The sequence below is a fragment of the Pseudomonas sp. WS 5412 genome, from assembly GCF_012985615.1.
Classification (GTDB): domain Bacteria; phylum Pseudomonadota; class Gammaproteobacteria; order Pseudomonadales; family Pseudomonadaceae; genus Aquipseudomonas; species Aquipseudomonas shahriarae.
Map to the genome: position 1 here is coordinate 169,306 of NZ_JAARMB010000007.1, position 55,486 is coordinate 224,791.

General features: G+C 60.0%; 61 protein-coding genes, 2 tRNA genes and 1 pseudogene (2 of these 64 running past the window's edge). 40 read left to right on the forward strand and 24 right to left on the reverse strand.

Annotated features, from left to right (window positions below; translation table 11 throughout):
- Positions 1-862, reverse strand: the 5' portion of a protein-coding gene (locus tag HBR94_RS12125) for a TIGR01777 family oxidoreductase (protein ID WP_057437775.1). The gene continues 38 nt to the left of window position 1, outside the view; only the first 862 of its 900 coding nucleotides appear in the window; the start codon lies at positions 860-862; its stop codon lies beyond the left edge, outside the window.
- Between the two features lie 197 nt (positions 863-1,059).
- On the opposite strand from HBR94_RS12125, the gene HBR94_RS12130 reads away from it, so the two are divergent.
- The 12 genes from HBR94_RS12130 (at position 1,060) to HBR94_RS12185 (ending at position 11,052) form a co-directional block, all read left to right on the forward strand.
- A complete protein-coding gene (locus HBR94_RS12130; RefSeq protein WP_057437773.1) occupies positions 1,060-2,046 on the forward strand; it encodes an NAD(P)/FAD-dependent oxidoreductase in 987 nt (328 codons plus the stop codon).
- Entirely contained in the window at positions 2,043-2,258 is a 216-nt protein-coding gene (locus tag HBR94_RS12135; RefSeq protein ID WP_057437771.1) for a TIGR02450 family Trp-rich protein, read from the forward strand. Before HBR94_RS12130 ends, HBR94_RS12135 begins: the two co-directional genes overlap by 4 nt.
- 122 nt (positions 2,259-2,380) lie before the next feature.
- Positions 2,381-3,340, forward strand: a complete 960-nt coding sequence (locus HBR94_RS12140) for a DUF523 and DUF1722 domain-containing protein (protein WP_170044892.1) — start codon at positions 2,381-2,383, stop codon at positions 3,338-3,340.
- Between the two features lie 3 nt (positions 3,341-3,343).
- Positions 3,344-4,279, forward strand: coding sequence for a MerR family transcriptional regulator (locus tag HBR94_RS12145; protein ID WP_170044856.1), 936 nt, complete (start codon positions 3,344-3,346; stop codon positions 4,277-4,279).
- Positions 4,279-5,724: a deoxyribodipyrimidine photo-lyase gene (gene phrB, locus HBR94_RS12150; protein WP_170044857.1), complete on the forward strand. Its 1,446-nt coding sequence runs from the start codon at positions 4,279-4,281 to the stop codon at positions 5,722-5,724. Before HBR94_RS12145 ends, phrB begins: the two co-directional genes overlap by 1 nt.
- Entirely contained in the window at positions 5,717-6,139 is a 423-nt protein-coding gene (locus HBR94_RS12155; protein ID WP_057437765.1) for a nuclear transport factor 2 family protein, read from the forward strand. Before phrB ends, HBR94_RS12155 begins: the two co-directional genes overlap by 8 nt.
- Positions 6,136-6,918 carry an SDR family NAD(P)-dependent oxidoreductase gene (locus HBR94_RS12160; protein WP_170044858.1) on the forward strand — a complete coding sequence of 261 codons (783 nt, stop codon included), beginning with the start codon at positions 6,136-6,138 and terminating at the stop codon, positions 6,916-6,918. The genes HBR94_RS12155 and HBR94_RS12160 overlap by 4 nt, the downstream gene beginning before the upstream one ends.
- The gene (locus tag HBR94_RS12165) at positions 6,915-8,162 is read left to right on the forward strand and encodes an FAD-dependent oxidoreductase (protein ID WP_057444542.1); all 1,248 of its coding nucleotides are present in this window, start codon (positions 6,915-6,917) and stop codon (positions 8,160-8,162) included. The genes HBR94_RS12160 and HBR94_RS12165 overlap by 4 nt, the downstream gene beginning before the upstream one ends.
- Positions 8,159-8,962, forward strand: coding sequence for a DUF1365 domain-containing protein (locus tag HBR94_RS12170; RefSeq protein WP_057958306.1), 804 nt, complete (start codon positions 8,159-8,161; stop codon positions 8,960-8,962). The genes HBR94_RS12165 and HBR94_RS12170 overlap by 4 nt, the downstream gene beginning before the upstream one ends.
- Positions 8,949-10,220, forward strand: coding sequence for a cyclopropane-fatty-acyl-phospholipid synthase family protein (locus HBR94_RS12175; RefSeq protein ID WP_170044859.1), 1,272 nt, complete (start codon positions 8,949-8,951; stop codon positions 10,218-10,220). Before HBR94_RS12170 ends, HBR94_RS12175 begins: the two co-directional genes overlap by 14 nt.
- Positions 10,213-10,692: a DUF2878 domain-containing protein gene (locus HBR94_RS12180; protein WP_057444544.1), complete on the forward strand. Its 480-nt coding sequence runs from the start codon at positions 10,213-10,215 to the stop codon at positions 10,690-10,692. The genes HBR94_RS12175 and HBR94_RS12180 overlap by 8 nt, the downstream gene beginning before the upstream one ends.
- A 54-nt stretch (positions 10,693-10,746) precedes the next feature.
- Entirely contained in the window at positions 10,747-11,052 is a 306-nt protein-coding gene (locus HBR94_RS12185; RefSeq protein ID WP_057437756.1) for a YkgJ family cysteine cluster protein, read from the forward strand.
- A 168-nt stretch (positions 11,053-11,220) separates the two neighbouring features.
- Here the strand turns inward: HBR94_RS12185 and HBR94_RS12190 are convergent, their stop codons facing one another.
- The 6 genes from HBR94_RS12190 to hemA form a co-directional block, all read right to left on the reverse strand.
- Positions 11,221-11,739, reverse strand: a complete 519-nt coding sequence (locus tag HBR94_RS12190) for an acyloxyacyl hydrolase (RefSeq protein ID WP_057437754.1) — start codon at positions 11,737-11,739, stop codon at positions 11,221-11,223.
- A 113-nt stretch (positions 11,740-11,852) separates the two neighbouring features.
- A complete protein-coding gene (gene murI / locus HBR94_RS12195) occupies positions 11,853-12,647 on the reverse strand; it encodes a glutamate racemase (RefSeq protein ID WP_057437752.1) in 795 nt (264 codons plus the stop codon).
- Positions 12,640-13,395: a molybdopterin-synthase adenylyltransferase MoeB gene (locus HBR94_RS12200; protein WP_120731660.1), complete on the reverse strand. Its 756-nt coding sequence runs from the start codon at positions 13,393-13,395 to the stop codon at positions 12,640-12,642. Before HBR94_RS12200 ends, murI begins: the two co-directional genes overlap by 8 nt.
- Positions 13,389-14,219, reverse strand: a complete 831-nt coding sequence (gene prmC, locus HBR94_RS12205) for a peptide chain release factor N(5)-glutamine methyltransferase (protein ID WP_170044860.1) — start codon at positions 14,217-14,219, stop codon at positions 13,389-13,391. The genes HBR94_RS12200 and prmC overlap by 7 nt, the downstream gene beginning before the upstream one ends.
- The gene (prfA, locus tag HBR94_RS12210) at positions 14,220-15,302 is read right to left on the reverse strand and encodes a peptide chain release factor 1 (protein ID WP_057437746.1); all 1,083 of its coding nucleotides are present in this window, start codon (positions 15,300-15,302) and stop codon (positions 14,220-14,222) included.
- Positions 15,299-16,588 carry a glutamyl-tRNA reductase gene (hemA, locus tag HBR94_RS12215; protein ID WP_170044861.1) on the reverse strand — a complete coding sequence of 430 codons (1,290 nt, stop codon included), beginning with the start codon at positions 16,586-16,588 and terminating at the stop codon, positions 15,299-15,301. Before hemA ends, prfA begins: the two co-directional genes overlap by 4 nt.
- 182 nt (positions 16,589-16,770) lie before the next feature.
- Here hemA and HBR94_RS12220 point away from each other — a divergent pair, with 182 nt between their 5' ends.
- The 19 genes from HBR94_RS12220 to HBR94_RS12310 all read left to right on the forward strand — a co-directional run bounded on the left by HBR94_RS12220 (position 16,771) and on the right by HBR94_RS12310 (position 31,180).
- Entirely contained in the window at positions 16,771-18,495 is a 1,725-nt protein-coding gene (locus HBR94_RS12220; RefSeq protein ID WP_115127433.1) for a tetratricopeptide repeat protein, read from the forward strand.
- Between the two features lie 4 nt (positions 18,496-18,499).
- Complete coding sequence (gene lolB / locus HBR94_RS12225) at positions 18,500-19,117, forward strand: lipoprotein insertase outer membrane protein LolB (protein ID WP_057437742.1); 618 nt, start codon at positions 18,500-18,502, stop codon at positions 19,115-19,117.
- Between the two features lies 1 nt (position 19,118).
- The gene (gene ispE / locus HBR94_RS12230) at positions 19,119-19,967 is read left to right on the forward strand and encodes a 4-(cytidine 5'-diphospho)-2-C-methyl-D-erythritol kinase (protein WP_115127432.1); all 849 of its coding nucleotides are present in this window, start codon (positions 19,119-19,121) and stop codon (positions 19,965-19,967) included.
- Between the two features lie 36 nt (positions 19,968-20,003).
- Positions 20,004-20,078 (forward strand) — tRNA-Gln (locus HBR94_RS12235).
- Between the two features lie 45 nt (positions 20,079-20,123).
- Positions 20,124-21,065 (forward strand): ribose-phosphate pyrophosphokinase, encoded by a 942-nt coding sequence (locus tag HBR94_RS12240; RefSeq protein ID WP_003171603.1) that lies wholly within the window; start codon positions 20,124-20,126, stop codon positions 21,063-21,065.
- 138 nt (positions 21,066-21,203) lie between these two features.
- Positions 21,204-21,803, forward strand: a complete 600-nt coding sequence (locus HBR94_RS12245) for a 50S ribosomal protein L25/general stress protein Ctc (RefSeq protein ID WP_115127431.1) — start codon at positions 21,204-21,206, stop codon at positions 21,801-21,803.
- Positions 21,804-21,971: 168 nt separating this feature from the next.
- Complete coding sequence (gene pth, locus HBR94_RS12250; protein ID WP_032857782.1) at positions 21,972-22,556, forward strand: aminoacyl-tRNA hydrolase; 585 nt, start codon at positions 21,972-21,974, stop codon at positions 22,554-22,556.
- A gap of 22 nt (positions 22,557-22,578) precedes the next feature.
- A complete protein-coding gene (gene ychF, locus HBR94_RS12255) occupies positions 22,579-23,679 on the forward strand; it encodes a redox-regulated ATPase YchF (RefSeq protein WP_170044862.1) in 1,101 nt (366 codons plus the stop codon).
- A gap of 396 nt (positions 23,680-24,075) precedes the next feature.
- Positions 24,076-24,999, forward strand: a complete 924-nt coding sequence (locus HBR94_RS12260) for a sigma 54-interacting transcriptional regulator (protein WP_170044863.1) — start codon at positions 24,076-24,078, stop codon at positions 24,997-24,999.
- A gap of 177 nt (positions 25,000-25,176) precedes the next feature.
- Entirely contained in the window at positions 25,177-25,356 is a 180-nt protein-coding gene (locus HBR94_RS12265; protein WP_057437734.1) for a hypothetical protein, read from the forward strand.
- Between the two features lie 63 nt (positions 25,357-25,419).
- Entirely contained in the window at positions 25,420-25,794 is a 375-nt protein-coding gene (locus tag HBR94_RS12270; protein WP_057958294.1) for a hypothetical protein, read from the forward strand.
- A gap of 6 nt (positions 25,795-25,800) precedes the next feature.
- Entirely contained in the window at positions 25,801-26,589 is a 789-nt protein-coding gene (gene sctJ / locus HBR94_RS12275) for a type III secretion inner membrane ring lipoprotein SctJ (RefSeq protein WP_057958293.1), read from the forward strand.
- Positions 26,582-27,163, forward strand: a complete 582-nt coding sequence (locus HBR94_RS12280) for a type III secretion protein (protein ID WP_170044864.1) — start codon at positions 26,582-26,584, stop codon at positions 27,161-27,163. Before sctJ ends, HBR94_RS12280 begins: the two co-directional genes overlap by 8 nt.
- Positions 27,164-27,170: 7 nt before the next feature.
- Positions 27,171-27,737 (forward strand): type III secretion system stator protein SctL, encoded by a 567-nt coding sequence (gene sctL, locus HBR94_RS12285; RefSeq protein ID WP_346342839.1) that lies wholly within the window; start codon positions 27,171-27,173, stop codon positions 27,735-27,737.
- 105 nt (positions 27,738-27,842) lie between these two features.
- Positions 27,843-28,061, forward strand: a complete 219-nt coding sequence (locus tag HBR94_RS12290) for a hypothetical protein (protein WP_057958291.1) — start codon at positions 27,843-27,845, stop codon at positions 28,059-28,061.
- 1 nt (position 28,062) lies between these two features.
- A complete protein-coding gene (locus HBR94_RS12295) occupies positions 28,063-28,455 on the forward strand; it encodes a CesT family type III secretion system chaperone (RefSeq protein ID WP_057437726.1) in 393 nt (130 codons plus the stop codon).
- A 15-nt stretch (positions 28,456-28,470) separates the two neighbouring features.
- Positions 28,471-30,612 carry a type III secretion system outer membrane ring subunit SctC gene (gene sctC, locus HBR94_RS12300; protein WP_169960587.1) on the forward strand — a complete coding sequence of 714 codons (2,142 nt, stop codon included), beginning with the start codon at positions 28,471-28,473 and terminating at the stop codon, positions 30,610-30,612.
- Entirely contained in the window at positions 30,609-30,812 is a 204-nt protein-coding gene (gene hrpT, locus HBR94_RS12305; protein WP_120731648.1) for an HrpT family type III secretion system protein, read from the forward strand. The genes sctC and hrpT overlap by 4 nt, the downstream gene beginning before the upstream one ends.
- Positions 30,809-31,180 carry a transcriptional regulator gene (locus HBR94_RS12310; protein WP_115127424.1) on the forward strand — a complete coding sequence of 124 codons (372 nt, stop codon included), beginning with the start codon at positions 30,809-30,811 and terminating at the stop codon, positions 31,178-31,180. Before hrpT ends, HBR94_RS12310 begins: the two co-directional genes overlap by 4 nt.
- On the opposite strand, the gene sctU is transcribed toward HBR94_RS12310, so the two are convergent.
- From sctU to sctW, 11 genes are read right to left on the reverse strand one after another with little or no spacing between them, the layout of a single operon-like run.
- Positions 31,177-32,274: a type III secretion system export apparatus subunit SctU gene (sctU, locus tag HBR94_RS12315; RefSeq protein WP_170044866.1), complete on the reverse strand. Its 1,098-nt coding sequence runs from the start codon at positions 32,272-32,274 to the stop codon at positions 31,177-31,179. The two genes, HBR94_RS12310 and sctU, sit on opposite strands and share 4 nt — an antisense overlap.
- Positions 32,271-33,059 (reverse strand): type III secretion system export apparatus subunit SctT, encoded by a 789-nt coding sequence (gene sctT, locus HBR94_RS12320; protein ID WP_170044867.1) that lies wholly within the window; start codon positions 33,057-33,059, stop codon positions 32,271-32,273. Before sctT ends, sctU begins: the two co-directional genes overlap by 4 nt.
- A gap of 10 nt (positions 33,060-33,069) precedes the next feature.
- The gene (gene sctS / locus HBR94_RS12325; protein WP_057958285.1) at positions 33,070-33,333 is read right to left on the reverse strand and encodes a type III secretion system export apparatus subunit SctS; all 264 of its coding nucleotides are present in this window, start codon (positions 33,331-33,333) and stop codon (positions 33,070-33,072) included.
- 7 nt (positions 33,334-33,340) lie between these two features.
- Positions 33,341-33,994, reverse strand: a complete 654-nt coding sequence (gene sctR, locus HBR94_RS12330; protein WP_057958284.1) for a type III secretion system export apparatus subunit SctR — start codon at positions 33,992-33,994, stop codon at positions 33,341-33,343.
- A complete protein-coding gene (locus HBR94_RS12335) occupies positions 33,991-35,013 on the reverse strand; it encodes a FliM/FliN family flagellar motor switch protein (RefSeq protein ID WP_170044868.1) in 1,023 nt (340 codons plus the stop codon). Before HBR94_RS12335 ends, sctR begins: the two co-directional genes overlap by 4 nt.
- Positions 35,010-35,468: a type III secretion system HrpP C-terminal domain-containing protein gene (locus tag HBR94_RS12340; RefSeq protein WP_170044869.1), complete on the reverse strand. Its 459-nt coding sequence runs from the start codon at positions 35,466-35,468 to the stop codon at positions 35,010-35,012. The genes HBR94_RS12335 and HBR94_RS12340 overlap by 4 nt, the downstream gene beginning before the upstream one ends.
- Complete coding sequence (locus HBR94_RS12345) at positions 35,465-35,908, reverse strand: type III secretion protein (RefSeq protein ID WP_170044870.1); 444 nt, start codon at positions 35,906-35,908, stop codon at positions 35,465-35,467. The genes HBR94_RS12340 and HBR94_RS12345 overlap by 4 nt, the downstream gene beginning before the upstream one ends.
- Positions 35,895-37,253, reverse strand: coding sequence for a FliI/YscN family ATPase (locus HBR94_RS12350; protein ID WP_170044871.1), 1,359 nt, complete (start codon positions 37,251-37,253; stop codon positions 35,895-35,897). Before HBR94_RS12350 ends, HBR94_RS12345 begins: the two co-directional genes overlap by 14 nt.
- The gene (locus tag HBR94_RS12355) at positions 37,250-38,155 is read right to left on the reverse strand and encodes an FHA domain-containing protein (RefSeq protein ID WP_170044872.1); all 906 of its coding nucleotides are present in this window, start codon (positions 38,153-38,155) and stop codon (positions 37,250-37,252) included. Before HBR94_RS12355 ends, HBR94_RS12350 begins: the two co-directional genes overlap by 4 nt.
- A 57-nt stretch (positions 38,156-38,212) precedes the next feature.
- Entirely contained in the window at positions 38,213-40,309 is a 2,097-nt protein-coding gene (gene sctV, locus HBR94_RS12360) for a type III secretion system export apparatus subunit SctV (RefSeq protein WP_170044873.1), read from the reverse strand.
- Complete coding sequence (gene sctW, locus HBR94_RS12365; RefSeq protein WP_170044874.1) at positions 40,306-41,397, reverse strand: type III secretion system gatekeeper subunit SctW; 1,092 nt, start codon at positions 41,395-41,397, stop codon at positions 40,306-40,308. Before sctW ends, sctV begins: the two co-directional genes overlap by 4 nt.
- Positions 41,398-41,659: 262 nt before the next feature.
- On the opposite strand from sctW, the gene HBR94_RS12370 reads away from it, so the two are divergent.
- Entirely contained in the window at positions 41,660-42,211 is a 552-nt protein-coding gene (locus HBR94_RS12370) for an RNA polymerase sigma factor (RefSeq protein ID WP_057437724.1), read from the forward strand.
- A 38-nt stretch (positions 42,212-42,249) separates the two neighbouring features.
- Here the strand turns inward: HBR94_RS12370 and HBR94_RS12375 are convergent, their stop codons facing one another.
- Positions 42,250-43,467, reverse strand: a complete 1,218-nt coding sequence (locus HBR94_RS12375) for an MFS transporter (protein ID WP_057958276.1) — start codon at positions 43,465-43,467, stop codon at positions 42,250-42,252.
- 387 nt (positions 43,468-43,854) lie between these two features.
- Between HBR94_RS12375 and HBR94_RS12380 the strand changes: the two genes are divergently transcribed.
- Positions 43,855-43,931 (forward strand) — tRNA-Met (locus HBR94_RS12380).
- Between the two features lie 140 nt (positions 43,932-44,071).
- Positions 44,072-44,512, forward strand: a complete 441-nt coding sequence (locus tag HBR94_RS12385; protein ID WP_170044875.1) for a hypothetical protein — start codon at positions 44,072-44,074, stop codon at positions 44,510-44,512.
- 164 nt (positions 44,513-44,676) lie between these two features.
- Here HBR94_RS12385 and HBR94_RS12390 read toward each other — a convergent pair whose 3' ends face one another.
- Both HBR94_RS12390 and HBR94_RS12395 read right to left on the reverse strand, forming a co-directional pair.
- Positions 44,677-45,282: an amino acid transporter gene (locus tag HBR94_RS12390; protein ID WP_170044876.1), complete on the reverse strand. Its 606-nt coding sequence runs from the start codon at positions 45,280-45,282 to the stop codon at positions 44,677-44,679.
- 61 nt (positions 45,283-45,343) lie between these two features.
- A complete protein-coding gene (locus tag HBR94_RS12395) occupies positions 45,344-46,300 on the reverse strand; it encodes a DJ-1/PfpI family protein (RefSeq protein ID WP_057442025.1) in 957 nt (318 codons plus the stop codon).
- Positions 46,301-46,415: 115 nt separating this feature from the next.
- Here HBR94_RS12395 and HBR94_RS12400 point away from each other — a divergent pair, with 115 nt between their 5' ends.
- The 3 genes and pseudogenes from HBR94_RS12400 to HBR94_RS28665 all read left to right on the forward strand — a co-directional run.
- Positions 46,416-47,417: an SLAC1 anion channel family protein gene (locus tag HBR94_RS12400; protein WP_170044877.1), complete on the forward strand. Its 1,002-nt coding sequence runs from the start codon at positions 46,416-46,418 to the stop codon at positions 47,415-47,417.
- 283 nt (positions 47,418-47,700) lie between these two features.
- Positions 47,701-47,967, forward strand: coding sequence for a hypothetical protein (locus tag HBR94_RS28660; RefSeq protein WP_252117623.1), 267 nt, complete (start codon positions 47,701-47,703; stop codon positions 47,965-47,967).
- Positions 47,968-47,971: 4 nt separating this feature from the next.
- Positions 47,972-48,091: pseudogene (locus tag HBR94_RS28665) on the forward strand (30S ribosomal protein S5 alanine N-acetyltransferase); the annotation flags it as partial.
- Positions 48,092-48,161: 70 nt separating this feature from the next.
- Here the strand turns inward: HBR94_RS28665 and HBR94_RS12410 are convergent.
- Positions 48,162-50,216: a TonB-dependent receptor gene (locus HBR94_RS12410; RefSeq protein ID WP_057442027.1), complete on the reverse strand. Its 2,055-nt coding sequence runs from the start codon at positions 50,214-50,216 to the stop codon at positions 48,162-48,164.
- Between the two features lie 309 nt (positions 50,217-50,525).
- On the opposite strand from HBR94_RS12410, the gene ggt reads away from it, so the two are divergent.
- Complete coding sequence (gene ggt / locus HBR94_RS12415) at positions 50,526-52,370, forward strand: gamma-glutamyltransferase (RefSeq protein ID WP_170044878.1); 1,845 nt, start codon at positions 50,526-50,528, stop codon at positions 52,368-52,370.
- Positions 52,371-52,486: 116 nt separating this feature from the next.
- Here ggt and ddlA read toward each other — a convergent pair whose 3' ends face one another.
- Positions 52,487-53,581 carry a D-alanine--D-alanine ligase gene (gene ddlA, locus HBR94_RS12420; protein WP_057442032.1) on the reverse strand — a complete coding sequence of 365 codons (1,095 nt, stop codon included), beginning with the start codon at positions 53,579-53,581 and terminating at the stop codon, positions 52,487-52,489.
- A gap of 153 nt (positions 53,582-53,734) precedes the next feature.
- Between ddlA and HBR94_RS12425 the strand changes: the two genes are divergently transcribed.
- Both HBR94_RS12425 and HBR94_RS12430 read left to right on the forward strand, forming a co-directional pair.
- Positions 53,735-54,544: an AraC family transcriptional regulator gene (locus HBR94_RS12425; protein WP_057442033.1), complete on the forward strand. Its 810-nt coding sequence runs from the start codon at positions 53,735-53,737 to the stop codon at positions 54,542-54,544.
- Positions 54,545-54,698: 154 nt separating this feature from the next.
- Positions 54,699-55,214, forward strand: a complete 516-nt coding sequence (locus HBR94_RS12430) for a GNAT family N-acetyltransferase (RefSeq protein ID WP_057442037.1) — start codon at positions 54,699-54,701, stop codon at positions 55,212-55,214.
- A gap of 35 nt (positions 55,215-55,249) precedes the next feature.
- Here HBR94_RS12430 and HBR94_RS12435 read toward each other — a convergent pair whose 3' ends face one another.
- Positions 55,250-55,486 carry the final stretch of a PAS domain-containing methyl-accepting chemotaxis protein gene (locus tag HBR94_RS12435; RefSeq protein WP_120731600.1) on the reverse strand. It continues 1,080 nt past the right edge of the window, so 237 of the gene's 1,317 nt are visible here — the last part of the coding sequence; its start codon lies beyond the right edge, outside the window; it ends in the stop codon at positions 55,250-55,252.

A 55,486-nucleotide genomic window follows, 5' to 3' on the forward strand; every position in this document is an offset into this window, starting at 1 on the left:
ACTCAGTGAACTGAAAAGTGAAACCGGCGGCCAACAACCGCTCGGGTAGCGCCTTCTGCCCGCCCAGCAACAGGCCGGACAACTCGCCCAAACCCACCCGCAAGGCAAACGCCGGCATCGGCATAAACGCCGGGCGGTGCAGCACCTGGCCCAGGGTCTTGGCAAACTCGCGGTTACGCACCGGCTGGGGCGCGCAGGCATTATAAGGACCGCTGGCGTCAGGTTTGTGTAGAAGAAAATCAATCAGGGCGATTTGATCCTTGATATGCACCCACGGCATCCACTGCCGACCGTTACCGATAGGCCCGCCCAGCGCCAGTTTAAAGGGCAGTAACAACCGCGACAAAAAGCCGCCCTCGGCCGCTAGCACCAGGCCAGTACGCACCAGCACCACCCGCAGGCCGAAGGCCTCGGCGCGCTGGGCGGTTTCTTCCCAGGCAATGCACAACTGGCTGGGAAAATCGTCCAGCACCGGGCCGCTGGCTTCGGTCAGCTCGCGCTCACCGCCATCGCCATACCAGCCCACCGCCGACCCGGAAATCAACACCGCAGGTTTTACCGCCAGGCCTTCAAGCCAGGCCAGCAAGGTTTCCGTCAGGCTGATCCGACTGCTCCACAGCAATGCCTTGCGTTTATGGGTCCAGAGCCGGTCGGCGATCGGCGCGCCGGCCAGGTTGATAACAGCATCCACCGGCTGCGTTACATCCTGCAAACGGGCAACGCCCTTCACCTGCGCACCGCACAGGGTGGCGACCTGCGCGGGATTGCGGCTCCATACCGTCAACTGATGCCCCTGGGCGCTCCAGTACTGGCAAAGCTGGCGGCCGATCAGACCGGTACCGCCGGTCAGCAAAATATGCATGAGATCTTCCTCCTGTAACGTTGGCCGAGCATCGCTGGTCTATTTTATAAGCAGGGATCTTTTTAATCGGGCGCGACCTACGTTTAACCATAGGCCACGCCACACGTTAAGGCATGCCGAAACTTATACCAAAAAACAATATTGTACAGCTATTGGTGTCGGCGTAGTCTGTACCCAAAGGTAAAACGAGGCCTCCCATGACTGTTCCCATCGCGATCATCGGTACCGGCATCGCCGGACTTTCGGCCGCCCGAGCGTTAAAAGATGCCGGGCACGCTGTACAACTCTTCGATAAAAGCCGCGGCAGTGGCGGGCGCATGTCCAGCAAGCGCAGCGAGGCCGGCACACTGGACCTTGGCGCGCAGTACTTCACCGCCCGCGACCGACGCTTCGTCGATGAAGTACAACGCTGGCAAGCCAATGGCTGGGTTGCCGAGTGGGAACCGCAACTCTACAACTGCCAATCCGGCCAACTGAGCCCTTCTCCCGATGAGCAGACCCGCTGGGTCGGCACCCCGCGCATGAGCGCCATCACCCGCGCACTGCTGGACGACCTGCCGGTGGAGTTCGGCTGCCGTATCACCGAAGTGTTCCAGGGCCAGCAACACTGGAACCTGCTGGACGCCGACGGTGGCAACCATGGCCCCTTCAGCCACGTAATCATTGCCACCCCGGCGCACCAGGCCACGGCCCTGCTGGCCGCGGCGCCGAAACTGGCGAGCACGGCAGCCGGGGTGAAAATGGACCCGACCTGGGCCATTGCCCTGGCCTTCGACACGCCGCTGGATACGCCGATGGAAGGCTGCTTTGTACAAGACAGCCCCCTCGACTGGCTGGCCCGCAACCGCAGCAAACCAGGGCGTGACGCCACGCCAGATACCTGGATCCTGCACGCCACCAGTGCCTGGAGCAAACAGCACCTGGACCTGCCCAAGGAAGCCATCATCGAATTGCTGCACGGCGCCTTTGCCGAATTGCTGCATTGCAGCATGCCGGCGCCCTCCTTCAGCCTCGCCCACCGCTGGCTGTACGCCCGCCCGGCGGGCAGCCATGAATGGGGAGTACTGGCGGATGCCGACCTGGGCCTGTACGTGTGTGGCGACTGGTGCCTGTCAGGCAGGGTCGAAGGCGCGTGGCTAAGCGGCCAGGAAGCCGCGCGGCGCTTGCTCGGACACCTGCAATGAACCGCATCAATCCAACAAAACTGTTGCTCTCCAAATGGACAGCAACCCACCCGCGAAACAAGGAAAAACATTTCCTGGTCACCGAGTTGTTTCGCGATGAAGAAGACAACGTACTGGAGATTGAACTGCAAGCCGTCTTGACCCGGCGCGGAGAACGCCTGACCTGGCAAAGCCTGCAAGATGCCGAGCGCTGGAAAATGGGCTGGCAATAACCTCATCAAAAAACTTGTACAAACTATTTGACTTGTACAGCGCAAAACCTATGATGAGATTAGTTGTACAGAAAACATAAACTGTACAGGAATCTTGTCGAGGCTTTGCCATGTCCTGCAACGTGTCCGTCACCGGCAAACCAAAAATCGCCATCAGCGCCTGCCTGCTCGGCGAAAACGTGCGCTTCAACGGCGGGCACAAACAATCCCCCCTGTGCAGCCAGACACTCAGTGACTATTTCGACTTCGTGCCACTGTGCCCCGAAGTCGCTATTGGCCTGGGCATCCCCCGTGAGCCGATTCGCCTGGTGGGCGACCCACTCCAGCCGCAAGCCGTGGGCACGGTCCACCGCGAACTGAATGTGACCGGCGCACTGGATGAGTACGGCCAGCGCATGGCCGCCGAACATACGGACCTGTGCGGCTATATCTTCATGCAGAAATCACCGTCCTGCGGCCTGGAACGGGTCAAGGTCTACCGCGACAACGGCACCCCGGCCGAGGGCGGTGGGCGCGGCATCTATGCCCAGGCATTCTGCGCACGCCATCCCAACCTGCCGGTGGAGGAAGATGGCCGCCTGCACGACCCGGTGCTGCGGGAAAATTTCCTGACCCGGGTCTTTGTCTATGCCACATGGCAACAATTGCTGGCGCAGGGTCTGACCCGTCACCAGCTGCTGGCCTTCCACTCGCGCTATAAATACCTGCTGATGGCCCATAGTCCGGCCCACTACAAAAGCCTGGGCAACCTGCTGGGCAGCATGAGCAAGGACTGTGACCTGCCAGTGCTGGCCGCCGAGTATTTCAGCGAGCTGATGACGGCCCTGAAAAAGTGCGCCACCCGTGGCACCCATTCCAATGTGTTGCAGCACATCAGCGGTTACCTCAAGCAGGCCCTGAGCGCCGCAGACAAACAGGAAATACAGGCACTGATCAGCCAATACCGGCAAGGCATCGTGCCGCTGGTCGTGCCGCTGACCTTGCTCAAGCATCACTTTCGCCAACACCCGGACCGCTACATCGCGCAGCAGGCCTACCTGCAACCGCATCCGGAAAATCTCAGCCTGCGTAATGCGATCTAACCCATGAATGTTTCCCCGCAACCCCCTGCCCAACCCGTCGAAGATGTGGCCCTGGCCCTGGAACAAGGCTGGCTGCCGATTCGCGAAGTGGCCCGCCAGACCGGGGTCAACGCGGTGACCCTGCGCGCCTGGGAACGGCGTTACGGCCTGATCGTGCCGCAGCGTACGCCCAAGGGCCATCGGCTGTTCAACGCCGACCATGTGCAGCGTATCCAGACTATCCTGACGTGGCTCAACCGAGGCGTACCGGTAAGCCAGGTCAAGCAGTTGATCGACAACGCCCAGCCGGTGGACGACTGCGTCGAAAACGAATGGCAGAACCTGCGCCAGACCTTGATCCAGGCCATCGGTCAACTGGCCGAGCGCCGGGTCGACGACGTGTTCAACCAGGCCATGGCCCTTTACCCACCGCGTACCCTGTGCGAGCAACTGCTGTTGCCACTGCTCAAGGAGCTGGAGCAGCGCTGGCAAGGCCAGTTCGGCGCGCAGATGGAGCGGGTGTTTTTCCATTCCTGGCTGCGCAGCAAGTTCGGCGCACGGATGTATCACAACAACCGCCAGCTCAACGGCCCGCCATTGTTGCTGATCAACCATTCCGACCTGCCGCTCGAACCGCACCTGTGGCTGAGCGCCTGGCTGGCCAGCAGCGCCGATTGCCCGGTGGAAGTTTTCGACTGGCCGTTACCTACCGGCGAACTGGCCCTGGCCGTCGAGCACCTGCAACCGCGCGCCGTGCTGCTGTACTCGAGCAAGGCCCTCCATTTAGCGACCTTGCCGAAACTGCTGAGCGGCACCCACTGCCCGATCCTGATTGCCGGACCAACGGTGTGCATCCATCAAGCCGAGTTATCCGTATTAACTCAGGACACCCCTCAATTGGTGCTGGCCGAAGACCCCTTGTCGGCCCATCAGCTCCTGATCCAGCGTGGGCTTCTCTAATGCATCTGATCTGGCTGCGCAGCGACCTGCGCCTGCATGACAACACCGCCCTCGCTGCCGCCTGCCAGCGCGGCCCGACAGCGGCGGTGTACCTGATTACCGCCGATCAGTGGCTGGCCCATGACGATGCGCCGTGCAAGGTGGACTTCTGGCTGCGCAACCTCAAGGCCCTGAGCCTGGCCCTGGGAGAGCTGAATATTCCCCTGCTGATCCGCCATGCCGACACTTGGGACCAGGTGCCACAGGTACTGGTGCGGGTGTGCCAGGCCCTGTCAGTCGAGAGCGTGCACACCAACGAAGAATACGGGATCCACGAAAGCCGGCGCGATGCCGCCGTGGCCCAGGCTCTGGAAGCACACGGGGTGGGGTTTCACAGCTATCTGGACCAATTGCTGTTCCAGCCTGGCAGCGTATTGACCAAGACCGGCACTTACTTCCAGGTGTTCAGCCAGTTTCGCAAGGTCTGTTACAACCGCCTGCACAGTGCCCTGCCGCGCCGGGTGGCGACGCCCAAGGCGCAGGCCGCGCTGCCGTTCGCCAGTGATGCAGTTCCCGAGCAGGTCAAGGGATTTGCCCCGCCCAGCGACACCCTGCGCGCCCTTTGGCCGGCCGGTGAAGACGAGGCGCAGCGACGCCTTGCCCAGTTTGCCGACGCACAAATCAGCTATTACAAGGATGAACGCGACTTCCCGGCCAAGCCCGGCACCAGCCAACTGTCTGCGTACCTCGCCGCCGGCGTGATTTCGCCACGCCAGTGCCTGCATGCGGCGCTGCAAAGTAACCAGGGTGAATTCGAAAGCGGCGACATCGGCGCAATCACCTGGATCAACGAGTTGCTGTGGCGCGAGTTCTACAAACATATCCTGGTGGGTTACCCACAGGTGTCGCGCCATCGTGCCTTTCGCCCGGAAACCGAAGCTGTGGCCTGGCGCCACGCTCCCGCTGATCTGGCCGCCTGGCAAGAGGCACGCACCGGCCTGCCGATCATTGATGCCGCGATGCGCCAGCTCTTGGAAACCGGCTGGATGCATAACCGCCTGCGCATGGTGGTGGCGATGTTTCTGACCAAGAACCTGCTGATCGACTGGCGCGAAGGCGAGCGCTTTTTTATGCGCCACTTGATCGACGGCGATCTGGCGGCCAATAACGGCGGCTGGCAATGGAGTTCGTCCACCGGCACCGACTCGGCACCGTACTTCCGCATTTTCAGCCCGTTGAGCCAGTCCGAGAAATTCGATGGCGAAGGGCGTTTTATCAAGCAGTGGCTGCCACAACTGGCGGGATTGAACAAAAAGGAAGTGCACAACCCCGACGCTGTCGGCGGGCTGTTTGGCGTGGCCGACTACCCACGGCCCATCGTCGATCTGAAGTCTTCCCGCGAGCGGGCGCTGGCGGCCTTTCGTGCCCTGCCCTCACGCCAGGCGGCAGGGGGTGTGTATGAGTGATTTCCTGCGCCAGTTCGCCGAGTCCTTCGCCACCCTGGACAAACACAACCTGCACCGGCTCGACAGCCTGTACAGCCAGGACATAGCGTTTACCGATCCACTGCACCAGGTCCACGGCATCAGCGCGCTGAAGGCGTACTTTGCCGAGCTTTACAGCAACGTCGACCCATTGCATTTTGACTTCCACGGTTTCGACCACGTGGCCGAAGGCGAAGGTTACCTGCGCTGGACCATGAGCTTTTGCCACCCGCGGTTGGCGGGCGGCCAACAGATTCAGGTGCAAGGCTGCTCTCACCTGTTATGGCACGACAAGGTTTACCGGCACCGCGATTACTTTGATGCCGGAGCGCTGCTTTACGAACACCTGCCGGTACTCGGCCGGTTGATCCGTTGGTTGAAAGGGAGAATGGCATGAGCCTGACATCGCCACGCCGCTATTGGCTGACCGGGGCAAGCAGCGGTATCGGTGCGGCCCTGGCCGAAGAGTTGCTCGGCAGTGGGGCGCAGGTCGCGCTGAGTGCGCGCACCGAAGCACCGCTGGAGCAACTTGCGCAACGTTACCCCGGGCAAGTGCTGGTGGTCCCCGGCGACTTGACCAACAGCCAGGTGGTACGGGAAATCGGCGAGCACATCATGCAAACCTGGGGCGCCCTGGACACCGTGATCCTGAATGCCGGCACCTGCGAATATGTGGATGCCAAGCAGTTCGATGCGTCGATTATCGAACACGTGGTGCGCACCAACCTGCTGGCTAGCAGTTATTGCATCGAAGCCGCATTGCCGCTGCTGCGCGCCGGGTCAACCCCGCACCTGGTGGGCGTCGCCAGTGCCGTCACCTACCTGCCGATGCCCCGCGCAGAAGCCTACGGCGCGTCCAAGGCAGGCCTGCGCTATTTGTTCGAATCGCTGCGCATCGACCTGTCTCCCGAAGGCATTGATGTCACGGTGGTCAGCCCCGGCTTCGTCGATACGCCGTTGACCGAACGCAATGATTTCCCGATGCCCTTGAGCTGGCCGGCCGACAAGGCAGCGCGGCATATTTTCGGCAAACTGGAAAAACGCCCACTAGAGATCGCCTTCCCGGCACTGTTTATTGCCACCCTCTGGCCTTTGTCGAAACTGCCGAACCGCGCGCAACTGATCATCGGCAAGCGCATGCTGCGCAGCCCACCGCCACAAAAGGACGACCTGTGAAGATCGCCATTATCGGCAGTGGGATTTCCGGGCTGACCAGTGCCTACCTGCTCAGTCGCCGCCACGACATCACCCTGTTCGAAGCCGCCGACCGGATTGGTGGCCATACCCATACGGTAGACGTGACCGTCGATGGCAGACATTACGCGGTGGACACCGGCTTTATCGTGTTCAACGACTGGACCTACCCCAACTTCATCCGTTTGCTGAGGCAGATCGGCGTGCCGTTCAAACCGACCGAAATGAGCTTCTCGGTCTGTGCCCCAGAGGAAAACCTCGAGTACAACGGCAATAACCTCAACAGCCTGTTCGCCCAGCGCAGCAATATCCTGTCCCCCGGCTTCTGGGGGATGTTGCGCGATATCCTGCGCTTCAATCGCCAGGCGCCGCTGGATTTGCAGGAGCAACGCATCAGCGCACAGACGACCCTGGGCGAATACCTGCAGGCGGGCAACTACGGCCCACGCTTTATCCGGCACTACATCGTGCCCATGGGCGCGGCGATCTGGTCGATGCCCCTGGCGGACATGCTGGGGTTTCCGCTGCAGTTCTTCGTGCGCTTCTTCAAGAACCACGGCCTGCTGTCGGTGAACAATCGGCCGCAGTGGTGTGTGATCGAGGGCGGTTCCAGCCGTTATATCGAGCCCCTGACCGATTCGTTTCGCCAACAGATCCGCCTCAACTGCCCGGTGCAAAAAGTCGAGCGCACACTGGAAGGTGTGGTCATCCACAGTGCCGATGGCCGCGAAATTTTCGACAAGGTCGTCTTCGCCTGCCACAGCGACCAGGCCCTGGCCCTGCTGAACGACCCGAGCCAGGCTGAGCAGCAAATTCTTGGGGCAATAACCTACGCCGACAACGACGTGGCCCTGCACACCGACACCCGCTTGCTGCCCGATCGCCCACTGGCCTGGGCCAGCTGGAACTATCGACTGGACGCCAGTATGCACAAGCCAGCGGCCGTCACCTACGCCATGAACATCCTGCAAGGCATCGACAGCCCCACCACCTTTTGCGTGAGCCTCAATCAGACAGCAATTATCAACCCGCTGAAAATCCTTGCCCGCTACACCTATGCCCATCCCCAATACAGCCTGGCGGCGGTGGCGGCGCAAGCGCGCTGGGAAGAACTGCATGGCGCCCAGCACACCTATTATTGTGGGGCCTACTGGGCCAACGGCTTTCATGAAGACGGCGTGGTCAGTGCCCTGCGCGTGGCCCAGGCCTTCGGGGAAAACCTGTGAACAGCGCCCTCTACAGTGGCTGGATCGCCCATCGGCGATTTACCGCCAAGGGGCATGCGTTTCGCTATCGCATCGGCCTGCTGTACCTGGACCTCAGCGAACAGGAGCAGGTGCTGGGGCTGTCGCCGTTCGCCGGCCGTGGCCGCTTCGCGCCGTTTTCATTGCGCCAGCAGGACTACCTGCCTGAATTGACCCGCGACGGCACCTGTTTGACTGATGCCGTGCGCCAGGTGGTCAGTACGGCGTTGGGGCATACCCCACAGGGCACTGTCTGCCTGCTGACCCAGGTCCGCAGTTGGGGCCTGGCGTTCAACCCGGTGAGTTTCTTTTACTGCTTCGAGGCTGATGGGCAACTGGCGGCGATTGTCTGTGAAGTGACCAACACCCCGTGGCGCGAACGCTATCACTACGTGCTGCCGGCCCGCGCCCTGGCGGGCGGCGAGCACCAGCATTTCGCGGTGGCCAAGGCGTTTCATGTGTCGCCGTTCTTGCCCCGAGACCTGGAATACCGCATGAGCTTCAGCCCACCCGGCCAGCGCCTGGGGGTGCATATGGCCGACTGGCAGGGCGAGACCAAGGTGTTCGACGCCACCTTGAGCCTGCAACGCGAAGCCCTGGACCGCGCCAGCCTGCATCGCTACTTGTGGCGCTTCCCGTGGATGACCGCCAAGACCGGCCTGGCAATTTACTGGCAAGCCCTGCGCTTGCTGCTTAAACGCACACCGATTTTCCCCCATCAGGCCGCCGATGGCGCCTGTGCAACTGGGTATCCCAAGGATCGCCGCCATGAAATCCCCTAGCTTATCGGTCAAATCCAATCGCCTGAACGTCAATGGCCTGACCGGCGCGTTGTTGCGCAAGGCCGTGCTGCGTCAACTCGGCAACCTGCGTCACGGCCAACTGGTGGTGGTCGAGGACGGTGAGCGCCAGGTGTTCGGCGCACGGGAGGCGCACTTGCTGGGGGAAATCCAGATCCTCGACCCGGCGGTGTGGGGCCTGGTAGCCGCCAACGGTTCCATCGGCGCCGGCGAGGCGTTTATTCATGGTTACTGGAGTAGCCCGGACCTGACCGCGGTGGTGCGGGTGATGGTCAGCAACCTTGAGGTACTGGATGCCCTGGAAGGCGGCCTGGCCAAGTTGGCCCGCCCATTCACCCAGGGCCTGCACTGGCTCAACCGCAATACCCGCAAGGGCTCGCAAAAGAACATCGCTGCTCACTACGACCTGGGCAACGACCTGTTCCAGGAGTTTCTCGACCCGACCATGATGTATTCGGCGGCGCAGTTCCTCACCGACGACGACACCCTGGAACAGGCGCAGCTCAACAAGCTCGAACGCATCTGCCAGAAACTCGCGCTCAAGCCTTCGGACCACCTGCTGGAAATCGGCACCGGCTGGGGCAGCATGGCCCTGTACGCGGCGCAGCAGTATGGCTGCCGGGTCACCACGACCACCTTGTCCAAAGAGCAGTTTGCCTACACCGAACAGCGCATCCAGGCCCTGGGTTTGCAGAATCAGGTGACATTGCTGTTGCAGGACTACCGCGACTTGAGCGGGCAGTACGACAAACTGGTGTCCATTGAAATGATCGAGGCCGTGGGTCATCGTTTCCTGCCCACCTACTTCAAGCAATGCGCGCACTTGCTCAAGAGCGACGGGCTGATGCTGTTGCAGGCCATCACCATCCGCGAACAACGCTATGAACAGGCCAAGAGCAGCGTCGACTTTATCCAGCGCTACATTTTCCCCGGTGGCGCCCTGCCCTGTGTACAGAAGATGTTGCAGATTGTCAGTCGCGACACCGATATGAACCTGCTGCACATGGAAGACTTCGGCCTGCATTACGCGCGAACCCTGCGCTTGTGGCATGAGAATTTTCGCCGTGCCCATGGCCGCCTCACGGAACTGGGCTACGACGAATACTTCCTGCGGTTGTGGGAGTTCTATCTGTGCTACTGCGAAGGTGGTTTTATGGAACGCACCATCGGCACCGCGCAATTGCTGCTGGCCAAACCTGGCGCGGTGACACAACCACTGCTCGGGCGCTTCAATGCTTAAAAACCTGGCCAATGCCGCGCTGTTCCAGTGCGGCTGGTTTGCCTGTGTGATGGGTGGCGACAGCCTGTGGTTATTGCTCGGGCTGGGCGTGCTGGCGATCCACCTGCTGTGGATAACTTCGTGGGCCTTTGAAGGGCGGTTGATCTTGAGCGTGACCGTGCTGGGCACCCTGCTCGACACGCTGTTGCGCACGGCCGGTGTGTTTGAATTCAGTGATCCAGGCCCGTTGATTCCTCTGTGGTTGATCTTGCTGTGGGCGCTGCTGGCGACTACCTTGCGCCACTGCCTGGCCTGGAGCGCCCGGCCCTGGTGGCGCGCAAGCCTGCTGGGAGCAGTGGGCGGGCCGCTGTCGTACTACGCCGGTAGCCAGTTGGCAGGCGTGAGCTTCGGGTTTGCCACGGCCCCGACCCTGGCGGCCATCGCACTGCTGTGGGCTGTGGTATTTCCTGGCCTGCACCGGCTCGCGCGCTGACGTCCGTCAGAGCTTTCACACGCGCCCGACCGGCTTGCCTTACACTGCGCGCCTATGACCACCATTCCCCACATTCAAATTGCCGAACCCGCCGTGACGTGCTCCACGTGTGCAGCTTGCTGCTGCCAACTGGAAGTCATGTTGATCACCGACACTGGCGTGCCTGATCGCTATATCGACACGGACGATTGGGGCGGCGAAGTCATGCTGCGCCTGGACGACGGCTGGTGCGCGGCGCTGGATCGCGACACGATGATGTGCACTATCTATGAGAAGCGACCGCTGATTTGCCGGGAGTTCGAGATGGGCGCGCCGGAGTGCCTTGAAGAGCGCCAGGGGATTGCGACGGTCTACCGCTGACCGTGAAAACTGCCGAGCTCAAATGGGGGAGCGGGCTTATGTGGGAGCTGGCTTGCCTGCGATAGCATCACTTCGGTTTGTCTGAAGCACCGAGCCATCTGCATCGCGGGCAAGCCCGACTCCCACACAAGCCCGGCTTCCACATGGGTTCTGCTGTGCCGGGGAATATCAGAGCGGCAGGGTGTAGTTCAACGAATAGCTCTCGATACCATCGTTGTGACTACTGATACCTGCGTTGGAATAGTGCGTGGCACGGATCCCCACCTGATGCCCGCCGGCAAAACGCAAGCCGAAGCCCAGGCGGTCTTCGAACTGGAAGGCCCCGCCGATGTTGTTGTCCTCGATCCGGGTGCGTGAGAACAGCGCCACGCCGATCCCCGCTTCGATATAGGGTTTCACCGACTCGCCGGCGAATTCGTACACAAACACCGGCGAAAACGACAGGCTGCTGACACTCGCCCGTTCATCACCGTCCCAGAAGGTATAAGCGCCGCTCCAGTAGCCGGTCAGGCGCCCCACATCGCTCTGCCACCAGCTCTTGTCCCAGTCCGATTGCAGGCCCAGACGATAAGTCATGGTCGAATCGCTGGTATGCCCTACCGCAAACTCCAGGCCGGCAGCCTGGGCCGAAACCGAGTGTCCCAACACAGCGGCTGCAATCGCAGCCAAACAGAACAAGCGCTTCATAAGAAACATCCTTTCCAAACGAAGTTGTATGGTTGTGTACCGCTAATCAAGAGCTATAGAAATCACGGACTACGCAGAAGTTCAGCTAAAAAACCCGCTATTTCACGAATTTTTCACAGACCGAAGCTTCGCACAACGCCGCTGAACTTCCACAGTGTGGGTAGGATATTTCTTAGATGCTGCGGATCACCGCTGGTCCAGAACTGCGCAGCCCGAGGATTGCCCTCGGCCAGCAGCTGGCGCTCGCCCAGCAGACGCTGCAACTGACGCGCCACGGCCGCCCCGGTGTCGATCAGGATGACCGTCGGTGGCAGCATCGTCGCCAGCAATGGCTTGAGAAAAGGATAATGAGTGCAACCGAGGATGATGGTGTCGCACCCGGCCTCGACCAGCGGCGTGACGTACCCCTGCAGCAACTGGCGCAGCGCCGGGCTGCCCAGGTCGCCGGCCTCGATCAACTCCACCAGCCCCGGACAGGGTTGGGTGACCACCCGCACATCGCTGGCAAAGCGGTCCAGTAACGCGGCGAACTTGGCGCTTTGCAGGGTGCCCGTGGTGGCGAGCACCCCGATCACCCCGCTGCGGGTCGCGGCGGCGGCTGGTTTGACTGCCGGCTCCATGCCCACCAGGGGCCAATCCGGATAATCAATACGCAAGTCCGCAACCGCGGCTACGGTTGCCGTGTTGCAGGCGATCACAAAGGCCTTGGCGCCCTGCTCGCGGAAAAACTCCGCGACCACCCGCGAACGTTCGCGAATGAACGCCGGGGTTTTCTCGCCGTAGGGGATATGCCCGCAATCCGCCACGTACAGCAGCGACTCACGGGGCAATAAACGATGAATTTCGTCCAGCACCGACAGGCCGCCAACGCCGGAGTCGAACACACCAATCGGTGCATCCTTAACCATGCTGGCTGCCGCAGACGCTGCAACCGGGATCGCGCTTGACCCGCAGTTCGCGAAAACGTGTGCCCAGGGCGTCGATCAACAGCAGGCGCCCAACCAGCGGTGTGCCAAAGCCAGCCAGCAGCTTCAGGGCTTCCAGGGCTTGCAGGCTGCCGACCAACCCCACCAGCGGGCCGACGACGCCGGCTTCGCTGCAGGTCAGCTCGGTATCGCTGCCGTGCCCATATAAGCAGTGGTAGCACGGGCTTTCCGGACGCCGCGGGTCGAACACCGAAAGCTGGCCTTCGAGGCGAATCGCCGCGCCGCTGACCAGGGGCTTGCCAGCTGCCACGCACGCCGCGTTCACCGCTTCGCGGGTGGCGAAGTTGTCACAACAGTCGAGCACCAGGTCCACATTGGACACAGCGGCGGCCAACGAATCAGCGTCCAGCGCCGTGCGGTGGGCAATCAGTCGGATCTCGGGGTTGATCGCGCTCAAGCGGCCGATGGCGGAATCGACCTTGCTCAGGCCGATGCTATCGGTGTCGTGGATGATCTGGCGTTGCAGGTTGGTCAGGTCGACGGTGTCAAAGTCCGCCAGATGCAGCTCACCGACGCCGGCCGCTGCCAGGTACAAGGCCACCGGAGCGCCCAGGCCGCCAAGGCCGACAATCAGCACGCGGCTGTTTTTCAGGCGTAACTGGCCGTCGATATCGACCTGTTGCAACAGGATCTGCCGGCTGTAGCGCAACAGCTCCTGATCGGTCAGCACGGCCGGCGTCCCAGGCTGATGCGCTCATGGCCGCCGAGGTCGATACGGCTGTGGACCTCTTCGAAACCTTGCGCCAGCAGCAGGTCGCGCACGGCCGGAGCCTGGTCGTAACCATGCTCGAGCAACAACCAGCCACCGGCCTCCAGGTGCTGCGGCGCCTGGGCGATGATCAGGCGCAGGTCGTCCAGGCCGTCGTGGCCGGCCACCAATGCGCTGGCCGGCTCGAAACGCACATCGCCCGCCGCCAGGTGCGGATCGCTGTCGGCAATATAGGGCGGGTTGCTGATGATCAGGTGATAGGTGTGATCTTTGAGGGCGCTGAACCAATGACTATTGAACACCGTGACGTTTTCCAGGTGCAGGCGCTGGCGATTGCGCTCGGCCAGGGCCACGGCTTCCAGCACGCGATCCACCGCCGTCACGCGCCAGGCCGGGCGCTCGCTGGCCAGGGCCAGGGCGATGGCGCCGCTGCCAGTGCCCAGGTCGAGGACATTGGCCGGGGGCGCGGGCAACAACTCCAGGGCCGCTTCCACCAGCAGTTCGGTGTCCGGGCGCGGGATCAGGGTGTGCGGCGCGACTTCCAGGTCAAGCTTCCAGAAACCTTGCTGGCCGAGGATATAGGCCACCGGCTCGCCGCTGCGGCGACGTTGCAGGTAGTCGGCAAAGCGCAGCGCGTCTTCGCTGCTGACGATTTTTTCCGGCCAGGTGTGCAGGTAGCTGCGGGACTTGCCCAAGGCAGCGGCCAGCAACAACTCCACATCCAGGCGCGCGGTAGGCGAGTCCGGCAGGTCGGCGGCGCGCAGCAAGCTGGCAATAATGGTCATTTATTCACCTATCGCGGCCAGTTGGTCCGCCTGGTATTCGGCGAGCAACGGCTCGATCACTGCGTCCACGCCACCGGCAAGGATCTCGTCCAGGGAATACAGGGTCAGGTTGACCCGATGGTCGGTAACCCGGCCCTGGGCGTAGTTATAGGTGCGAATGCGTTCGGAACGGTCACCCGAGCCCACCAGCAACTTGCGCTCACTGGCAATGGCGTTAGCGGCGGCGCTGGTCTGCTGGTCGTTGAGCTTGGCCGACAACCAGGACATGGCCCGCGCACGGTTCTTGTGCTGGGAGCGTTCTTCCTGGCACTCCACCACAATGCCGGACGGCAAGTGGGTGATGCGGATCGCCGAGTCGGTCTTGTTGACGTGCTGGCCACCGGCGCCCGACGAGCGGTAAGTGTCGACCCGCAAGTCTGCCGGGTTGATTTCAATGGCTTCCTGCTCGTCCGGCTCGGGCAATACCGCCACGGTGCAGGCCGAGGTGTGGATACGGCCCTGGGATTCGGTGGCGGGCACACGCTGTACGCGGTGCACGCCGGACTCGAATTTCAGCTTGCCGTAGACGTTCTCGCCTTCGACCCGGGCAATGATTTCCTTGTAGCCGCCGTGCTCCCCTTCGTTCTCCGAGAGGATTTCCACGCGCCAGCCGCGCCGCTCGGCATAGCGCGAATACATGCGGAACAGGTCGCCGGAGAAGATCGCCGCCTCGTCACCGCCAGTACCGGCGCGGATTTCCAGGAATACGTTACGCCCGTCGTTGGGGTCTTTGGGCAGCAGCATGCGTTGCAGGTCGCCCTCCAACTCGATGAGCTTATCTTTGGCTTCGCGGACTTCTTCCACGGCCATTTCACGCATGTCCGGGTCGCTGTCCTTGAGCAGTGCCTGGGCACCTTCGAGGTCGGCCTGCACTTTGAGCAGTTGCGAATAGGTGGTGACAATCGGCTCAACTTCGGCGTATTCCTTGGAATAGGCACGGAACTTGGTCTGATCGGAAATAACCTCGCCATCGCCGAGCAAGGCAGTCAGTTCTTCGAAACGGTCCTGGAGCACGTCCAGTTTATTGAGCAGTGACGCTTTCATTGCGGTTTTTTATCCGAAGAGCTGTCTGACGCGCCCTCTCCGAGGGCAAAGAGTTCCTGGGCCATGGCCAGCGCATCGAGGCGGCCTTCGGCTGTCAGTTTTTTAAGCTGTACGCTGGGAGCATGCAACAGCTTGTTGGTAAGGCCACGGGCCAATTGCATCAAAATGTCTTCAGCGTTGCCGCCATTGGCCAGCAGGCGCTGGGCCTTGATCAATTCTTCGTCACGCAAGCGCTCGCCCTGTTGGCGATAGGCCTTGAGCACATCCACGGCGGCCAGCTCGCGCAGGCGCACCATAAAGTCATCGGCGCCGATCGCGACCATTTCCTCGGCAGCCTGGGCAGCGCCCTGGCGGCTCTTGAGGTTTTCGGCGACCACTTCGTGCAGATCGTCGACGCTATAGAGGTAAACGTCGTCCAACTCGCCGACTTCCGGCTCGATATCCCGGGGAACGGCAATATCCACCATAAAAATCGGCTTGTGCTTGCGCAGTTTCAGGGCGCTTTCCACTGCGCCCTTGCCGAGGATCGGCAACTGGCTGGCGGTGGAACTGATGACGATATCGCTGCGCACCAGTTCGGCCGGAATATCGGCCAGCAACACGGCGTGGGCGCCGAACTCTTCGGCCAGGATGCTGGCGCGCTCCAGGGTCCGGTTGGCCACCACGATGCGCTTCACGCCCAGGTCATGCAGGTGCCTGGCGACCAGGGTGATGGTCTCGCCCGCGCCGATCAGCAGGGCCTGGCTGCGTTGCAGGTCGCTGAAAATCTGCTTGGCCAGGCTGACGGCGGCAAACGCCACGGAGACCGGGTTTTCACCGATGGCCGTATCAGTGCGCACCTGTTTGGCCGAGTTGAAAGTGGCCTGGAACAAACGCCCCAACAACGGCCCCACGGTCCCGGCTTCGCGGGCTACGGCGTAGGCCGATTTCATCTGGCCGAGGATCTGCGGTTCGCCCAACACCAGCGAATCGAGCCCGGACGCCACACGCATCATGTGACGAACTGCCGCATCATCTTCATGCACATAAGCGCTGGCGCGCAGGTCATCCAGGTTCAAATGGTGGTAATCAGCCAGCCAGCGCAGCACCCCATCCGACGAAAGATGTTCCTGCTCTATATAGAGCTCGCTGCGGTTGCAGGTGGAAAGGATCGCAGCTTCGCGGCTGTCGGTGAGCCGGCACAGCTGCTGCAAAGCCTCAACCAACTGCTCCGGGGTAAACGCCACGCGCTCGCGGACGTCTACAGAAGCAGTCTTGTGGTTGATACCCAGAGCAAGGAAGGCCATTCAATATCGCTGATGATGTCGAGAAGCCGACAATTGTCCTACTTCGACTGATTCAGAACAACCACCGTCGTCTATTGTCCTAATGCCCTATGCCTATAAAGGCGCCAATTGAGACTCGGTTATGTTTGGCCGAGGGCTTGTGTCATGATGATCCGACCGCAGGTTAGTCGTCCTCTTCCTATATGAATAGATCTTCCGCGTTGCTCCTTGCCCTTGCCTTCCTAGGCGGCTGCCAGTCCATGGCCCCCGTATCGCCGCAGAGTCCTGCGCCGGTGGAAGACAACACCCCCGCCCCTGAAAAGCCCAAGGTTTATTCCTCGTTCAGCGAAGAAACGGTGTTCAGCCTGCTGAGCGCGGAGCTGGCCGGCCAGCGCAATCGTTTCGACATTGCCCTGGATAACTACGTGACCCAGGCCATCAACACCCAGGACCCGGGGATTTCCGAGCGCGCGTTTCGCATCGCCGAATACCTGGGCGCCGACCAGGCCGCCCTGGACACCGCGCTGATCTGGGCGAAAAACGCCCCGGACGACCTCGAAGCCCAACGCGCTGCGGCAATCCAGCTGGCGCGTGCCGGGCGCTACGACGACTCCATGGTTTATATGGAGAAAGTCTTGCAGGGCAAGGGCGATACCCATTTCGACTTCCTCGCCCTGTCTGCTGCCGACACCGACCAGGACACCCGCGATGGCCTGATGAAGAGTTTCGACCGCCTGCTGCAAAAGCACCCGAGCAATGGCCAACTGGTATTTGGCAAGGCGCTGCTGCTGCAACAGGATGACGAACCGCAAGCGGCCCTCAAGCTGCTGGAGCAAAACCCGCCGGAAGAAGGTGAGATCGCCCCGCTGCTGCTGCGCGCGCGCCTGCTGCAAAGCCTCAACCGCGGTAAGGAAGCCTTGCCGCTGCTGCAAAAAAGCATCAAGAAGTATCCGGACGACAAGCGTCTGCGCCTGACTTATGCGCGCATGCTGGTAGAACAGGACCGCATGGAAGACGCCAAGGTGGAGTTCGCAAGCCTGGTCCAGCAATACCCGGACGATGACGAATTGCGTTATTCCCTGGCGCTGGTCTGCCTGGAAGCCAAGGCCTGGGAAGAGGCCAAGGGCTACCTGGAAGACCTGATCGCGCGGGAAAGCCATGTCGATTCGGCCCACCTGAACCTGGGGCGCATCGCCGAAGAACGGGATGACCCGCAAGGCGCGCTGATCGAGTACGCCCAGGTCGGCCCCGGCAATGACTATCTGCCGGCACAACTGCGCCAGGCCGATATCCTGATGAATAACGGCCGCACCGACGAAGCCGAAAAACGCCTGGCCGCCGCCCGCGATGCCGAGCCGGACTACGCCATCCAGCTGTATCTGATCCAGGCCGAAACCTTGTCGGCCAACAATCAGGGGGAGCGCGCCTGGAAAATCCTCGCCCAGGCCCTGCTGCAATACCCCGACGACCTGAACCTGCTGTACACCCGCGCCATGCTGGCCGAAAAACGCAACGACCTGGCGCAGATGGAAAAAGACCTGCGCCTGATCATCAAGCGCGACCCGGACAATGCCATGGCACTGAACGCCCTGGGTTACACCTTGTCAGACCGTACGACGCGCTATGCCGAGGCCAAGGCTCTGATCGAACAGGCGCACCAGCTCAACCCGGAAGACCCGGCAGTGCTGGACAGCCTGGGCTGGGTGAACTACCGCCTGGGCAACCTCGATGAAGCCGAACGCCTGCTGCGCCAGGCCCTGGAGCGATTCCCCGACCAGGAAGTCGCCGCGCACCTGGGCGAAGTGCTCTGGGCCCAGGGCAAACAACGCGAAGCCCGACAAATCTGGGGCAAGTTCCTCAAGGAACAACCCGACAGCCCTATCCTGCGCAGCACCATCAAGCGCCTGACCGGATCCGAGACTCTTTAATTCTATGTTTTTGCGCCACGCCATCGTTTTCAGTTTTATCGCCCTGCTCGCCGGTTGTGCGGGCTTCGGTGCCCGTGAGTCCGTCGAAGGCCAGGGCAACCCGGCACAGTGGCGACAGCATAAGGATCAGCTCAGCAGCATTGATGGCTGGCAGATCGAAGGCAAGATCGGGGTTCGCGCCCCGAAGGATTCGGGCAGCGGCACCTTGTTCTGGCTGCAACGCCAGGACTATTACGACATCCGCCTTTCTGGCCCCCTGGGTCGCGGTGCTGCGCGCCTGACCGGTCGACCGGGGCAAGTGAGCCTGGAAGTGGCCAACCAGGGCCGCTACGAAGCGCCATCGCCGGAAGCCTTGCTTGAAGAGCAGGTCGGCTGGAAGCTGCCGGTCTCCCATTTGGTCTGGTGGGTTCGCGGCCTGCCCGCGCCCGAGAGCAAGAGCCGTCTGAGCCTCAATGGCGACAGCCGCCTGGCCACCCTGGAGCAGGATGGCTGGCGGGTCGAATACCTCAGCTATGTGGAACAAAGTGGCTACTGGCTGCCCGAACGCATCAAGCTGCACGGCTCCAACCTTGACGTCACGCTGGTGATCAAGGACTGGCAACCACGCAAGCTGGGGCAGTGACATGAGCGAACGCCTGACCCTGCCCTCCCCGGCCAAGCTCAATCTGATGCTGCACATCCTCGGACGTCGTGAAGACGGCTACCACGAGTTGCAGACGCTGTTTCAATTTCTCGATTATGGCGATGAGATGACCTTCGCCGTGCGCGACGATGGCGTGATTCAGCTGCACACCGAATTTGCCGACGTGCCCCATGACAGCAATCTGATCGTGAAGGCCGCAAAAAAACTTCAGGAACAATCCGGTTGCCCGCTGGGCATTGATATCTGGATCGACAAAATCCTGCCCATGGGTGGCGGTATCGGTGGTGGCAGCTCGAATGCCGCGACCACCCTGCTCGGCCTCAATCACTTGTGGCAGCTTGGCTGGGATGAAGATCGCCTGGCCGCACTGGGCCTGACCCTGGGCGCCGACGTCCCGGTTTTTGTGCGTGGACACGCCGCATTTGCTGAGGGTGTAGGGGAAAAACTCACCCCTGTAGACCCCGAAGAGCCGTGGTATGTCGTGCTTGTTCCGCAAGTATCTGTAAGTACAGCAGAAATTTTTTCAGATCCGTTGTTGACACGTAACTCTTCTCCCATTAAAGTGCGCCCCGTTCCCAAGGGAAACAGTCGAAATGACTGCTTACCGGTGGTAGCAAGGCGTTATCCAGATGTACGTAACGCATTGAATTTGTTAGGTAAATTTACCGAAGCAAAACTCACCGGAACTGGAAGTTGTGTGTTTGGGGGCTTCCCAAGCAAAGCTGAAGCTGATAAAGTCTCGGCCCTTCTTACAGAGACCCTTACAGGGTTTGTAGCAAAGGGAAGCAACGTTTCGATGTTGCATCGCAAGCTGCAAAGTCTGCTCTAAAGGAACCGAGTACTGGGTACTCGTTGCAACAGATACAGGGGCGTCGCCAAGCGGTAAGGCAGCAGGTTTTGATCCTGCCATGCGTTGGTTCGAATCCAGCCGCCCCTGCCATTTTCTATACTCATCCAGGTTACCCTCAGCCTCTAGGTACTGCGCGTGTCCAAGATGATGGTCTTTACGGGGAACGCTAACCCCGATCTGGCTCGACGTGTCGTACGTCAGCTGCATATCCCTCTCGGTGACATCTCTGTCGGTAAGTTTTCCGACGGCGAAATTACAGCCGAGATCAATGAAAATGTCCGCGGTAAAGATGTTTTCATTATTCAGCCGACTTGCGCTCCGACCAACGATAACCTGATGGAACTCGTCGTGATGGCTGATGCCTTCCGCCGCTCCTCAGCGACTCGAATCACAGCTGTAATCCCTTACTTTGGTTATGCCCGTCAGGATCGCCGTCCGCGTTCCGCACGTGTGGCTATCAGCGCGAAAGTCGTCGCTGACATGCTGACCGTGGTAGGTATCGACCGTGTTCTCACGGTTGACCTGCACGCTGACCAAATCCAGGGGTTCTTCGATATTCCGGTAGATAACATCTACGGCTCCCCCGTTCTGGTGGATGACATCGAAGACCAGCGCTTTGAAAACCTGATGATCGTGTCCCCGGACATTGGTGGCGTCGTGCGTGCACGGGCTGTTGCCAAATCCCTGGGCGTGGACCTCGGGATCATCGACAAACGCCGCGAGAAAGCCAATCACTCTGAAGTGATGCATATCATCGGTGATGTCGAAGGGCGTACCTGTATTCTGGTCGATGACATGGTTGATACCGCCGGCACCTTGTGCCACGCGGCAAAAGCCTTGAAAGAGCACGGTGCGGCTAAAGTCTTCGCCTACTGCACACACCCTGTGCTGTCGGGCCGAGCGATCGAGAACATCGAGAACTCTGTGCTGGACGAACTGGTGGTGACTAACACCATCCCGTTGTCCGCTGCTGCTCAAGCCTGTGCACGTATCCGTCAACTGGATATCGCACCGGTTGTTGCTGAGGCGGTTCGCCGTATCAGCAATGAAGAATCGATCAGCGCGATGTTCCGCTAAGGGTCAAACCCTGGCGGCATCAACCTGACGAAAAGCGCCCCGCCCCAGCACAATGCTGGGGCGGGGCTTTTTTGCCCATATCGCCTTTAGCGCTGGTCGCAAACGCTGGGGCGAATGTGGTTATTTTGGAGATACAACATGAACGATTTTACTTTGAATGCTGAACTGCGTTCCGACCTGGGGAAAGGTGCGAGCCGCCGCCTGCGTCGTCTCGCAAGCCTGGTTCCAGCTGTAGTCTACGGTGGCGAAAAAGCCCCTGAGTCCATCAGCATGCTGGCTAAAGAAATTGCCAAACTGCTCGAAAACGATGCGGCCTACAGCCACATCATCGAGCTGAACGTTGGCGGCAAAAAGCAGAACGTCATCATCAAGGCCCTGCAACGTCACCCAGCTAAAGGTCACGTGCTGCACGCTGACTTCGTACGCGTCGTAGCAGGTCAGAAACTGACCGCTATCGTACCTGTGCACTTTGTTGGTGAAGAAGCTCCGGTCAAGAAAGGCGGCGAAGTCTCGCACCTTATCGCCGAGATCGAAGTGACCTGCCTGCCTAAAGACCTGCCTGAGTTCATCGAAGTCGACCTGTCGGCTCTGGAAATCGGTGACATCGTTCACCTGTCCGACCTCAAGGCCCCTAAAGGCGTTGAGTTCGTTGCTCTGGCTCACGGTGATGACAAGGCTGTTGCCAACGTCCACGCTCCACGTGTTGCTCCAGAAGCTGAAGAAGGCGCTGCAGAGTAATTCACTCTGTAATGCCGGAGCTTGAGGAAACATCGCGGACCGAAACGTAGCGAGAAAGCGGGCGATAACGCGAAGTTTATCTCTGGATAAGTGAGCTCCTGTCGTCCACTTTCGCCGCAATGAGGTTGCGGCGATGTTATCCACAACTCCAAAGGAAGGGCCCCTGTCGTGACTGCCATTAAACTGATCGTTGGCCTGGGAAATCCAGGCGCCGAATACGAACAGACCCGGCACAACGCGGGGGCCCTTTTTGTTGAGCGCATCGCCCACGCCCAAGGCATCAATCTGGTGGCCGATCGCAAATATTTTGGCCTGACCGGACGCTTCTCGCATCAGGGTCAGGATGTTCGTCTGCTGATTCCCACCACCTACATGAACCGCAGCGGCCAGGCTGTCGCGGCGCTTGCGGGCTTCTTCCGGATCAAACCCGAAGAAATCCTGGTGGCCCATGACGAACTGGACCTGCCACCCGGCGTTGCCAAGCTCAAGCAAGGCGGCGGCCACGGCGGTCATAATGGCCTGCGCGACATCATTGCGCAGTTGGGCAATCAGAATACGTTTTACCGTCTGCGGCTCGGCATTGGCCACCCAGGCGTTGCCAGTATGGTTTCAAATTTCGTCCTGGGTCGTGCGCCACGCGCCGAACAGGAAAAACTCGATGCCAGCATCGACTTTGCCCTCGGCGTGCTGCCGGATATCTTCGCCGGTGAATGGAACCGTGCGATGAAAAACCTGCACAGCCAGAAGGCCTGACTTTTTTGCGAGGGGAAACACCATGGGATTCAATTGCGGCATCGTCGGCTTACCTAACGTCGGCAAGTCCACCCTGTTCAACGCCCTGACCAAGTCCGGTATTGCGGCGGAGAACTTCCCCTTCTGCACCATCGAACCCAACACCGGTATCGTGCCAATGCCCGATCCGCGCCTGGAGGCCCTGGCGGCCATCGTCAATCCCAAGCGCATCCTGCCGACCACCATGGAGTTCGTCGACATCGCCGGCCTGGTGGCTGGCGCGTCGAAAGGTGAAGGCCTGGGCAACAAGTTCCTCGCCAACATCCGTGAGACCGATGCGATCGCTCACGTGGTCCGCTGCTTTGAAGACGAGAACGTGATTCACGTCTCCAACAGCGTCGACCCGAAACGCGACATCGAGATCATCGACCTGGAACTGATCTTCGCCGACCTCGACAGCTGCGAGAAGCAACTGCAAAAGGTCACGCGCAACGCCAAGGGCGGCGACAAGGACGCAGTGGTCCAGAAGGCCCTGCTGGAGCAGTTGATCGCACACTTCACCCTGGGCAAGCCGGCACGCAGCCTGATGAAGAGCATGAGCGTCGACGAAAAGGCCGTGATCAAGGGCTTCCACCTGCTGACCACCAAGCCTGTGATGTACATCGCCAACGTGGCTGAAGACGGTTTCGAGAACAACCCGCTGCTCGACGTGGTCCTGGCCATTGCCGAAGAAGAAGGCGCAATGGTTGTACCGGTCTGCAACAAGATCGAAGCGGAAATCGCCGAACTTGAAGACGGCGAAGAGAAAGACATGTTCCTCGAGGCCCTGGGCCTGGAAGAGCCTGGCCTGAACCGCGTGATCCGTGCGGGCTACGAAATGCTGCACCTGCAGACCTACTTCACCGCCGGCGTCGAAGAAGTACGTGCCTGGACCGTCAAGGTCGGCGCCACCGCGCCACAGGCTGCCGGTGTGATCCACACCGACTTCGAAAAAGGCTTCATCCGCGCGGAAGTGATCGCCTACAACGACTTTATCCAGTTCAAGGGTGAAGCCGGGGCCAAGGAAGCCGGTAAATGGCGCCTGGAAGGCAAGGAATATGTCGTCAAGGATGGCGATGTGATGCACTTCCGCTTCAACGTGTAAGCTGGCTGTACGATCCAAGCGGTAGAACAAAAAGCCGATGCTCTGCATCGGCTTTTTTGTGGGCGATGATTTCTGTTACCCATCACAACGAAACAATCACTTACCTTATAAATCAAAAGATTCAAATACAAATATTCCACTCCGCAGACAAAAAATCTTCTCAACAGAAAACTCACAGCTACTTGTAGACTATTCCTGCCGAGAATAAGCATATCCACACAACCAGACACTTGACTTATATAAAACCCCAGGCCGCCAAGCCTTTCGCACAACAAAGCCGCCATTTCCCATTTTTAACCACGATGACAATCCAGAAATTTTACTATCTACTTACCAACATATAACAAACTTTAGTCCCACAATAGTGAAGCGACACATTATTGGAGCAACAGCAATATGTCGACCTCCTATCAGTACGAGTTCGAGACTGACACATCGCTAACCGAGTGCCCGGATATCGAAAGCACAATCCACAATACCGCCACGCAGAACATCGATATATTGCTGTTGGGCGAAACAGGCACTGGTAAAGATACACTGGCGCAACGTGTGCACCGTTTATCTCATCGAAAAGGTAACTTTGTTGCCATCAATTGCGCAGCGATACCGGAAAGCCTTGCAGAAAGCCAACTGTTCGGAGTCAACAGTGGCGCCTATACCGGGGCCATACAATCACGTGCAGGATTTATTGAAGCCGCCCATCTGGGCACTTTATACCTGGATGAAATCGATAGCATGCCACTCACTTTGCAAGCGAAGTTGCTGCGTGTGCTGGAGGCTCGGGGTGTCGAGCGGCTGGGCTCTACGCGGTTTATCCCGCTGGACATACGCATCATAGCCTCAGCCCAACATTCGCTGCACGACATGGTGGAACAAGGTGCGTTCAGACGAGACCTGTACTTTCGCCTGAATGTCGTCAACATCACCCTCCCCCCCTTACGTGAACGCCCCGAGCGGATTATTCCGTTATTTTTTAACATGATCCGGCAAGAGGCAGAGTACTTTAAGTGCCCGGTTCCACAACCGCCCAGCACCCTCATTCAACAATTGCTGTGTCACCCATGGCGCGGTAACGTCCGAGAGTTGCGCTCAACCGCCAAGCGTTTCGTGCTGGGACTGCCTCCAACTTCAGTGCCTTTAATGAGCGCCGAAGACAATAATTTGAACTTAAAAGAACGCTTGCAGCAAATAGAGAAACTTCTGATTGAAGAATCCCTGCGCCGCCATGTTTATAACGTGGACAGTGTGGCGACCGAACTGAATATCGCCAAACGCACGCTCTACCATCGAATGAAGCAACTGGGAATATCGCTGGAGTGAATGAAGACTGCTCAACAAGGACATATTTCGATACAGCTCCTCCCACAGGCTTTGGAACGACATGCTATTTGCAACCACATAGATAATGGCTACAGGCTTTGACTGCCCAACGTCAAGGGGCATTTGAAACACTGTCAGCAAACACCTTTTACGTTAATGATCATGGAGTAAACAAATATGGGTGTCAGTGGCGTTGGTAATAGCAATAGTGGCGGCTCTTCAAATCTGGGTTTTGGCGGCGGAGATAACGAAGACCTGAAAGCAGAACGTAGAGCCATCCAGCGTGAATCCCTGAAGGAAGGTAACGAATCCTTCAAGCTGAGTGAAAAGAAAAAAAATATTGAAGCAATTCGATAACCCACTGCGTCCCCTGCCTCCTGGCAGGGGACGCAGCCTCACTGTCTGGCTTCGGGATTTTATATGCGTACAGAAGCGCTACAGGCGTTTTCATCAACTGATGAAAAGCGCCTGAAAACCTCCACAATGGCTACATCTCCTGTGTTCCAAAGCGAGGATGTGAACTTTTTCATCTCAAGCCTGGAGCACTCAGGCCAAGCTGCAATAGCCGTAGCCCCAACGGTTACGCCGAACGCCCTCACGGACATGTCCAACCAGTTGCTCAAATCGTCAAACTATATGGGCAGAGCCCTGAAAGCGATGGGGAACGGCACGAGAGAAAACTTCTCGCTCGGCTACTCCACCCAACTGTCCACTACGGTGCTGGGAACACAGATGCTGGTCAAGGGCCTCTCAAAGGGTGCCCAGCTCATCGAAAAAATCAGCAACCTGCAGTAGGTAAACATGATTCGTCTCCTGGTCACCGGGTTGGTTTTATCTCTGACATTAGTGCTCACGGGGTGTAATGACAGTGTCGAACTCCATCGCCAGCTTTCCGAGCAGGAAGCCAATGAGGTGATTGCGGAACTGGCAGACAAACACATACGCGCCCAGAAAATCCCCGCCAAAGATGGTGTGGTTGTACGAGTGAACAGCGCCGATATCAGTCGTGCAGTGCGTACACTTGATGCCGTCGGTTTGCCCAAGATGGCCCGCGCCACAATGGGCGATACCTTTCGCAAGGAAGGCGTCATCTCCACCCCACTGGAGGAACGTGCCCGCTACATCTACGCCTTGTCCCAGGAGTTGGAGGCGACCTTGTCAAATATCGATGGGGTGATTGTCGCCCGGGTCCACGTAGTGTTGCCAGAACGCGTTGCACCTGGAGAACCCGTGCAACCTGCATCCGCTTCGGTCTTTATCAAACACGATCCGCGACTGGAGCCTGACAGTATCCACGGACGCGTCCGGCGGATGGTCGCCAGTAGCATTCCCGGCATGGCCACGGCCGTCGATAACTCACAAAAACTGACCGTGGTATTCGTACCCGCAACGGCTTACCAGGAGCAGCAACGCCTGAGCTATTTCGGCCCGTTTCTGATACCGGGCGATGACCTTGTTTTTTGGCGCAGCACCCTCGCGTTGATAGCCGCCGTCATAGTACTTGTACCGGCTGGCGCCCTGTTCTGGCATAGGCGTGGTCAACGCCTGCGGCGTGAGACACTCACCACGGCCACCCCGGCCCATGAGTGAGCAGTTGGAGTGGGCCCGATGGTGGGCTTTCCCGTGGAAGTTTTCACACAGCGACTGGGGCAACTTCGACGAATATCATGCACAGAGCGCCCTGTGCCACCCACGGCACGTATTCGTGAATACCCGGCTGGGTATCGAACCCTGCCTGCCGCCCACGCCCCACCCCACAATCCTTCGCTTGGCGCTGGCCCCCCAGAAGCAACTCGAGAGCATGCTGGCGCTGCTGGACAACGTTTGTCGCCCCGCCACCAATAGCCAGTTGAGCCAAGACCAATACGAGTGGTGTCAGCGCCTGTCCAAGGCACTACGCCCAGACACGCTGTTGTCCGGTAAAGAAGACCCACTGCAATTGCTACGTGCCTGGGTAACCCCAGCCATCTGGCAACGCCTTCGATTGCGGTTTGAGCGCCGTCGGACCCACCCCCCTGAAGAGCACACACCCGCACTCAATGATGCTCGAAACCGCCTGGACACGCTGTGGCAGGCCATAGTCTGGCGAGCAACCACCATGCCAAGCGAGCAATCCTTCACTTATCAAACTGAGCAGAGAACGGATGATGTTGAACATACGTAAAGTCGAGTTGCGCACCGGTGCTCCAGGATTACCGCAAACCCTGATTTCCCAGGAAATGCTGGCGGATTGCCGCAGGGCCAGTCAATTGTTGAGCCGTGCCAAGGCCCAAGCCAAGGAACTGCTGTGCCAGGCAACCGAACACCGGGAAAAAGCCCTTGAAAAGCTCACACTGGAGTTCTGGCGGCGGGCCAATGCGCAACTCAGGGAATGGGAAAAACAACAGCACGTTATGTGCGACAACCTGGAGCAATATGCCACCGCTATTGCCAACCAGACCATCCTCTGCCTGCTTGAAGAGGCACCTGTGGCACAGCGCCTTAGCGCCTTGGTCAAGCAATTACTGGCGACTCAAGTTCCATCAGGCAAGGCAACACTCCTCTGTCACCCACTTGAGTGTGCCGAGGTAGAACGCTGTCTTTCCAGGCAGCACGCCACGTTTTGGACACTACGTCCTGATGACCGGGTCCGTCCTCAATCCCTGGTATTGGAAACGGAGGAAGGGGACTTCTGTATCAACTGGGCCAGCCTGTGCGAAACAGTACTGGTCCGTGACGTGCAAACACCAGGTGCCTGACGGGTCAGGGAGCGTTGCCGAACAGATGTATCAATAAACACCGAAACAAATGGAACTGAAATTTGAGGGGAACCACATAGCTCAGACACATCAGGAGAAAAATATATGGATTTCCACCACGACGTGAAAAAGAACCTGCTCAGACAACTGCAGAGCAGCATAAACAAGGCAGCCGATATAAACGAAGATTTTGCCAACACAGATTTCGATGAGTATTTGTTCGCTGAGTTGATGAAACAGGAGCGTTACTCGTTGATCGCCTACAACGAGGCCGTTCGCGCCAGCCATACCATTCTCAAAATAGTCGCTGACGGCGTGCAGTAAGGTGGATGCGCTGATTGCCCGCTGGATGAATGACCAAACTGAACACATCAGCCTGATGGAGGGCAACGATGAGATTGTCTTACGGCGCTCTGGCCCAGTGCTGCTGTTAAGTGTGCAACTGACTCAGGAACGGCCCGACAAATCCACCCTGCAAAACTGGATGCGATTGGGACGCGCCAGCCTGAACCACTTCCAAGGAGCCCTGGCCCAATCACCGGAAAGTGGTGCGCTCTGGCTGCGTCAACAATTGATCAGTGGGTGCAGTCCAGAACAGTTGTGCAACACACTCGAAACGCTGCTCAACCAGCGCGACACCTGGCGCGCAATGATCAAGCGTCTCGCAAAGCCAAACCTGAAACACAAGCCCCTGTCACTACGCTCGCTGCCGTACTAATCAGAGAGTTCCCCCATGTATAACAAGATCGACAAGCGCAATCGCTTGCGCGCCGTCTCGCCTGCAGGCCCGCGAAAAATAGCCGATTGGCGCTGCCTGCTAGCGTTACCCTGGTTGCTTATGCCCCTGCAAAGTACGCTCGCGGCTATCCCCAGTGAATGGAAAAACACCGCGTATGCCTATGAAGCCGAACATAAGCCGGTGCAAGAAGTCCTGGAGGATTTCGCCCAGACCTTTGGCACGCAATTGCAGATCGACGGCCTGCTGGAGGGCAACGTCAATGGCAAGATCCGCGCTGATACCCCCCAGTCACTGCTCGACAGGCTGGGAGTAGAACATCGTTTCCAGTGGTACATGTACAACAACACGCTGTACATCAGCACCCTGGACCAACAGGAGTCCGCGCGCCTGGAAGTCTCCTCCGAAACCGTGGCGGACTTGAAGCAGGCCTTGACCGACATTGGCCTGCTCGATAGCCGTTTCGGCTGGGGAGAATTACCTGACGATGGTGTGGTGCTGGTGTCGGGCCCCAAGCGTTATATCGACCAGATCAAGCATTTCAGCAGCCAGCGTAAATCTCCCGATGAAAAACAGAGTGTGCTGACGTTCCCGCTGAAGTTCGCCAACGCAGCAGACCGCCCGATTGATTATCGTGGCGAAAAGTTGGCCATCCCCGGGGTTGCCAGCATGTTGCGAGGCTTATTGGAACCTCGGGACACCTCAGTGCTTTCGTCGAGGACCTCACGTCCCGCCTCGTCATCGCAGCCCTCGCCTGTCACCCCGATCCTGCCCCGCCTGAGCAACCCGATGCTGGACCAGATGCTCGGCGCGCCAGCTCCCCTCGGGCAGATGAATCCAGGCATGCCGCTCACCACCAGAGCCCCGGTTGCAAGAGGCCGGATCCGCGTTGAAGCGGATGTGCGTAACAACGCCGTATTGATCTATGACCTGCCAGAGCGCCAGGCAATGTACCGCGAGCTGATCGCCCAGCTCGATGTGGCACGCAAGCTGGTGGAGATCGACGCGATCATTCTCGATATCGAGCGCACGCAGCTGCGTGAGTTCGGGGTCAACTGGGGTTTCCAGAACAGCCGCTTTCGTGGCGGGGTGAACATGGCGCCGGGTACCTCCGCACAGATGTCGATTGAAAACCGCGACCGCTTCTACGCCGATATCCGCGCCCTGGAGGCCAAGGGCCTGGCGACCATGGTGTCCAACCCTTCGGTGCTGACCCTGGAAAACCAGCCGGCGGTGATTGACTTCAATCGCACCCAGTACCTGACCGCTGGCGTCGAAAACGCGACCATCTTGCCCATCACCGTGGGCACCAGTTTCCAGGTGGTGCCACGGGTCATCACCTCGCGCGGCAGCCATCAGGTCCATCTGGCGGTGGATATTGAAGACGGCAACTTCGACGAAACCAACCCCGAACGCATCGGCCCCGATGTACGCCGCGGCAAGGTCAGCACCCAGGCGGTGATGGCGGAAAAACGCTCGCTGGTGGTCGGCGGCTTCCATGTCACTGAAAGCGCCGACAGACGCAATAAAGTGCCGGTGCTGGGCGATATCCCCTTGCTGGGCAAGACGCTGTTCTCCTCCACCGAGCGCAAGAACAACCGCCGTGAACGCCTGTTTATCCTGACCCCGCGGGTGATCGGCGACCAGGCGGACCCGTCGCGCTATTTGCCCCAGGACGACCAGGCGGAACTGCAGGCCGCCCTCAAGCCTTTGGCCAGGCGCTATGCCGAGCATCAGCCCGTGATCAAGCGCAGCGATATCACCAGCGCCCTTGCACACCTGGTCACCGGTCAAGTGCCCCACACGTTCAAGGCTGAGCCTATGCCGCTAGGCCTGAACACCTTGTGCAGCACCCGTGATCTGCTGGCGCTCAATACCGAACGCAGCCAGTGGTACACCGGCCCGCAGTTCAACGTGGCGGTGGTCGTGCTGCGTAACCAGTTCAAGCGCAACGTGCGCATCGATGAGAAGGAATGCAGCAACTCCCAGACCCTGGCCGTCGGTGTCTGGCCGCGGGCCTGGCTCAAGCCGGGTGAAGAGGCCGAGGTATTCATCGCCATGCGCCCGGTGGTGAAGGATGAACATATCGGTGTGACCCGCCCCTCCCTGCTCACCCCAACACGGAAAACTGCGCCATGAAACAGCGAATCGCCTGCATCACCCTCCTCGGCCTGACCCTGCTGATGGAGGGGTGTACACCGACATGTCGAGGCGACTCCTGCTCCCGCCCCCAATCGAGCGCCGACAAACTGGTGGTGTGGTGGCCGCCGCAAATGCGTGTCGAACCCGGCCCCTCGGGGGAGCGCTCGGATTACCAGACAATCTCCCTGGAGCGATGACGGTCATGCCATTACCCGACGCTGGTTCGCATGACCAGGAGTTTCTGCAGAACCTGGTGAGCGGCCGTGTCGCTTACCACTCGCTGCACCCGGGCATTGGCCTGTGCCGTTTGAATCCCGGCTCGCAACCCGGCCTGGCCTTGCAGATTGCGCCTGAGGCGTTGCAGGTCGGCCAGTTGGAACGGGTGCTGGAGCGGCGCTTTGAACACGCAACGGCGTTCGATGGGTGCTTTGTGTTCCTCGATGCCAAGGGCAGCCTGGTGATCTGGCATGCACTGCCCTTCTGTGGCCACTCGCCCGCTGACACCCTCAGCCGCATGCTTTCCCTGGCCCGGCTCGAAGCGCTGGATGTACACCGCGCGCCCTAGCGGCGCGCAAGCTCCGGCAACTCCAGGGTCTGGCGCTTGGCTTCATCATCCAGTTCACGCAAGGTGCGATAGATCAGCGCCACTGCCTGCAGGGTCTCCCGGGGAATCGGCGCGCCCAGATTGCGCTCATACAGCATGCGCGCCAACCACACACACTGGATCACCGGCACATCGGCGGACTTGGCCCGTTCAATCAACTTACGGGCCAGGGCATCCGTGCCTTTGTCCACCAGCATCGGCAGCGGGGTTTTGCCGGGGCGGTAGTACAACGCCACGGCATAGTGCGTGGGGTTGACCACCAGCATGTCGGACTCTTCCAGCTTGGGTAGCTTGATCTTGGGTTCTTCCTGGGCGAGCTGGTAAGCCAGGGAACGCCGCTGCCCCTTGACGTGGGGGTCGCCCTCCATGTCCTTGTACTCCTTGACCACCTCCACCTGGGTCATGCGCATGCGCTTGGCAAAGAAGTGCTTCTGCATGGCCAGGTCGATCAGCGCGAGCACCAGCAGCAGCCCCAGGCAGGCATGCAGCAAGTGACGAAACAACGCGATCAGCGCCACGATATAGCTTTGCAGATCGCTGGTGGCCAGGTTGATCAACACCTGCAAAGAGGGGGTGATAACCACATACAGAATCAGCGAGAGCAGCAATGCCTTGCCCAGCCCCATCAACAGGTTGATCACCGACTGGGCGGAAAACATCTGCTTGAGCTGGTTCAGCGGATTGAGGCGATTGAAATCCGGCTTCAGGCTTTCCGGGGCAAACAGGAAGCCGAACTGCATCCAACTGCTGATCAGTTTCGTCGCGATCGCCACCGCGCACATCAACAGGCCAAACGAGAAAAAAACGACCAGGCCATCGAGCAACACTTCTTCCAGGGCGCGAACAAACGGTTGGTCCAAGCGCGAAAACGGCAACACCATCAACTGCTGGAAGCGCTGCATGCTGGTTTCGGCGGTGAGCAACGCGATCTCGCTGATCGCGGTGAGCACCAGCAACTTGGGCACGTCCTGGCTTTGTGCAACCTGGCCTTTCTTGCGTTGGTCCTTGAGCTTCTTGGGCGTTGCCGCATGTTTTTTCTCGCCGGAATCGCTCATTGGTTCACGCCCCGGAACATCAGGCCAAGGGCATGCTTAAGGTCGCCCAGCAGACCCATGCGCCCTACGATCAGATCTTGCAGCAATGGAAAATACAGCAGTAAAAAGGCCAGTCCCGCCAGGCTCTTTGCCGGCATTGCCAAGGTACTGACCTGCAACTGCGGGCTGTACAACCCGAGTAAGGCGAAACCGAACTCCAGTAACAGCAGCACCGCGATAAAAGGCGCAGCGTAAAGCATCATGTGTGTGAAGGTTTCGCCAAGCAGTCCAACGAACACGCTGAAACCGTTGACGGCCACCACCGGCAGCCAATCCGTGGCGGGCCAGATCAGGTAGCTATCCCAGATAACCTGGGTCAATACGCCCAGCCCAAGGGTGGCAATCAACAGGAAAATCACCACCTGCTTGAATAAATGCCCCACGGGCGTGGCATCCGGGCCGAGCGAGGGGTTCAGTTGCCCGCCCGCCAGGGCCCCACGCTGGTTATCCAGCAGCGCGCCTACCGACTCGAACATCCAGAATGGCATGGACAACAAGACACCCAGCAAAACCCCCAGGCCCACTTCCTTGAGCAATAGCCCACCGAGCATCAGCACCGAGTATTCGTTGCCCGCCAGCGCAGCATGGATCATCGGCGCCGGCATAAACGCCATGACCATCACAATGGTATGCCGGGGCATACCGCGTATATGTTGAAAACAGAAGGCCGGCACCAGGAACGCGCAAGGGTAGATGCGTGCCATGGCGATCACCAGGCTGGCCAGGAAGTCGAGATAAGGCAGCACCGGTCGTACCTCAGTTCAAGGCCGAACGGGCGATCATGTCGAACATCAGGTTGATCAGTTGGATCAACTCCACGCCAATCCAGCGCCCCGTCAGGATCAGGGTAATGCCAACCGCCACCAGCTTGATGCCAAAGGGCAGCGTCTGGTCCTGTATCTGCATCAGGGCCTGTACCAGAGATGTCATCACGCCGACGATCACTGCCACGATCAACGGAGGTGCCGATAGCACCACCACCAGCAACATGCCCTGTTTGAAGAGTAGGATCGGTTCCATAGGCCACTCAGAGATAAGAAAAGAACAAGCTGTCGAGCAGGCGCGACCACCCGGACACCAGCACGAACAACAACAACTTGAGGGGTAAGGAAATGGTCATGGGTGAGACCATCTGCATGCCCAGCGCCAGCAACAGGTTGGAAACAATCAGATCGATGACGATAAAGGGCACATAGATCAGGAAGCCGATCTCGAACCCTGCCTGCAACTGCGAAAGCACAAAAGCCGGGATCAGCAGCAACAGGTCATCGCGATGGGCGTTTTGCGCCATCTCCGGCGGCCACATGCGCGCGGTGTTTTCCACCAAATGGGTCAGGACGTCCGGGTCGGTGTTGCGGCTCATAAAGGTGCGCAGCGGCTTTATCGCCTCTAGCCCCGTTTCTTGCAGGCGCTGCACGCTGCTCATGTCCACGGGGAATTGCTTGGCATTCTGTGCCATTTCATATCCCACGGGCGCCATGACAAACAGGGTTGCCGCCAGCGCTATGCCGTTCAACGCCATGCTGGGCGGCACCTGCTGCACGCCAATCGCGTTGCGGGTGATCATCAGCACAATGACGATTTTCAGAAAGGCCGTGCAGACAATCAACAACATAGGCATCAACGACAATGCCGCGAGAAACAACGCCAGGACAATGGGGTCGATCCCCTGAAAAGTCATCGCGCGAAAATCACACGGGACAACTGCAAGCCGAGGCGTCCATCCACCTCCACCAACTGGCCCTGACCAATCGGTCGATCGCCGTAGTAAAGCCCTGCCATGCCCGGGGCGTAGCCCGCGATGCTCAACACCGCGCCGGGGGCCAGATTGCGCAGCTCCCCGAGGGTCAGGTTCAGGGTCCCACAGCGCACATTCAAGGCCATGCTCAACTCATCGAAAGGCTCATGGCCAAAAACATCTACCACGGGTTCATCAAGATCATGCTCGTCATACCCTGAGTAATGTTGTGCTGAAAGATCCTCGTCCACAGACGTCTCCTCGATAGATATAAGTGTCAGGCACACAGACCCCGATTCATCATCAAGGCGCCCATGCACGCGATGCCTTCCCATCCGCAACCGACCATTGCCGTGCACATCGAAAAAGGCCTGTTCCAGCATCGCCACATCACCGACACGCAGGCTGCGAACCTGGGTCAGGGGTAGCTGCAAGCGCCCCAGCGTCACGGCAATCGCCAGTTGAAACGAGTCCGGTAATGGCTGGGCCGTCGGCTGCCAGTGCCCCGCCTCGCACAGCGCCAACAGACTTTCAGGGGTCAGCAACAGATACCCCACCACCCTGGAGGGCCCCAGCGTCACCGTAAGCCGGCAACCGAAATTCAGTTTTCCAGGAGGCGTGCGAAGGCGCAGGTAACCGAACAGCGCTCGCACCTGAGGGCTCAAGTGGTGCTGGAACAGCTCCCAGAACCAGGAATCCGGATCATTGCCAGCCTCTGCCAGCGTCACCGGGCACTCCCCCAGCAGGCTGAACATCGGCCCCGGCTCGCTGAAGGCCAGCAGGCCGCAAGCACTGTCGAAATACAGGGGGGCAGCGCTTCTGGGGGCACGCCCGGGTTCCAGCAGCAACTCTCCCTGCTGGTCCTGGACCGTAAACCCCATGCGCAAGCCGCGCCCCAAACGAAGCCTCGCCGCCACCGTGCCGCTTTTGACCGATGGAATGACCAAGGTCGGCAAGATCATGCCGTCCCCACATGCACCAGATGCACATTGACCGGCTGGCCCAACCCTTCGGCCAAACGCTCCTCGCAGCACTGGCGCACGCCCCCCAGCCAACGGGCGGTCAGCTCCTGTTCTGCCGCCAACTCGATGCTCCAGGCCCCCTGTTCACGACGCACACTGGCATTGATCCGGCCCAGGCGCGGCAGATACAGCAACGCCTGCAGGGGCCACTGCACTCCCCCACGGATCTGGGGGAGCAACTGGCCGGTCATGGCTTCAATCGTCAAGATATCGGCGGACGCCGCAGCACCCGTGGCCGATGGGCCGTAACCGGCGCTCTCGTCGGTGTCGCCAAGCAGATGAGTAAACAACTGCCCCAGCTCCCTGGCCAAGCCGCCCACCATCACCGGCTCCCTGTCGTCCCGAGGCTCACGCAGACGCGGGCGTTCGGGTTTGCTTGCTGGAACTTGCGTCATATTTCTTCCTGTATTGCTTCCTGAGCCAACAAAACGGACAACTCCTGAAGTTTCTCGACCTCTTTAAGGCATTGGCTCACCTGTTGCTGCGCACTGGCGACCTGCACCACCTGCTCCTCACGCCGGCCATGCAGCTCATGCAACTGCCCTTCTTCGCGCCGGGTTCCGGCGGACAAAGTGCGCTCCTGGGTCCCCCAGGACTTGAGCTGGGACAGCGAGAGCACCTGCCCCTGGTGCTTCTCCAACAGCTCTGCGGTTTTCTGGATTTCCTCCAGGCGGGTCTGCTCAAGGGCTTGCTGGGCCTGCTGGATTTGCGCCAACAAGGCCTGCTGGTGCCGCTTGGCCTCACGCAACGCGCGCTCGGCGCGGTCGGCGCGGTCGGCGCGGTCGGCGCGATGCCTGCGCAGACGCCGCAAGGTGTCGAGTTCAGAAAGGGACATGGGTGGTCAGGCTCATCAATTGATCGAGGGTCATCGGCATCGGTGCCGGCTCGCGCAAGTCCTGGCGCAGGAAGCCATCCACCGCCTGGCGGCTGTCCACGGCCAGGTCCGTCAGGGCATCGTTGCCGGGCTGGTATTCCCCCAGCTTGAGCATCAGCTCGATCTGTTGGTACGCCGATAACAAGCGACGCAGTGCCGTCCCGGCCTGGATATGCGCGGGCTCGGCGACGTTGCTCAAAATCCGTGACAGGCTGGCCAGCACATCCACCGCCGGGTAGTGGCCGCGCTCGGCCAATTTGCGCGACAAAACGATATGGCCATCGAGCAGCGAGCGCACTTCATCGGCCACCGGATCGCTCATGGAGTCCTGCTCGATCAGCACCGTATAGATCGCCGTGATCCCCCCCTCGCGGGTCAGCCCTGCGCGCTCTACCAGACGCGGCAGCAAGCTGTACACCGACGGCGGCAGGCCGCCACGCCCCAGCGGTTCGCCGGCGGCCAGGCCGATTTCGCGCTGGGCCCGGGCAAAACGGGTCAGGGAGTCGATCAGCAACAGGACCCGCTTGCCCTTGCGTCGGTAGCCTTCGGCCAGTGCCGTGGCGGTGAAGGCAGCCCGGGCGCGCTCCATGCTTGAACGGTCGGACGTCGCACACACCAGCACCGCCTTGGCCCGCAGTCGCTCATCCAGTTCATGATCGAGAAACTCGCGCAACTCGCGGCCCCGCTCGCCAATCAGGCCGAACACAATCACATCACAGTCGACGTTACGGGCGATCTCCGCGAGCAAGGTGGTCTTGCCACAGCCGGCCCCCGCAAACAGGCCAACGCGCTGGCCTTCACCCAGGGTCAGCAGGCCGTCGATCGAACGCACCCCGGTGGACAATGCGCGGTGGATCCGCGGCCGCTCGGTGGGCAACGGCGCCTCGCACAACACCAGGCTGGTATCGTGGGCGTGCGCCTCGACAAAGGCACTGGCCCCCTCCCCCGTAATCGGGCGGCCAAAGCCGTCCAACACCTGGCCCAACAGGTCATCGCCGACCCGCACCCGATGCGCAACCCCCAACTGCTCGACACTGGCACCCACGCGCACGCCTTCCAGGTTGCCCAGGGCACTGAGCACCGCATCCTGCTGATCGAAACCGATAATCTCGGCCAGCATGTAGTCGCCCGTGGACTTTTCCACCTGGCACAAATCGCCAATACGCGCGTCGGGCAAGCGGCATTGCAGCAACATGCCGTTGACCCGCTGAATACGCCCACGTACCGAGACCGGCGCAAAATTGGCCAGGGCCTGTGATCGGTCCTGCTGCCAGGCCTCCAGGCGTGCCTGCAGCTCGCCACTCACCAGCGCACCTCATAGCGCTGCACGCCGTCGAACACCACCTTGCTGTTATCAATCAGGACCAGCCGCAAGCCATCCACTTCATCCCCGACAAACAGCCGGCTGCCTTCATCCAGGACCACATGCCCATTGGGCCCGCCGACGATCTGCAGGATCCTGAAAGGGAACACGGCGCTGCGCTCTTTGACCCGACTGATCACCGGCACGGAGGTCTCGAACTGCTCGCCAAAACGACTGAGCATGCGCGACACCACTCCCACCTCGTCCAGGGAAACGTCACCGTCCAGAGCCACCTGGCCATTGATCACCTGCAGGCGGATCCGATTGCCCAGTTCACGCTCGTTGAGCATTTTCAGCAGTTGCTGGCGGACTTCGTAGGGTGAGTCCAGCTCGTTTTTTTGACTTTTCACCGGCATCAACGATGCCTGTGCCTCGTGGTCGCCCGTGGTGGCCAGGCCCACCGCCGTAATGATGACGGCAATCACCAGCACCAGGCTGAGCATGCGCTTCTGTTGCGGCCCGGAAATCGAGGACAACGTTAACGCCGGCACCGCCTGGCCGGCCGGCCTGGGCGCGGGCGCATCGGCAGCAGGCATCGCTGCTTGCGGCCAAGGCTGGTCGGCCAGGGTGACACACAGGCGAACATTGCCAATCGTAAAAGGACTACCCAGTGCCAGGTCGGCAATCTGCGCCAGAAGCCGACCGTCGCCGGCCCGCACCAGCCCTTCTTCGGCCTGCACCGACCAGCGCTGCTCGATACAACGCAACAGCACATGCCGCTCGGCAATACCTTCGTCATACAGCGAAAGATCAGCATCCGGGTGGGCCCCTATCAGCCATTGCCCGCCAAACAGCGGCAGCGCAGCCCCCTGGTGCAGACCATCAAGCACGCGCAATTCAAACATCATCGAACCTCATCACCGCTGGAACGACATTGGCCCGAGCAAGACTCACCAACGCCCTCATGCCACCTCCTCGCGCATCAGATCGTCCCGGGCCAGATCAAAACGCCCCAGCACCTTGACCTTGGATGAAGCACTCAGCTCGGCGAACGACAGGACCGGCACATGGTTGAACTCTTCCAACAGCAGGGTGCGCAAGGGGCTGCGCAAGTCCTGCGCCACCAGCAGCACGCTCTTGCTCTTGGGGCGCACGGCAAAGGCTTGCTTGAGCAGGCTGACCAGCGCCGCACTGCTTTCGTGATCCAGGGAAAAGAACACCCCCGTCTGGGTCTGGCGCTGGGCATCGCGCAATACGTTTTCGGTGTGGGGCGACAGCAGCCAGGCATGCAGGCCGTCGACTTCGCTGTATTGGTGGAGAATCTGCGACTTGAGGGCTATGCGTGCATAGTCAGCCAGGGCATCCGGCTCACGCTCATGCTGACCGTGTTCGATCAGCGCCTCGACAATCAGCCGCACCGCCCGTAGGGGTACGCCCTCACCGGCCAGGCGCTGCAACACCGATGAAAACCGCGACAACGGCATGATCCGCTGCAGCTCCTGCACCAGCTCCGGCTGGTTGAACTCCAGCCAACTGAGAATCGCCTTGCTCTCCTGAATCCCGAGAAACTGCGGGCCGCTGAGCAACATCGCCCGGGTCATCCGCTCCTGGAGCAAGCTGTACGCCGTCGAGCGCGCCAGGTGTTCGTCCGCCAGCACCGGGTCATCGGGGGGGAACCAGACCCAGTCCTGTTCATCACGCTCCACCAGGCCCCTGCTGCCGCTTTCAGGCTCGGCCGACAGTGCCGCCAGCTCCACGCCGACCCAGTGACCTAGGGTGGCCTTCAATATGGGCACTTCATGCACGCAGAAGCGAAACTCATCGTCGGCCAGCGTAGGCGCAAACTCGACTTCAAACGGCGGCAGCGTCAAGCCAATCTGGGTCACCAGGCTATTGCGGCTCTGGCGCACCCCGTGGATCACTTCAGTGACCAGCGGGCTATCCTGCAGGGCCGGCGGAAACTGCAACAGGTAAGGCCGCGACGGATCGAAACCACGCAAGTCCTCCACCCCGTTCTGCTCCGGCGGGAGGGTATCGGCGACCGGTTCCTGCGCCTGCTGCTCACGCTGACGCTGGCGCGTAAGGTAATAACCCAGGCTGCCGGTCATCAGCGAAATAAGGATAAACACCACCGTGGGCATCCCCGGCAGCGTCGCGAAAGCGAGCATGCCCACCGAGGCGATCATCCAGCTCTTGGGCTCACTGGTCATTTGCCGGGCAATCTCGGCGCCCATGTTGTTGCTGCCTTTGTTGCGACCGGACGGCGCCACACGGGTGATGATCATGCCGGCCGTCAGCGAGATCAGCAGGGCCGGGATCTGCGCGATCAAGCCGTCACCAATGGTCAGTACCGAGTACAACGCCATGGAGTCGCCGGCGCTCATGCCATGCTGGAACATGCCGGTGGCAAAACCGCCCAGCAAGTTGATCACCACAATGATCAGCCCGGCGATAGCGTCCCCCTTGACGAACTTCATCGCCCCGTCCATGGCCCCGAACAACTGGCTTTCACGGGACAGTTGCTCACGCTTGTCCCGGGCCTGGTTGCCATCAATCAGGCCGGCACGCAGGTCACTGTCAATGGACATTTGCTTGCCGGGCATGGCATCGAGGCTGAAACGCGCGGCCACTTCCGCAACCCGTTCCGAGCCCTTGGTGATCACCAGGAAGTTCACCAGGGTCAGGATCATAAAGATCACCAACCCCACCGCCAGGTTGCCGCCCACCACAAAGTTGCCGAACGCCTCGACAATGTCACCGGCGTCCTGCTCCAGCAGGATCAGACGCGTGGTGGCAATCGACAACGCCAGGCGAAACATCGTGGTCAGCAGCAGGATCGACGGAAACGAGGAAAAGGCCAGCGGCCCCGGCAGGTACAACGCCAACACGATCAGCAGGCACGAAATACAGATATTGACCGCAATCAGGATATCCACCAGCCAGGTGGGCAACGGCACGATAAAGATAAACACAATGGCCATGACGACCACCGCGCCCAGCACCTCGGCACGCTGTGCAACCTTCAACAGCACCCCGTTGATTGCCCGCAACGCACTCATGCCTTGAGCCCTGGCCACGTGTGGGTATGTCGCGCGCCTCGCTCCTGCATGGCGTATTCAAGCAGCACCTGCTTGTAGCTGTTCACGGCCTCTTCGCGCCGTCTTGCATCGCACCACCAGGCCAGGGGCAAGGCTTTGAGCTCGGGAAAAAAGGCGCCGAGGGAACTCAACTGGTGAGACAGCTCACTCCCCCCCAGGTCCCTGGCCAGGTGCTTGATTTCGTGGGGCGTAAGACCATTGGCCGCATACCCCAGCAAGCGCTGCAACAGACCCAGCGGATCCAGATGCAGTTCGGGGTACAACAGCAGGGAGCGCCCGATCAGCTCCTTGCAGCGCGCGAGCACACCGCTCAGCCGGCTGCAGTCGTTCAGGCCCAACAGCAAAGTGCGCAACTGGCCCCGATCGACCGACGAGGTCTGCGCGGCAATATCATCGGCCAGGGCCCGGCGGATCAGCTTCAGCCCCGTCTCGAAGTCACCTTCACCATACAGCCCCAGCAGCGACTGCATCAGGGTCGCCAGCGATTGGGTCGTGACCACGCTGGTGTAATACAGGCTGCGCACCGCCTGGCGCATCTGTGGGTCATCGCTGCCGGCCTGCAGCGCCATCGCCGTGTTCAGGCCCGCCTGGATCTGCGGCTGGTAGTGGTTCTCCAGATCAGTCAGGGAACTGCGTGCCAGGCTAGCCTCCGCAGTACGCCCCTCAGCATCCGCCTGGAGCGCCACGTGCTTGAGCACCACATAGGCCCGCGCCGGGTCGTTGCCGGTGATCTGCATGATTTTGCCGACGCCGGCGCGGAGCAGCAATTGCCCCCTGACATTACGGGCAATGGTCGCCATTTTCGCCTGGGCCGGATGACCCAGTTGCTCATAGAGCTGGACCAACTGCTCGGCCGGAGGCGTACGCAAGCCCAGTTGACGCTCGCTCAGGGACGTGGCGTTGCGTGCGACCTCCTGGCTGAACATCTCACTGAAATCGTCAGCGATGGGGGCGTTTATCTGCGACGACGGCCCACTCTCGAACCGTGTAGATGCCGGCTGATTCAACTGCGGGTGATTTTGCACATCAAGGTTGGGATCGACTTTCATGGGAGTGCCAGGACAAGAGATTCGTATCCTTGTGTGGCTACAGCACCCGATACAGTTCCATCTTCGCCGTCATTTCCCAGGGCAATGAAAATACCTGCACAAACTCATGATGCTTTGTGCAAGGCCTTGCATGAAAAACACCTAAAACAAGATATTTCCTTATATTTATCAACCAGATAGAGACTTTCCGCGCTTGGCACAAGCGGTGCTAACAGGGTTCTCGTCGAAACCATTTCGACTGCTTCTACCCTGAGGAAAAATCATGGATATCCCTATCAGTGTTTTAGTTAATTTACCCCGTGACCCTAGCCAATCCATCCAAGATCTGTCCGACGACCACCACAAGCGCCTGCGCCGGTTCATTCATAAACGCGTACTGAACCCAGAGGATGCGGACGACATCCTGCAACTGACGTATCTGGAGGCCTGGCGCAACCGCCATCACTTCAGCGCACAGGCGTCACTGAGCACCTGGATGTGCGGGATCGCGCTGAACTTGATCCGCAATCACTTCCGCCGCCTCTATGCCAAGCCGGTGCATTGCGAGTTCGACGAAGCGCTCTCCCATGGGCAGAACGAAGAACAGGATCTGGCGCGCCAATTTGAGATCAGCCGCCGCCTGGAAAATACTCTGAGTGCCATCCAGCACCTGCCCCTGGAAATGCGCAATACCTTGTATGCCTCATTGGAAACCGACGGCAGCTACCAGGACACCGCCGACGCCCTGGCGATCCCGATTGGTACCGTCCGCTCCCGACTGTCCCGGGCGCGGGAACAGCTCAAACGCGCGACAAAGTCTCACCCCTACCAGTAGGAAAGGTGTTGCCCAGGGATAGGGCAAACCTTACGGCTTTACGCTTTTTTCGTGCGAGGCAACAGAATCGCCAGCACCCCGAGCAATGGCAGGAACGAGCACAACGTGTACACGTACTCGATGCCATGAATATCCGCCAGATACCCCAGCAACGCCGCGCCTATCCCGCCAAACCCAAACATCAGGCCAAAGAACACCCCGGCGATCATCCCTACGTTGCCCGGTACCAATTCCTGCGCGTACACCACAATCGCCGAGAACGCCGAGGCCAGGATAAAACCGATCACCACACTGAGCACGCTGGTCCAGAACAGGTCGACATGGGGCAACAGCAAGGTGAACGGCGCCACACCGAGGATCGAGAACCAGATCACCGCCTTACGGCCAATCTTGTCGCCAATCGGCCCGCCAAAGAACGTACCCGCCGCCACCGCGCCGAGGAACAGGAACAGATGCAACTGGGAACTGGCCACCGACAGGTCGAACTTCTCGATCAGGTAAAAGGTGAAGTAGCTGGTGAAACTGGCCATGTAGAAGTACTTGGAGAACACCAACAGCCCCAGCACCACCAGCGCGCCGAGCACACGGTTTTTCGACAGGCCATGGGTGGCGGCCTGGCCTTGCTTGAGCTTGAACAGGTTCAAATGGTTGCGGTACCAGCGGCTGATCGCATACAGCACGCCCAGGGCAAACACCGCGAACAAGCCGAACCAGGCGACATTGCCCTGGCCGAACGGAATGATGATCGCCGCCGCCAGCAACGGGCCAAACGCCGAACCCACGTTACCGCCCACCTGAAAGGTCGACTGCGCCAGGCCATAACGCCCACCCGAGGCCAGGCGCGCCACGCGGGACGCCTCCGGGTGGAAGGTCGAGGAGCCAATACCGATCAACGCCGCCGCCAGCAGAATCAGCGGGAAACTGCCGACCTGGGACATCATCAAAATCCCCACCAGCGTACAGATCATCCCGCAGGGCAACAGGAACGGCTTGGGATGACGGTCGGTGTAATACCCCACCCATGGCTGCAGCAGCGAGGCCGTGAGCTGGAACGTCAGGGTAATCAGGCCGACCTGGGTAAAGGTCAGGCCATAGCTTTGCTTGAGCATCGGGTAGATCGACGGCAACACCGCCTGAATCAAGTCATTGATCAAGTGCGCCAGCGCCACGGCGCCGATGATACGCATGACCAACGGGCTGGATTGCGCCGCGGCCGGCGCCGTAGCCACTGAAGGCTGGGAATTGGTAAGGGCCATGAGGAACGTTTCCGTACAGCAGATGGATGCACAGGTGCAGGTGTGACAATGTGCCACTTAATGGGGCAGGAAGGCTATCCCGTTAGCAGGCTAACGAGTAGGTGAATCGTTGCAGCGAACACCAGCCAGGCGCCGAACGCGTCACAAATCAAATGTGTGCGGGCTTGTGTGGGAGCCGGGCTTGCCCGCGATGCAGGCAACTCGGTGTATCAGATGCCATCGCAGGCAAGCCCCACACTCAGATCTTCGCGGCCTGGTGAAGCGCACAAATCCCCAGCCACTGGTCGCCTCACCCGGTGTTTTTCCTTAAACAGTTGATAGCGTAGATAAATTTTCAAAAAAAGCGCTTGACGCATTCCCGTTCTACGCGAATAATGCGCGCCACTTGGCTACATAGCTCAGTTGGTTAGAGCATAGCATTCATAATGCTGGGGTCCGGGGTTCAAGTCCCTGTGTAGCCACCAAGTACCGATCCATAGATGTCTACAGCAGTCTATGAATCACCTCAAGAAGCCCGCCTCGTGCGGGCTTTCTTGTTTCTGGCTGTCTACCTCTACTCCATCCTTCCCCTCTGTGTAGGCCCACACGCATGCTTCAATAGCACATGGCGGAAGCTCGGGCGCAGACCATCATCGATGAAGGCGTCCCATCAGAAGAGACGCTTCGCGAACTGCTTATTCTTTGCTGGCACTCGTCCCAGATCGCGGACTCATTCTTTCTATCTCACGCCAACTGCACCCGTTTTCTCGTCCAACTGGCGCAGATCGCAATTGACGAAAAAGACTATCAAGGCGACGCACCGCCCGCTGCTGCTTACTACCTTGAGAAGCTGCCACCTCCAGTGTTGAAGGGCGTCGCGGATATCCTGCTACGTGGTTTTCCCGTCGAGGAGTGCGGCCACAACAATTCACTCGCTGTCGCAATTGCACTCTCCGGGATCGAAGGTGGCAGGGCAAAAGTTCAGGGCGCATACGAGAATGATTTCCTCAACACCGACAGCTACGAAAAGGCCATGGCAATCTATGCCGAGCACTCGCAGCCCTGACCCTACGCTCAAGTTCGCTCAGTAAAGCGTAAGCTGGAGATGCGAATGGCCGAGGCTCATGCCAGGGTCGCTCAGGAGCTTGATACTGCGCGACGCGTCGGGACCGCAGAAGTGTGGCGATGCGCCCTCAAAAGGGAGAACCCAATGCAGCGGGCAATTGTTGATCAATGGCTTATCCAGTGATGCCCCGGATGAAGCTTCAGCAAATGCCGCCTCAGCCACGCCACCTCCTCATCGGGCAGCGTCGGCAAGGTCTTGTGAAAATCCTCCTCATCCTTTGGCCGCACGTGCAGAGCTTTGAACAAGAGGATCGCCGCAGGCCTTAAATATGGAATGCCTTCACTGCTCAGATACAACATTTCGGTACGGGGAAACCGGATAGACCCATCCCGTTTGTATACCCATACTTCAGGGCTTCCTGATTCAATCATCATGTCCACCCGCCAGGCTTGAGCAACAGGGTCGAAACACCACACCTGCTGAATGTCTAATCCTGGGCTTTGACCCACGGGAAGAAAAGTGAGCACTCCGGCCTTCGCGGTGTACATATCAAGATCGCCAAGCGCGTGCCGGAACTCCAGGAAATCGTCTCGCAACAGGGTGAACTCTATATCGTCATGCTCCCTCGTCTTTTCGCCGTGCCATAGGTCAAGCGCCCACCCGCCGACAACGCACCAGGGGAGCGAGACGGTCTTCAGGCGAACAGCCAACTCAGCGGGCGTCCATGAGCGCCACAGCTCTTGATCCGGCGCCAGAGCCTTGTCCGTCATAACCTGATCTCCGATCGTTCTGAAAATTACTAACAGGCTCAGCGATTGGGCCACTCACGCATCACATCAATGAAAACCGCTTTCGATAATCACTTGGCCCAACGCCGAGACGCCGCATAAATGCCCTTCTGAACCCGTCCGCATTGGCATAACCGACTGTATCGGCCAAGCGTTTAAGTGAAACATCGGCATCTTCAATCAGACGTCTGGCCGCATCAATGCGGGCCAATTCGACAAATTCGGCCGGGGTCGAACCGGCTTCAGCCTTGAAGGTACGGGCGAAGTTTCGCTCACTCATACCGGCGCGGGCGGCCAAGGCAGGGACGCTCAAGTCGGCCTTCAGGTGCTCTACCACATATTCCTGCACGTCCCGGATCACGCTGCGTTCGGCGGTTTGCGCTGCCAGTTGCGCGCTGAACTGCGATTGCCCGCCAGGCCGCTTGAAGAACATCACCATTTCACGGGCCACGCTGAGCGCCAATTCTCTGCCGTAATCTTCTTCGACCAGCGCCAACGCCAGGTCCATGCCCGCCGTAACACCCGCCGACGTGTAGATGTTGCCGTCCTTGATAAAGATGCTGTCCGGATCGACGTGGGTGTGCGGATACTCCTTGGCAAGTCTTGCGCTGGAATTCCAATGGGTGGTGACACGGCGCCCGTCGAGCAGACCTGCGGCGGCCAGCAAAAAAGCACCGCTACAGACTGAGCCGATACGACGGACGGATTTGGCTTGCCGGCGTAGCCAATCTTGCAACGCAGGGTCATGCGCGATTTCGTTGATATGTGGGCTGCCGGCCACGAGCAAGGTGTCGACCTTGCCCTTATAAGTGTCGAAGGTTTCATCAATGCCAAGCTTCAAACCACTTGAGGTTTTGATCAGGCCCTTGCTGGTACCGATGACTTCGACCCGATAGGCACGCGGGTTCCCCAGTTGCTTGGCGGCTTCAGCAAAGATATCGGCGGGCCCGGCGACGTCCAGCAGTTGCACACGAGGGAATGCCAGGAGGGTGATACGCATGATGTCTGTCCTTGTCGAATAATTGGCTGAATACATCGCTTTATGACTATTTCAGCCAATGTCTATTTGGCTGAAAATAGCCACAACAGCAAATTCAGTCAATCAAGAGACTAGCATGAACACTGCATACACCCCCGCCGTCGATACCGCTCGAGCGGTAACCGTCAGCAAAACTTCGATCAAAAACCTGCCTATCAATTTATTCGGCTCAGTGATGGGTTTGGCCGGCCTGGCCCTGGCTTGGCGCTTGAGTGGTCAGTATTACGGCGTCGGCGGCAGCTTGGGTGAGGCCATTGGCGCGCTGGCCGGCCTGGTATTCGTGCTGTTGACCCTGGGTTACCTGACCAAATGGGTGAAACATCCAGCAGCGGTCAAGGCCGAGTTCAACCACCCGATTGCCAGCAACTTTTTTGGCACCGTCACCATTGCACTGTTGTTGCTTTCGGCAGTCGCGGGGGCCCACAACGAATGGCTCGGACAGGCTCTCTGGATACTGGGCAGCGCACTGACGGTGCTGCTCGCAGGCTTCGTGGTTTACCGTCTGTTGTCGGGCAATCAGGACCCGTTGAATGCCGTACCTGCCTGGCTGATTCCAGGCGTTGCCACCCTTGATATCGCGGTAACCGGTGCGCATATGCCGATGGCCTGGGCGACTGAGTTCAACCTGTTTGCCCTCGCCGTGGGTGCGGTGCTGGCGCTGGTACTCATCACCCGAATTTTTTCGCGGCTGGTGCATGAGGCCGCTCCGGCCAAAGGCATGGTGCCTTCGCTGATGATCCTGATTGCCCCCTTTGAAGTAGGTTTTCTGGCCTACACCAACGTATTCGGCGAGATCGACCGGTTTGCCAGCGTGTTGTTCTACTTCGGCCTGTTCCTGTTCGTGGTGCTGAGCTTCAAAGTGTTCCGTCGGGATGTGCCTTTTGCCCCTTCATGGTGGGCAATCAGCTTCCCCATCGCAGCGCTGAGCAACGCAGCGTTGAAATATGCACATGCCCAGGACAGCAGCGTGTTGATGGTCATCGCCGCTGTGATCCTGCTGTTCCTCACTGTGGCACTGAGCGTGCTGCTGGTGAAAACCCTGACCAGCCTGTTCAGCGGCAAACTGTTGGCCAACTGACCTTTTACCTCCCTTTGGCGAGCCTTAACCGGCTCGCTTTTTTGCCTTTGCGCATCGTCATGCCGGCTCTGAGTGCTAACCCACCTAGCGTACACCGCCAAAGACAATGGCTCCCATCAACCATGCTACTCCCCAAGCGCCAGACCGGGCCGTTGCCAGCCTTGATCGCGAGCAAACCGAACAATGGCCAGGCAAGAGTTATGTGAAAGATTTGCGCCATCAGGCGGGCTCGCCCGCAACGGCTCTATCGCTACCTTTATCACCAAATGATCCGAGGTGAACGTTGAAAGGTAACAAGGCAGTTCCCCTTGTTGATCCCCTGACGACCCATCGGTTGGTACTGCGCACGCCCCATGCATCTCATGCGGCAACAATGCACACTTATTTGCTGGAAAATCGTACCTATCTCCAACCGTGGGAACCGCTGCGAGATGGTGGATTTTTCAACCTTGATGCCGTGACTCAACGGCTGCAGTTGATGGAGCACAAAGCCGCCAGAGGCGAGGCCTTGCACGTGCTGATGCGCGATAGCGATGAGCATCGAGGGTAGGAAGCTGCACCGGATCATGGCCAATGACCGACCGGAGAACCTGCGCAGCGCGCGTCTGTTAACGCACTTAGGATTCGAAACCGAAGGCAAGGCACGCGCCTACCTTCAGATCAATGGCGCCTGATCAATCCTAAAATGGACTGAGCCATCAGCAAGCCCGCGAGCAGCTGTTGCTCGCGGGGCATGGCTACACCTCAAAAGTAAGTCGTAGCCCCGGCAAAAAACGCCCGGCCCGGCACATAGAACGTCGTCGAACCATCCCGCGCATCTTCATCCAGCAAGTTCTGCACGCCGCCATTGAGCGTCAACCACTTGGTCACGGCCAGGTTCGCCGTCAGGTCATAGGTGGTGTAGGACTTGACGAAGTCGTTACCCACACCCCGCTGCTTGCCGACATGCTGCGCCGACAGTTCGGTGTTGAGTGTGTCGGTGGCTTGCCAGTTGATTGCACTGAAAGCCGACAACTTGGGCGCGCTGATCAGGTCTTCGCCGGTGGACAGGTTTTTGCTCTCCAGCATGTAGGTGGCGTTGGTGCGCCAGTCCAGGGAATCGGTCAGTGGTACGCGAACCGAGCCTTCCCAGCCGCGGGTGCGCGCTTCTTCGACGTTTTCCAGCATGGTCCACCAGCGACCCTGGAACTGGCCCAGTGGCGCGTATTCGATCTTGTCTTCGAAGTCGGTGTGGAAGTAGGTCAGGCTGGCCTCCCAACCGTCACGGTCGAAGGACACGCCTATTTCCTTGTTGACGCTGGTCTCTGGCGACAGGTTCGGGTTACCGGCCATCCAGCAACTGCCGCTCACATAACCCAGGGGTTTCAAGGAGCCGCAACCGCGACCGCCGGATTCAGTGGCGGCACCGGCGCTGCCCTCTTTCAGGCTTGGCGCACGGAAGCCCTTGGACACACCGCCGCGCACGGTCCAGTCCGGGTGCGGATGGTAGACCAGGTACGCCCGCGGGCTGTTGTGGTTGCCATAGTCTTGACTGTGGTCGAAACGGTTGCCCAGGGTCAGGGCCAGGTTGTCGAGCAGGTACAACTCATCTTCGATAAACGCGGCCGAGTAGTCACCCTTGAGCGACGAACCGGAAACCGCAGCGCCCTGGTAGTCCACAGGCACCGTGCCCAGGGTGTCGCTGTTGGTCAGTTCTTCACGCTTCCACTGCCCGCCCACGGTCATGCGCTGGCTGAGCAGCAACTCAAACGGAATGTTCAGGCTGCCTTCGGCGATTTTCTCTTCGGCGCTGGATTTGCCCCAGTCGATATCGTTCTTGAATTTGTTCAGGTACAGGTCGACCTTCGAGGTACCGAAACTCCAGTCCCCGCTGTGGGACACAGAGTAGCTGTCGCGAATCAACCGCCCAGGACCGAAGCCAGCGCCGAGGGTTTCGCCCCAATCGCCAAAGGTCTTTTTGCTCGACCAGGAGCGCTCGACGCCATGCACGGCCTCGAACGACAGGCTTTGCTCGTCATTGATTTTCCAGTCGAGCAAGGCGTTGACGCTGTGGTCCTTGGCGCCGCCAGCGCCGTCGCCGTACATGAACTCGCCATCCTTATCCAGGCGCGCCGTGACCTCATCGGCGGCCCGCCGGGTCAGGTTGGCGCCCAGGCGCAGGCCCACGGACTCGGTCAACGGCCCGGACAGGTTGAGGCTGGTCTGGGTGGTCTGGCCACGGTCGGAATCTTCGGGAATCGTGGTATTGACGTTGGCCGAACCGCTCCAGGTGCTCGAGACCTTGCGCGTGATGATGTTGATCACCCCGCCCATGGCATCCGAGCCGTACAGCGACGACATGGGGCCGCGCACGATCTCGATGCGCTCAATCATGTTCGGGGTGATCCAGTTCAGGTCCTGGCGCGCCAGGTCGCGGCGATAGCTCAAGTCTCCGGAACCGCCGAGGCGTTTGCCGTCCACCAGGATCAAGGTGTACTTGTCGTCCAGGCCACGCAGTTTGATTTTCGATTGCTCGCCCACCGGGCCGAAGCCACCGGTGACCCCGGGTACACGCCGCAGCAGGGTATTGAGGTCGTACACCGGCTGGCGCTCGATTTCTTCGCGGGTAATCACGCTGACGCTGGCCGGTGCGTCGCGCAGGTCCGTGGCGCCGCCGGTGGCGGTGACGAATGAGGTATCGAGTTCGGTGACGGCGTGTTTATCGACCTCGCCAATCTCTTCTGCCTGCAACACGGGGGCGGCGATCAGCACGCCGGCGGTGAGGAAAAGAGAGCTGAAAAGGCAGGGAGGGGTTTTCATTGCAAACAGTCCTTGTTGGGCCAATATGCACCATGGCGGAGCATTAAAGGCCAAGGATCGTAATGCAAATCCTTATCATTTAGAAAGACGTTTTTGAAAAATCTCGCAACAACCCCATGCGGTTGAAACAAATTTGTTGTCTGCGCCACGCCTGGTCATAGGCCAAGATGGCCGAGAACGCCGAAGCCGGAGGGGGGATTTTGACGCTCCTGTCTCCCGCTGTTAGTGTCCGCCCTCCTCCCCGCAGATATCTGCCTGGTGCGTTTTACCCGCCAAGCATCACCCCAGGGACAACAGATCATTCTCAAAATGAACGGAGTTCAGCGCGTGCTTTTCAACCTACGCTTGCAGCGCCTTACCAGCCTCTCGGTGATCATCGCCGCCCTCAGCCTCGGTGCCTGCAACAGCACCAGCACCCCCGACCTGCCGCCCGCCCCGGAGCTGGGTTCGGGTTATCGCACGGACATGACGGTACGCCACGCCGAACGCCATATGGCGGCGGCGGCCAACCCGCTGGCGGCCGAAGCCGGGCGCAAGATCCTGCGCCAGGGAGGCTCGGCGATTGACGCGGCCATCGCCATGCAAGCGGTGCTGACACTGGTGGAGCCGCAGTCCTCGGGGATCGGTGGTGGCGCCTTTATCATGCTGTGGGATGGCAAGCAGGTACGGGCCTATGACGGCCGTGAAACGGCCCCGGCCGGCGCCACGGCCGATATGTTGTTGAAGGCCGACGGCACACCGATGGCGTTTGCCCAGGCGCAGATCGGTGGTCGTTCAGTCGCCACCCCCGGTGTGCTGCGCGCGCTGAAGATGGCCCACGAACACAGCGGCCGCCTGCCTTGGGCGCAGTTGTTTGCGCCGGCGATCCAGCTGTCCGAGCAAGGCTTTGCGATTTCCCCGCGCCTGCACAGCCTGATCGCCGCCGACCGCTACATCAGCCAGTCACCGGACATGGCGGCGTACTTCCTCAACGCCGACGGCAGCCCGAAAGCCACCGGTACCCTGTTGAAAAACCCGGCGCTGGCCAATGTGTTCAAGCGCATCGCCAAGGAAGGACCCGACGCGCTGTACCACGGCCCGATCGCCGAGGAGATTGCACGCAAGGTCCAGGGGCATCAGAACACGGGGCGCCTTGCACTGAACGATCTCAAGGGCTACCGCGCCAAGGAGCGCGCGCCGCTGTGTACCGACTACAAGCGCTGGCAAGTGTGCGGCATGCCACCGCCCTCTTCAGGCGGGGTGGCCATTGCGCAGATCCTCGGCACCTTGCAGGCCCTCGAAGCCCGCGACCCACGCTGGGCCCTGGCGCCGCTCAAGCCGGTGAAGAGCGCGACAGCCGCCGGCCTGGAACCGGTGCCCGAAGCGGTGCATCTGATTGCCGAAGCTGATCGCCTGGCTTACGCCGACCGTGGGCAATACGTCGCCGATACGGACTTCGTGCCGGTGCCGGTCGCGGGCCTGGTCGCCCCCGGCTACCTGGCCAGCCGCGCAGGATTGATCGGCGAACGCAGCATGGGCGTGGCCAAGCCCGGCCAACCGATGGGCGTTCAAGTGGCCTACGCGCCGGATCGCTCGCCGCTGCGCATTTCCACCTCGCAAGTGGTGGCCGTGGATGACCTGGGTGGCGCAGTGTCGATGACCACCACCATCGAAGCCGCGTTCGGTTCCCACGTCATGGTCCAGGGCTTCCTGCTGAACAATCAGATGACTGACTTTTCCTTTATCCCCGAGGAAAACGGCCAGCCGGTGGCCAACCGCATCGAGCCGGGCAAACGCCCCCGGTCGTCCATGGCGCCAACCCTGGTCTTCGACCGCCAAAGTGGCGAGCTGCTGGCCACGGTCGGCTCCCCCGGCGGATCGCAGATCATCGAATATGTGAGTAAATCCCTGGTGGGCATGCTCGACTGGAACCTCGACCCGCAAGCCGCCATCAGCCTGCCCAACTTCGGCAGCCGCAACGGCGCGACCGAGCTGGAGCAAGGGCTGTTCAGCGAGCCGTTGAAGGCGGCGCTCAAGGAGCGAGGGCATACCTTGAGCGAGATCGAGATGACCAGCGGCACCCAGGCCATCGTGCGAGTACGCGATGCCCAGGGTAAGGCGACCTGGAGTGGGGGCGCGGATCCGCGTCGTGAAGGGGAAGCGTTGGGGGATTGACCCAGGGTTGTATCGCCTTTACGGGCCTCATCGCCGGCAAGCCGGCTCCTACAAAGTTAACGGCAGAATACGCCATACCCTGTAGAAGCTGGCTTGCCGGCGATGGCGGTTGAAGCTTAGCGACTGATCTTCAGCCCCTTGCGCATCCCATGCCGCTCCAGCGCCAGTTCGATCAGGCGGCTGACCAGTTCGCTGTAGCTCATCCCCGCCGCCTGCCACAGCTTGGGATACATGCTGATGCGCGTGAACCCTGGCAGTGAGTTGACCTCATTGATCAGTACTTCACCGTCCTCGCAAAGAAACACATCGACCCGCGCCAGCCCGGCGCAGCCCAGCACTTCAAAGGCCTCGACGGCCAGGGCACGAATGCGTTCGCTGGCTTCGACGCTGATGTCCGCCGGCACCAGCACTTGGGCGGCCTGGTCGTCGATGTACTTGCTGTCGTAGGAATAGAAGCCGTCACGCACCACGATCTCACCACAACCGCTGGCGATGGGACGCTCGTTGCCCAGCACCGCGCATTCGATTTCGCGGCCTTTGACGGCAGATTCCACCAACACTTTTTCATCGAAACCCAGGGCCAGTTCAATCGCCGCCAGGTACTCGGCTTCGTCAGCCACCTTGCTCACGCCCACCGAGGAGCCTTGGTTGGCCGGTTTGACGAACAGGGGCAACCCCAGCTTTTGCCGAGCCTGGTCGAAGGTTGTGCGTGCCGCGTTGCCACGGTTAAGGGTGATAAAGGGCGCCACGGCGATACCGGCATCACGCAACAGGCGCTTGCTGATGTCCTTGTCCATGCACACCGCCGACCCCAGCACGTCGGAACCCACAAACGGCAGGTCCGCCATGCGCAGCAAGCCTTGCAGGCAACCGTCTTCGCCGAGGGTGCCGTGGACGATGGGGAAGATCACATCGACGTGTTCCAGCAAGCCCTGGCCCGAGGTTTCCACCAGTTGCTGGCTGGCCTTGCCCGGCACCACCGCCAGTTCGCGGTTGGACTGGTTGAGGGCGATCAGCGCCGGGTTTTCCTGGTTGAGCAGGAAGTTCGAGGTGTCGTTGAGGTGCCAGTGGCCGGCCTTGTCGATGCCGATCAGTACCGGCTCGAAGCGCGTGCGGTCGAGGGCGTCGACGATGTTGCGTGCCGACTGCAAGGACACTTCATGCTCGGCCGAACGCCCACCAAAAATAATACCTACCCGCAACTTGCTCATAACCTGCCTCACATTTGAAATGTAGGGTTTATTACCACGAGCGGTCAGCAGCCTGCCACCGTTGAAGCCGCGCACAATCGTTCAAGACCCTGGCAGACAGCCGCCCCAGACTCAGTTAACGTAACTCCATCCGACATATTTCGAAAACATCCCATGGGCAAACCCACTGCAAATATCGACTGGCTGCACCGGGCGCCTCATGCCAGCGGCCTGGAGCGGATCGAGGCATATTTCTCCGGGTTCGGCTTCGACCCTCATCGCCACGATACCTACGCCATCGGCCATACCCTGTTCGGTGTGCAGAGCTTTCATTATCGCGGCGGCCAGACCCACAGCCTGCCGGGCACGACCATGGTGATCCACCCCGACGAAGTCCACGATGGCTGGGCCGGCAGCGACGAGGGCTTCAAGTACCGGATGATTTATGTGGAGCCGGCGCAGATCCAGCAGGTTCTCGGCGGCAAGCCGTTGCCGTTTATCCACAACGGGCTGTCCAACGACCCATGGCTGCACCGGGCCTGCCAGGCCTTTGTGCAGCAGCTCGACTGCCCACTGGACCCGCTGCAGGAGCAGGACGCGTTGTTCGACCTGGCCCACGCCCTGAACAACGCGTCGGGCATCAGCGTCAGCCGCAAGACGTTTGATTACCAGGCCGCCGAGCGGGCCCGGGAATTTATCCACAGCGCCCTGGGGCGCAGCATCACCCTGGATGAAATGGCCGCGCACTGCGGGCGGGATCGTTGGGCCTTGTCGCGGGACTTTCGCCTGTTGTTCGGCACCAGCCCCTATCGTTACCTGACCATGCGCCGCCTGGATCTGGTGCGCAACCTGCTGGGCCAGGGCCAGTCACTGGTGGATGCGGCGCTGATCGCCGGGTTCACCGACCAGAGCCACATGACCCGGCAGTTTCGCAGTACCTTTGGCATACCGCCTTCGCGGTGGGTGAAGATGCTAGGCCGATAAGCCAATAGAAACGGTAGGACCAAGCTCGCTCCTACAGAAAATCCAAGCCGCCTGCAGAACAGGTCCGGACCGCAATGACCCCAGCCTCATTGCCACCAGCGCCCCGAGTGTGAGAAGAAAGGATGCGCTACCACCACCGCGAGGTTTTCCACGGATGAACCTGACATTGACGCCCCCCCAGTGGGATGACGTGAACGAGCTGCTGGCGTTCGAGCTGGCCAATCGGGCCTTTTTCGAAAGTTGGATCAATGCCCGGCCCGAGGCTTACTACAACGTGGAAGGGGTACAGCGCGCCATCGAGAGTGCGCTGCTGGAGGCCAGTGAAGACCGCGCCTATCAGTACCTGATCCGCGAGAACGGCGTGCTGGTGGGGCGGATCAACTTTACCCAGGTGCGCCGCCGCTACTATCACTCAGCGTCCCTGGGCTATCGCATGGGGGCCGAGTTCACGGGGCGCGGCCTGGCCCGGCAAGCTGTGGCACTGGGCCTGCAAAAAGCCTTTGGCGAGCACGCCCTCAAGCGCATCGAGGCCACTGTGCGCCCGGAGAACCCGGGCTCGTTGCGGGTGTTGCAGCGCAGCGGTTTTACCCAGTATGGGCATTCACGCAAGGCGTTCCTGCTCGATGGGCAGTGGTTCGACCTATTGCTGTTCGAGGTCCATGCCCCCTGACAAACACAGCTCCTGCCTTTGAGCCGGCCTGCGGCCTAGCTGGATAACTGATTGGCAAACTGGCCAACCGCACTCACTACTTTCTGCGCGCCGTCCTGGATCTCGACGATCACCGTACCGGCCTCGGCCGCCAGGGACAGCCCCTGCTCGGCCTGCAGCCGGCCATCGGTCATCAGCGCCACGGCATCGCGGGCCATGTCCTGGTTCTGGCGCACCACGCCGACGATTTCTTCAGTGGCTTTGCTGGTACGCGAGGCCAACTGCCGCACTTC

Excerpts from the sequence above, each read along its gene's own strand:
- HBR94_RS12130 (WP_057437773.1), top strand. The coding sequence starts at position 1,060 with ATGACTGTTCCCATCGCGATCATCGGTACCGGCATCGCCGGACTTTCG.
- HBR94_RS12135 (WP_057437771.1), top strand. The coding sequence starts at position 2,043 with ATGAACCGCATCAATCCAACAAAACTGTTGCTCTCCAAATGGACAGCA.
- HBR94_RS12145 (WP_170044856.1), top strand. The coding sequence starts at position 3,344 with ATGAATGTTTCCCCGCAACCCCCTGCCCAACCCGTCGAAGATGTGGCC.
- phrB (WP_170044857.1), top strand. The coding sequence starts at position 4,279 with ATGCATCTGATCTGGCTGCGCAGCGACCTGCGCCTGCATGACAACACC.
- HBR94_RS12155 (WP_057437765.1), top strand. The coding sequence starts at position 5,717 with ATGAGTGATTTCCTGCGCCAGTTCGCCGAGTCCTTCGCCACCCTGGAC.
- HBR94_RS12160 (WP_170044858.1), top strand. The coding sequence starts at position 6,136 with ATGAGCCTGACATCGCCACGCCGCTATTGGCTGACCGGGGCAAGCAGC.
- HBR94_RS12175 (WP_170044859.1), top strand. The coding sequence starts at position 8,949 with ATGAAATCCCCTAGCTTATCGGTCAAATCCAATCGCCTGAACGTCAAT.
- HBR94_RS12180 (WP_057444544.1), top strand. The coding sequence starts at position 10,213 with ATGCTTAAAAACCTGGCCAATGCCGCGCTGTTCCAGTGCGGCTGGTTT.
- HBR94_RS12185 (WP_057437756.1), top strand. The coding sequence starts at position 10,747 with ATGACCACCATTCCCCACATTCAAATTGCCGAACCCGCCGTGACGTGC.
- HBR94_RS12190 (WP_057437754.1), bottom strand. The coding sequence starts at position 11,739 with ATGAAGCGCTTGTTCTGTTTGGCTGCGATTGCAGCCGCTGTGTTGGGA.
- murI (WP_057437752.1), bottom strand. The coding sequence starts at position 12,647 with ATGGTTAAGGATGCACCGATTGGTGTGTTCGACTCCGGCGTTGGCGGC.
- prmC (WP_170044860.1), bottom strand. The coding sequence starts at position 14,219 with ATGACCATTATTGCCAGCTTGCTGCGCGCCGCCGACCTGCCGGACTCG.
- prfA (WP_057437746.1), bottom strand. The coding sequence starts at position 15,302 with ATGAAAGCGTCACTGCTCAATAAACTGGACGTGCTCCAGGACCGTTTC.
- hemA (WP_170044861.1), bottom strand. The coding sequence starts at position 16,588 with ATGGCCTTCCTTGCTCTGGGTATCAACCACAAGACTGCTTCTGTAGAC.
- HBR94_RS12220 (WP_115127433.1), top strand. The coding sequence starts at position 16,771 with ATGAATAGATCTTCCGCGTTGCTCCTTGCCCTTGCCTTCCTAGGCGGC.
- lolB (WP_057437742.1), top strand. The coding sequence starts at position 18,500 with ATGTTTTTGCGCCACGCCATCGTTTTCAGTTTTATCGCCCTGCTCGCC.
- ispE (WP_115127432.1), top strand. The coding sequence starts at position 19,119 with ATGAGCGAACGCCTGACCCTGCCCTCCCCGGCCAAGCTCAATCTGATG.
- HBR94_RS12245 (WP_115127431.1), top strand. The coding sequence starts at position 21,204 with ATGAACGATTTTACTTTGAATGCTGAACTGCGTTCCGACCTGGGGAAA.
- ychF (WP_170044862.1), top strand. The coding sequence starts at position 22,579 with ATGGGATTCAATTGCGGCATCGTCGGCTTACCTAACGTCGGCAAGTCC.
- HBR94_RS12260 (WP_170044863.1), top strand. The coding sequence starts at position 24,076 with ATGTCGACCTCCTATCAGTACGAGTTCGAGACTGACACATCGCTAACC.
- HBR94_RS12265 (WP_057437734.1), top strand. The coding sequence starts at position 25,177 with ATGGGTGTCAGTGGCGTTGGTAATAGCAATAGTGGCGGCTCTTCAAAT.
- HBR94_RS12270 (WP_057958294.1), top strand. The coding sequence starts at position 25,420 with ATGCGTACAGAAGCGCTACAGGCGTTTTCATCAACTGATGAAAAGCGC.
- sctJ (WP_057958293.1), top strand. The coding sequence starts at position 25,801 with ATGATTCGTCTCCTGGTCACCGGGTTGGTTTTATCTCTGACATTAGTG.
- HBR94_RS12280 (WP_170044864.1), top strand. The coding sequence starts at position 26,582 with ATGAGTGAGCAGTTGGAGTGGGCCCGATGGTGGGCTTTCCCGTGGAAG.
- HBR94_RS12290 (WP_057958291.1), top strand. The coding sequence starts at position 27,843 with ATGGATTTCCACCACGACGTGAAAAAGAACCTGCTCAGACAACTGCAG.
- sctC (WP_169960587.1), top strand. The coding sequence starts at position 28,471 with ATGTATAACAAGATCGACAAGCGCAATCGCTTGCGCGCCGTCTCGCCT.
- hrpT (WP_120731648.1), top strand. The coding sequence starts at position 30,609 with ATGAAACAGCGAATCGCCTGCATCACCCTCCTCGGCCTGACCCTGCTG.
- HBR94_RS12310 (WP_115127424.1), top strand. The coding sequence starts at position 30,809 with ATGACGGTCATGCCATTACCCGACGCTGGTTCGCATGACCAGGAGTTT.
- sctU (WP_170044866.1), bottom strand. The coding sequence starts at position 32,274 with ATGAGCGATTCCGGCGAGAAAAAACATGCGGCAACGCCCAAGAAGCTC.
- sctS (WP_057958285.1), bottom strand. The coding sequence starts at position 33,333 with ATGGAACCGATCCTACTCTTCAAACAGGGCATGTTGCTGGTGGTGGTG.
- sctR (WP_057958284.1), bottom strand. The coding sequence starts at position 33,994 with ATGACTTTTCAGGGGATCGACCCCATTGTCCTGGCGTTGTTTCTCGCG.
- HBR94_RS12335 (WP_170044868.1), bottom strand. The coding sequence starts at position 35,013 with ATGATCTTGCCGACCTTGGTCATTCCATCGGTCAAAAGCGGCACGGTG.
- HBR94_RS12340 (WP_170044869.1), bottom strand. The coding sequence starts at position 35,468 with ATGACGCAAGTTCCAGCAAGCAAACCCGAACGCCCGCGTCTGCGTGAG.
- HBR94_RS12345 (WP_170044870.1), bottom strand. The coding sequence starts at position 35,908 with ATGTCCCTTTCTGAACTCGACACCTTGCGGCGTCTGCGCAGGCATCGC.
- HBR94_RS12355 (WP_170044872.1), bottom strand. The coding sequence starts at position 38,155 with ATGTTTGAATTGCGCGTGCTTGATGGTCTGCACCAGGGGGCTGCGCTG.
- sctV (WP_170044873.1), bottom strand. The coding sequence starts at position 40,309 with ATGAGTGCGTTGCGGGCAATCAACGGGGTGCTGTTGAAGGTTGCACAG.
- sctW (WP_170044874.1), bottom strand. The coding sequence starts at position 41,397 with ATGAAAGTCGATCCCAACCTTGATGTGCAAAATCACCCGCAGTTGAAT.
- HBR94_RS12370 (WP_057437724.1), top strand. The coding sequence starts at position 41,660 with ATGGATATCCCTATCAGTGTTTTAGTTAATTTACCCCGTGACCCTAGC.
- HBR94_RS12375 (WP_057958276.1), bottom strand. The coding sequence starts at position 43,467 with ATGGCCCTTACCAATTCCCAGCCTTCAGTGGCTACGGCGCCGGCCGCG.
- HBR94_RS12385 (WP_170044875.1), top strand. The coding sequence starts at position 44,072 with ATGGCGGAAGCTCGGGCGCAGACCATCATCGATGAAGGCGTCCCATCA.
- HBR94_RS12390 (WP_170044876.1), bottom strand. The coding sequence starts at position 45,282 with ATGACGGACAAGGCTCTGGCGCCGGATCAAGAGCTGTGGCGCTCATGG.
- HBR94_RS12395 (WP_057442025.1), bottom strand. The coding sequence starts at position 46,300 with ATGCGTATCACCCTCCTGGCATTCCCTCGTGTGCAACTGCTGGACGTC.
- HBR94_RS12400 (WP_170044877.1), top strand. The coding sequence starts at position 46,416 with ATGAACACTGCATACACCCCCGCCGTCGATACCGCTCGAGCGGTAACC.
- HBR94_RS12410 (WP_057442027.1), bottom strand. The coding sequence starts at position 50,216 with ATGAAAACCCCTCCCTGCCTTTTCAGCTCTCTTTTCCTCACCGCCGGC.
- ggt (WP_170044878.1), top strand. The coding sequence starts at position 50,526 with ATGAACGGAGTTCAGCGCGTGCTTTTCAACCTACGCTTGCAGCGCCTT.
- ddlA (WP_057442032.1), bottom strand. The coding sequence starts at position 53,581 with ATGAGCAAGTTGCGGGTAGGTATTATTTTTGGTGGGCGTTCGGCCGAG.
- HBR94_RS12425 (WP_057442033.1), top strand. The coding sequence starts at position 53,735 with ATGGGCAAACCCACTGCAAATATCGACTGGCTGCACCGGGCGCCTCAT.
- HBR94_RS12430 (WP_057442037.1), top strand. The coding sequence starts at position 54,699 with ATGAACCTGACATTGACGCCCCCCCAGTGGGATGACGTGAACGAGCTG.